The sequence below is a fragment of the Commensalibacter papalotli (ex Botero et al. 2024) genome, assembly GCF_947179115.1.
Classification (GTDB): domain Bacteria; phylum Pseudomonadota; class Alphaproteobacteria; order Acetobacterales; family Acetobacteraceae; genus Commensalibacter; species Commensalibacter papalotli.
Genome location: NZ_CAMXCI010000003.1, coordinates 1 through 57671, shown reverse-complemented (window position 1 = coordinate 57671; position 57671 = coordinate 1). Strand labels below are relative to the sequence as shown.

60 protein-coding genes and 1 tRNA gene are annotated in these 57671 nt (G+C 36.8%); 9 read left to right on the top strand and 52 right to left on the bottom strand.

Annotated features, from left to right (window positions below):
• Positions 1–73: 73 nt before the first annotated feature.
• Positions 74–607, bottom strand: a complete 534-nt coding sequence (locus tag QMN76_RS07230) for a hypothetical protein (RefSeq protein WP_034338140.1) — start codon at positions 605–607, stop codon at positions 74–76.
• Positions 608–1150: 543 nt separating this feature from the next.
• On the bottom strand, positions 1151–1924 hold the full coding sequence (locus tag QMN76_RS07225; RefSeq protein ID WP_282065935.1) for a hypothetical protein: 774 nt from the start codon (positions 1922–1924) through the stop codon (positions 1151–1153).
• A 573-nt stretch (positions 1925–2497) separates the two neighbouring features.
• On the opposite strand from QMN76_RS07225, the gene QMN76_RS07220 reads away from it, so the two are divergent.
• The 4 genes from QMN76_RS07220 to QMN76_RS07205 all read left to right on the top strand — a co-directional run bounded on the left by QMN76_RS07220 (position 2498) and on the right by QMN76_RS07205 (position 7458).
• A complete protein-coding gene (locus QMN76_RS07220; RefSeq protein ID WP_282065934.1) occupies positions 2498–3247 on the top strand; it encodes a LexA family protein in 750 nt (249 codons plus the stop codon).
• Between the two features lie 226 nt (positions 3248–3473).
• Entirely contained in the window at positions 3474–3821 is a 348-nt protein-coding gene (locus QMN76_RS07215; RefSeq protein WP_282023431.1) for a hypothetical protein, read from the top strand.
• A 161-nt stretch (positions 3822–3982) separates the two neighbouring features.
• Positions 3983–5293 carry an HlyD family secretion protein gene (locus QMN76_RS07210; RefSeq protein WP_034338149.1) on the top strand — a complete coding sequence of 437 codons (1311 nt, stop codon included), beginning with the start codon at positions 3983–3985 and terminating at the stop codon, positions 5291–5293.
• Positions 5290–7458, top strand: a complete 2169-nt coding sequence (locus QMN76_RS07205) for a peptidase domain-containing ABC transporter (protein ID WP_282023432.1) — start codon at positions 5290–5292, stop codon at positions 7456–7458. Before QMN76_RS07210 ends, QMN76_RS07205 begins: the two co-directional genes overlap by 4 nt.
• Positions 7459–7519: 61 nt before the next feature.
• Here QMN76_RS07205 and QMN76_RS07200 read toward each other — a convergent pair whose 3' ends face one another.
• The gene (locus QMN76_RS07200) at positions 7520–8026 is read right to left on the bottom strand and encodes a hypothetical protein (RefSeq protein WP_282023433.1); all 507 of its coding nucleotides are present in this window, start codon (positions 8024–8026) and stop codon (positions 7520–7522) included.
• Between the two features lie 58 nt (positions 8027–8084).
• The gene (locus QMN76_RS07195; protein WP_408869462.1) at positions 8085–9458 is read right to left on the bottom strand and encodes an ammonium transporter; all 1374 of its coding nucleotides are present in this window, start codon (positions 9456–9458) and stop codon (positions 8085–8087) included.
• Positions 9459–9781: 323 nt separating this feature from the next.
• On the opposite strand from QMN76_RS07195, the gene cysE reads away from it, so the two are divergent.
• Together cysE and QMN76_RS07185 are read left to right on the top strand one after the other, a co-directional pair.
• Positions 9782–10618, top strand: a complete 837-nt coding sequence (gene cysE, locus QMN76_RS07190; protein WP_051461992.1) for a serine O-acetyltransferase — start codon at positions 9782–9784, stop codon at positions 10616–10618.
• Between the two features lie 156 nt (positions 10619–10774).
• Entirely contained in the window at positions 10775–11572 is a 798-nt protein-coding gene (locus tag QMN76_RS07185) for an SGNH/GDSL hydrolase family protein (RefSeq protein ID WP_282023434.1), read from the top strand.
• A gap of 95 nt (positions 11573–11667) precedes the next feature.
• Here QMN76_RS07185 and QMN76_RS07180 read toward each other — a convergent pair whose 3' ends face one another.
• The 3 genes from QMN76_RS07180 to rlmB form a co-directional block, all read right to left on the bottom strand.
• Positions 11668–12723, bottom strand: a complete 1056-nt coding sequence (locus QMN76_RS07180; RefSeq protein WP_034338153.1) for a linear amide C-N hydrolase — start codon at positions 12721–12723, stop codon at positions 11668–11670.
• A 77-nt stretch (positions 12724–12800) separates the two neighbouring features.
• The gene (locus QMN76_RS07175) at positions 12801–13937 is read right to left on the bottom strand and encodes a glycosyltransferase family 61 protein (protein WP_282023435.1); all 1137 of its coding nucleotides are present in this window, start codon (positions 13935–13937) and stop codon (positions 12801–12803) included.
• Between the two features lie 12 nt (positions 13938–13949).
• Positions 13950–14708, bottom strand: coding sequence for a 23S rRNA (guanosine(2251)-2'-O)-methyltransferase RlmB (gene rlmB / locus QMN76_RS07170; RefSeq protein WP_282023436.1), 759 nt, complete (start codon positions 14706–14708; stop codon positions 13950–13952).
• A gap of 126 nt (positions 14709–14834) precedes the next feature.
• Here rlmB and QMN76_RS07165 point away from each other — a divergent pair.
• A tRNA-Tyr gene (locus QMN76_RS07165) sits at positions 14835–14920 on the top strand.
• A gap of 186 nt (positions 14921–15106) precedes the next feature.
• On the opposite strand, the gene QMN76_RS07160 is transcribed toward QMN76_RS07165, so the two are convergent.
• The 8 genes from QMN76_RS07160 to QMN76_RS07125 form a co-directional block, all read right to left on the bottom strand.
• Positions 15107–18202, bottom strand: coding sequence for a type I restriction endonuclease subunit R (locus tag QMN76_RS07160; RefSeq protein WP_282023437.1), 3096 nt, complete (start codon positions 18200–18202; stop codon positions 15107–15109).
• Positions 18199–19311, bottom strand: coding sequence for an ATP-binding protein (locus tag QMN76_RS07155; RefSeq protein WP_282023438.1), 1113 nt, complete (start codon positions 19309–19311; stop codon positions 18199–18201). The genes QMN76_RS07160 and QMN76_RS07155 overlap by 4 nt, the downstream gene beginning before the upstream one ends.
• Before the next feature lie 14 nt (positions 19312–19325).
• Positions 19326–20543, bottom strand: coding sequence for a restriction endonuclease subunit S (locus QMN76_RS07150; protein WP_282023439.1), 1218 nt, complete (start codon positions 20541–20543; stop codon positions 19326–19328).
• Entirely contained in the window at positions 20540–22084 is a 1545-nt protein-coding gene (locus QMN76_RS07145; protein ID WP_282023440.1) for a type I restriction-modification system subunit M, read from the bottom strand. Before QMN76_RS07145 ends, QMN76_RS07150 begins: the two co-directional genes overlap by 4 nt.
• 531 nt (positions 22085–22615) lie before the next feature.
• Entirely contained in the window at positions 22616–22777 is a 162-nt protein-coding gene (locus tag QMN76_RS07140) for a hypothetical protein (protein WP_282023441.1), read from the bottom strand.
• Positions 22778–22807: 30 nt separating this feature from the next.
• On the bottom strand, positions 22808–23233 hold the full coding sequence (locus tag QMN76_RS07135; RefSeq protein ID WP_328517275.1) for a DUF927 domain-containing protein: 426 nt from the start codon (positions 23231–23233) through the stop codon (positions 22808–22810).
• Positions 23234–23398: 165 nt separating this feature from the next.
• On the bottom strand, positions 23399–23518 hold the full coding sequence (locus QMN76_RS07130; RefSeq protein WP_282065932.1) for an FRG domain-containing protein: 120 nt from the start codon (positions 23516–23518) through the stop codon (positions 23399–23401).
• An 88-nt stretch (positions 23519–23606) separates the two neighbouring features.
• Complete coding sequence (locus QMN76_RS07125) at positions 23607–23756, bottom strand: hypothetical protein (RefSeq protein ID WP_282023443.1); 150 nt, start codon at positions 23754–23756, stop codon at positions 23607–23609.
• A 303-nt stretch (positions 23757–24059) separates the two neighbouring features.
• Here QMN76_RS07125 and QMN76_RS07120 point away from each other — a divergent pair, with 303 nt between their 5' ends.
• Both QMN76_RS07120 and QMN76_RS07115 read left to right on the top strand, forming a co-directional pair.
• Positions 24060–24491, top strand: a complete 432-nt coding sequence (locus QMN76_RS07120; protein WP_282023444.1) for a hypothetical protein — start codon at positions 24060–24062, stop codon at positions 24489–24491.
• Between the two features lie 97 nt (positions 24492–24588).
• Positions 24589–25386 carry an N-acyl homoserine lactonase family protein gene (locus QMN76_RS07115; RefSeq protein WP_282023445.1) on the top strand — a complete coding sequence of 266 codons (798 nt, stop codon included), beginning with the start codon at positions 24589–24591 and terminating at the stop codon, positions 25384–25386.
• Between the two features lie 51 nt (positions 25387–25437).
• Here QMN76_RS07115 and QMN76_RS07110 read toward each other — a convergent pair whose 3' ends face one another.
• The 37 genes from QMN76_RS07110 to QMN76_RS06930 all read right to left on the bottom strand — a co-directional run.
• Entirely contained in the window at positions 25438–26562 is a 1125-nt protein-coding gene (locus tag QMN76_RS07110; RefSeq protein ID WP_282023446.1) for a zinc-dependent alcohol dehydrogenase family protein, read from the bottom strand.
• 116 nt (positions 26563–26678) lie between these two features.
• Positions 26679–27077, bottom strand: coding sequence for a hypothetical protein (locus tag QMN76_RS07105; protein WP_282023447.1), 399 nt, complete (start codon positions 27075–27077; stop codon positions 26679–26681).
• A 166-nt stretch (positions 27078–27243) separates the two neighbouring features.
• Complete coding sequence (locus QMN76_RS07100) at positions 27244–30741, bottom strand: phage fiber-tail adaptor protein (RefSeq protein ID WP_282023448.1); 3498 nt, start codon at positions 30739–30741, stop codon at positions 27244–27246.
• Between the two features lie 300 nt (positions 30742–31041).
• Positions 31042–31272, bottom strand: a complete 231-nt coding sequence (locus QMN76_RS07095; RefSeq protein ID WP_282023449.1) for an Arm DNA-binding domain-containing protein — start codon at positions 31270–31272, stop codon at positions 31042–31044.
• 297 nt (positions 31273–31569) lie between these two features.
• Positions 31570–32355, bottom strand: a complete 786-nt coding sequence (locus QMN76_RS07090; RefSeq protein WP_282065931.1) for a DNA adenine methylase — start codon at positions 32353–32355, stop codon at positions 31570–31572.
• A 98-nt stretch (positions 32356–32453) separates the two neighbouring features.
• On the bottom strand, positions 32454–32972 hold the full coding sequence (locus tag QMN76_RS07085; protein WP_282065930.1) for a hypothetical protein: 519 nt from the start codon (positions 32970–32972) through the stop codon (positions 32454–32456).
• A gap of 84 nt (positions 32973–33056) precedes the next feature.
• Positions 33057–33215, bottom strand: a complete 159-nt coding sequence (locus QMN76_RS07080) for a hypothetical protein (protein WP_282065929.1) — start codon at positions 33213–33215, stop codon at positions 33057–33059.
• Positions 33202–33615 carry a hypothetical protein gene (locus QMN76_RS07075; RefSeq protein WP_282065927.1) on the bottom strand — a complete coding sequence of 138 codons (414 nt, stop codon included), beginning with the start codon at positions 33613–33615 and terminating at the stop codon, positions 33202–33204. The genes QMN76_RS07080 and QMN76_RS07075 overlap by 14 nt, the downstream gene beginning before the upstream one ends.
• On the bottom strand, positions 33596–33841 hold the full coding sequence (locus QMN76_RS07070) for a hypothetical protein (protein WP_282065926.1): 246 nt from the start codon (positions 33839–33841) through the stop codon (positions 33596–33598). The genes QMN76_RS07075 and QMN76_RS07070 overlap by 20 nt, the downstream gene beginning before the upstream one ends.
• Positions 33842–33911: 70 nt before the next feature.
• Positions 33912–35255 (bottom strand): CotH kinase family protein, encoded by a 1344-nt coding sequence (locus QMN76_RS07065; protein WP_282065924.1) that lies wholly within the window; start codon positions 35253–35255, stop codon positions 33912–33914.
• Complete coding sequence (locus QMN76_RS07060) at positions 35248–35640, bottom strand: hypothetical protein (RefSeq protein WP_282065922.1); 393 nt, start codon at positions 35638–35640, stop codon at positions 35248–35250. Before QMN76_RS07060 ends, QMN76_RS07065 begins: the two co-directional genes overlap by 8 nt.
• Positions 35641–35651: 11 nt before the next feature.
• Positions 35652–36713 (bottom strand): tail fiber domain-containing protein, encoded by a 1062-nt coding sequence (locus QMN76_RS07055; RefSeq protein WP_282065921.1) that lies wholly within the window; start codon positions 36711–36713, stop codon positions 35652–35654.
• 24 nt (positions 36714–36737) lie between these two features.
• Entirely contained in the window at positions 36738–37949 is a 1212-nt protein-coding gene (locus QMN76_RS07050) for a phage fiber-tail adaptor protein (protein WP_282065920.1), read from the bottom strand.
• 1 nt (position 37950) lies between these two features.
• A complete protein-coding gene (locus tag QMN76_RS07045; protein ID WP_282065919.1) occupies positions 37951–38376 on the bottom strand; it encodes a hypothetical protein in 426 nt (141 codons plus the stop codon).
• Positions 38377–38379: 3 nt separating this feature from the next.
• Positions 38380–38838 (bottom strand): hypothetical protein, encoded by a 459-nt coding sequence (locus QMN76_RS07040; RefSeq protein WP_282065918.1) that lies wholly within the window; start codon positions 38836–38838, stop codon positions 38380–38382.
• Positions 38839–38863: 25 nt separating this feature from the next.
• The gene (locus tag QMN76_RS07035) at positions 38864–39760 is read right to left on the bottom strand and encodes a glycine-rich domain-containing protein (RefSeq protein ID WP_282065917.1); all 897 of its coding nucleotides are present in this window, start codon (positions 39758–39760) and stop codon (positions 38864–38866) included.
• Positions 39760–41682 carry a hypothetical protein gene (locus tag QMN76_RS07030; protein ID WP_282065916.1) on the bottom strand — a complete coding sequence of 641 codons (1923 nt, stop codon included), beginning with the start codon at positions 41680–41682 and terminating at the stop codon, positions 39760–39762. Before QMN76_RS07030 ends, QMN76_RS07035 begins: the two co-directional genes overlap by 1 nt.
• An 18-nt stretch (positions 41683–41700) precedes the next feature.
• A complete protein-coding gene (locus tag QMN76_RS07025; protein ID WP_282065915.1) occupies positions 41701–42246 on the bottom strand; it encodes a putative phage tail protein in 546 nt (181 codons plus the stop codon).
• Positions 42243–43349 (bottom strand): baseplate J/gp47 family protein, encoded by a 1107-nt coding sequence (locus tag QMN76_RS07020; RefSeq protein ID WP_282065914.1) that lies wholly within the window; start codon positions 43347–43349, stop codon positions 42243–42245. Before QMN76_RS07020 ends, QMN76_RS07025 begins: the two co-directional genes overlap by 4 nt.
• A complete protein-coding gene (locus QMN76_RS07015) occupies positions 43349–43831 on the bottom strand; it encodes a phage GP46 family protein (RefSeq protein ID WP_282065913.1) in 483 nt (160 codons plus the stop codon). Before QMN76_RS07015 ends, QMN76_RS07020 begins: the two co-directional genes overlap by 1 nt.
• Positions 43828–44367: a phage baseplate assembly protein domain-containing protein gene (locus tag QMN76_RS07010; protein ID WP_282065911.1), complete on the bottom strand. Its 540-nt coding sequence runs from the start codon at positions 44365–44367 to the stop codon at positions 43828–43830. Before QMN76_RS07010 ends, QMN76_RS07015 begins: the two co-directional genes overlap by 4 nt.
• A 274-nt stretch (positions 44368–44641) precedes the next feature.
• Complete coding sequence (locus QMN76_RS07005) at positions 44642–45829, bottom strand: phage baseplate assembly protein (RefSeq protein ID WP_282065909.1); 1188 nt, start codon at positions 45827–45829, stop codon at positions 44642–44644.
• The gene (locus QMN76_RS07000) at positions 45826–46389 is read right to left on the bottom strand and encodes a hypothetical protein (RefSeq protein WP_282065908.1); all 564 of its coding nucleotides are present in this window, start codon (positions 46387–46389) and stop codon (positions 45826–45828) included. Before QMN76_RS07000 ends, QMN76_RS07005 begins: the two co-directional genes overlap by 4 nt.
• Position 46390: 1 nt before the next feature.
• A complete protein-coding gene (locus QMN76_RS06995; RefSeq protein WP_282065906.1) occupies positions 46391–47062 on the bottom strand; it encodes a DNA circularization N-terminal domain-containing protein in 672 nt (223 codons plus the stop codon).
• Positions 47062–49719, bottom strand: coding sequence for a transglycosylase SLT domain-containing protein (locus QMN76_RS06990; RefSeq protein ID WP_282065905.1), 2658 nt, complete (start codon positions 49717–49719; stop codon positions 47062–47064). Before QMN76_RS06990 ends, QMN76_RS06995 begins: the two co-directional genes overlap by 1 nt.
• Before the next feature lie 121 nt (positions 49720–49840).
• Positions 49841–50437, bottom strand: a complete 597-nt coding sequence (locus tag QMN76_RS06985; RefSeq protein ID WP_282065904.1) for a phage tail assembly protein — start codon at positions 50435–50437, stop codon at positions 49841–49843.
• Positions 50437–50808, bottom strand: a complete 372-nt coding sequence (locus QMN76_RS06980) for a phage tail tube protein (RefSeq protein ID WP_282065902.1) — start codon at positions 50806–50808, stop codon at positions 50437–50439. The genes QMN76_RS06985 and QMN76_RS06980 overlap by 1 nt, the downstream gene beginning before the upstream one ends.
• A 6-nt stretch (positions 50809–50814) precedes the next feature.
• Positions 50815–52296 carry a phage tail sheath subtilisin-like domain-containing protein gene (locus QMN76_RS06975; RefSeq protein ID WP_282065900.1) on the bottom strand — a complete coding sequence of 494 codons (1482 nt, stop codon included), beginning with the start codon at positions 52294–52296 and terminating at the stop codon, positions 50815–50817.
• Positions 52289–52492, bottom strand: coding sequence for a DUF2635 domain-containing protein (locus tag QMN76_RS06970; RefSeq protein WP_282065899.1), 204 nt, complete (start codon positions 52490–52492; stop codon positions 52289–52291). Before QMN76_RS06970 ends, QMN76_RS06975 begins: the two co-directional genes overlap by 8 nt.
• Positions 52493–52516: 24 nt before the next feature.
• Positions 52517–53005, bottom strand: coding sequence for a hypothetical protein (locus QMN76_RS06965; protein ID WP_282065898.1), 489 nt, complete (start codon positions 53003–53005; stop codon positions 52517–52519).
• Complete coding sequence (locus tag QMN76_RS06960; protein WP_282065897.1) at positions 53006–53338, bottom strand: head-tail joining protein; 333 nt, start codon at positions 53336–53338, stop codon at positions 53006–53008. It lies immediately after the preceding gene.
• Complete coding sequence (locus QMN76_RS06955; protein WP_282065895.1) at positions 53328–53723, bottom strand: DUF7210 family protein; 396 nt, start codon at positions 53721–53723, stop codon at positions 53328–53330. Before QMN76_RS06955 ends, QMN76_RS06960 begins: the two co-directional genes overlap by 11 nt.
• Before the next feature lie 2 nt (positions 53724–53725).
• Positions 53726–54796 carry a major capsid protein gene (locus QMN76_RS06950; RefSeq protein WP_282065893.1) on the bottom strand — a complete coding sequence of 357 codons (1071 nt, stop codon included), beginning with the start codon at positions 54794–54796 and terminating at the stop codon, positions 53726–53728.
• Between the two features lie 17 nt (positions 54797–54813).
• On the bottom strand, positions 54814–55248 hold the full coding sequence (locus tag QMN76_RS06945; protein ID WP_282065891.1) for a head decoration protein: 435 nt from the start codon (positions 55246–55248) through the stop codon (positions 54814–54816).
• The gene (locus QMN76_RS06940) at positions 55248–55898 is read right to left on the bottom strand and encodes a hypothetical protein (RefSeq protein ID WP_282065889.1); all 651 of its coding nucleotides are present in this window, start codon (positions 55896–55898) and stop codon (positions 55248–55250) included. Before QMN76_RS06940 ends, QMN76_RS06945 begins: the two co-directional genes overlap by 1 nt.
• A 3-nt stretch (positions 55899–55901) precedes the next feature.
• Positions 55902–56699, bottom strand: a complete 798-nt coding sequence (locus QMN76_RS06935; protein WP_282065887.1) for a S49 family peptidase — start codon at positions 56697–56699, stop codon at positions 55902–55904.
• Between the two features lie 20 nt (positions 56700–56719).
• The coding region (locus QMN76_RS06930; protein WP_282065886.1) for a phage portal protein at positions 56720–57671 on the bottom strand (952 nt) is incomplete at its 5' end.

The window sequence follows — 57671 nt, the reverse complement described above, 5'->3', positions numbered from 1 at the left end:
TCATGAAAAAATATAATTACTATTTAATAATTATATAAAGCAATTTATGTATTATTTTATTAAAATTTTATCATCATTTTAGATATTCATTTTCAATTGCTTCTTCAAGTAAAATAAAAGTAGAAAGCACTTGTCCCATTGTGTAATGTAAATTTAATTTCATTGTTTGAGAAATTTCTTTTGTACTCATATTTCCTAACACAATCATATTTAAAATACTTCTATGATAACGTCCTATTTCATTCCAAATTTTAAACAACTTTTCATAAGCTTCATGTTGAGCAGCTGACGGTTCCCAATGACCACTATTACCTTCTCTTAATAAATTGATTCTAGCATATAGATCACCTGTTTTACCTAAAGCTTTTTCGCATAAGATAGCATATTTTTCTGCACTATCTCTCTGTTCTTGTGTAATAGAGCCCCGATTTAACATTTCATCATAAATGGATTTCCTACGTAATCGTGTAACCCTTACTTTCGAATTTTGGGGATCCTCACCTTTTTCAAATTGATATTCACCCCGCAAATAAGGTAAAATCATCCCTTGCTTTTTAGCAATTTTGGGAAAGCTCACTTTTGTTTTTTTCTTTATATATCCTGTCATTTTATATTACCTCTCAATCAAAATGAATTCATGTATTGTAAACTGTAATTTTCTAAATAATCTCTGTAACAATTCTATATTTCTTTGAACGTTTTTCGTTTATATTCACATTATTTTTCAACTTCATATTCCGATGAATAAAATAATGGTTTACTTTCTATAAATGTTTTTATAAAAAACGAACTAAAGGCAACTCATTAAAATACGGTAGAAATTTTAATTTTAAAATTAAAAATAGATTTAATAACCTGGTGAATAATCATTAAAGTTGCTTTGAGAACGACTACAAAAAATTATAAAATTACCCTGGTTTGGTTTGTCTTAACCGCATATGTATTTGACGATGTTCAATAAAAGAAATTACATTATTAGAATTTTATATAAACTTCCCTCTTGCATCAGTATATGCAAGAACAGTTTTGTTAATTTAATAAAAAAAATTTTATGAAACTTATCTCTAAAATTTGTGCTCTTAAATGCATATCCATACTCTCATATATTGACTAACCGATTTTATTGCTCTGCAGCTAAATAAGTTTGGATTTAAATAGTTTTTTTAATGATAGCTTGTGTTTTTTGATTGACTAGCTGCCTACACCAACGGCGCCAAGCTGCTTCCCAATCCATTTTATTCGCTTCTTTACCTGTCTTTGCATGCCAGTAATCGCAAAAATCTTCTGCAATTTTATCAGGACAAAGATAAAGACGAATAGCATATTGCCGACAATTTTCATCAGGGAGCCATTTCTGTGGTAATCGATAACCAACAAAATTGTAATTTTTTTCTATTATACCCTTGATATTATCGTCTCCTCTCCCCATATAAGTGGGGATGTGTATATCTTGTATTCCAACTTGTATTTTCTTATATAAAGAAGAATCTTTTATAACATCTTGTTCTCCTTGACTTTTTAGGCGATAATCTGATAGTAATTTGTTTTTTTTATAAAGATTATCGCCCTTTTTTAATCCTCCTAATAAATGACTATTTTTTAATCTCCGCTTTTCTTCACGTACAATACGACGACAATATAAGATCCCCTCTTCTGTTACCGAACATACATCATTATCTATTAATTTTTTTAATAGACGTTCAGCTCTGTCTTTGCGAATACCCACACGTTTGGCAATATCAAATACAGTCATTGGGCGGCTATTAATAACTAAATAGCCAATTTGATCGCTTTTATGCATCATTGCAATCAAATTGATCCATAATCCTTGCACCGCTAAATCACAACTTTGTAAATTAATATCATTCAACCAAGCATCCCAATAAAATTTTCCCCAATTATATTTAAAATCTACATTTTCCATAGTGTTTACCTCTAAACACAACATTATATAATTTATCTCGTTATTATAATGTTCTAATATATCACCCAATTCATAAATTTACCTATATAGGTTATTTAATATCATATTATTTAAGCATAATATTTATCCTTTCGTTTTTAAATAAAGATATATCAAAAATATTCTTAATACTTATGCATCAAGTATAAAGTAAGCATACAATTTTTTTTTATAAATTTTTTATCCACTTCTTATCGTTTCATTTCAAAAAAAGAATAAATTTAGTTGCTTGACTTTATGATATAGATGTCTCTATACAATTAATTATTTTGTAAAAGCTCTTGAATATTTGTAGATGAACAATAAATTCCAAATAATAAAACTTCACTTTATTTGAAATATATTCACTTATAAGCATGAAACACCTTACGAAACAAAAAAAACACCTCAACATCAGATATCAATAAAACCTTTGATATAAAAAGAAAAAATTGTAACATAGAATATAAATAAGGTTATTATACCTTAATGTCAATATAAAAATAAGGCGTTAATTCCTGATAATTTTTTGAACTTTTAACACTTGTAACGAAAATGAAAAATCAAACCTTACTTGATCAAATTGAAAAAATCCTTAAAGAAAGAGGACTAAGCGCCAGAAAAGCTTCTATCAAAGCTGGTATAGGAGAAGATTTTATCCGAAATCTGCGACGATACAACAATATTCCAAAAATGGACAAATTGCTCAAGCTTGCCAATGCCTTAGATGTTGATTTAAACTATTTTCTTATTACGGCAAAAAATAATAAAGAGCCCGTTAAAAATAAGGTTAATTCACCGATACCAATAACAACCATCTATATACGTGGAGAAGTGCAAGCTGGACAATGGAATACTGCCGTAGAATGGCCTAAAAGTGATTGGATTCCCTTAACAGTTCCCTCTGATCGCCGTTATAAGCATTTCACAACATTTGCTTTAACAGTTAAGGGAGACTCTATGAACTTATTATATCCTGAAGGTACCATCGTTATAGCTGTTAACTTCACAGATATCGGTCGCAATCCAGAAGATGGAGACTGTGTCATTACAATTAGGCGAGACACTTTGACAGACTGCTATGAAGCGACCCTTAAAATTATTCAAATCAAAGAAGATGGTAGCGTCTTGTTATGGCCAAAAAGTGATAATCCTAATTTTGTTAAACCAATTATTCTTCCCAAACTCACCACCGAGTATCAAGGAAATGGTATGGACGGAGATAATGCTTCCACTCCTGATATTACAATACAAAGTCTCGTAATTGGGAGTTACAATATTGTTGGCAAAATGAATATTAAATAAACAAACAATAGTGATTTTATTATTTTCAACACTTATAATTTAATTAATTTACATAATTTTAATAATAGAACAACAAAGCAAATAAGCTATATTTATAATGATATCGCATAGACAAAATCGCTATTATTGCTTTTTATAAATAGATATGATAACAATACAAATGCCTTTCACTTTGCTTAATTATAAGGCAGTATTTAATTAATTTAAATTATTTGGAGAATATAAAATGCGTGAAATTTCAACTGTAGAAATTCAAAATGTTGCTGGTGGTTTTAACTGGGGTAGCCTTCTTCCAAAACCATCACTTTCTGGATCAGCAATTGGTACAGCAGCTGGTACAGCAATTGGGTCAGTTGTTGACGGTGCTTACAATGCATTAACAGGTTCAAACTCAACATCACAAACTTCTGCTGGCGCATTATTAGGTGCTGGTATTGGTTCAATTGTTGATGCAGCACACTCTACATCTTCAACATCAATCACTTCTAATGTTGTTAATGCCATTACAGGCATTGGTTTTGGCACAATTGGTATCTTAAGCGGTATTAAATCAGCTTTTGGAAAACGTGCTTAATCTTTATCTACCCTAAAATGCTGATTTAATATTTAAGAAATAAATCAGCATTTTATATATATTTTTCTAAAACTATTAAGAGTAATCAATTTGCTTTAGACTAAATTAAATATAATTTAACTTATTTATTCATATATAACCATATTACATACAGCAAATTAATGAGCTCACTTTTTAGACCTGAAGTTTTAGAAGCAAAAAGAGATACTTGGCTTGGCAAAGTTCAAGATATTCAACCTATCCCAATAAAAATCATATCTGTTATTTCTTTAGTTTTTACGATATTAGTAATTTTGTATATTTATTACGGCGGGTATACACGTAGAACACACGCTATCGGCAGTATGATGCCTGTTTCAGGACTAATTACAGTAGGCTCAAGAGCTAACGGTGTAATTATTGAAAAAAATATTAAAGAAGGACAATTTGTTCAAAAAGGACAAAAGCTTTTCGCCATAAGCTTGGAAAATAATAATATTAACGGTCCTGCACAAGAACAAATCAATAAAGTTCTTAAAAAACAAAAACAGATATTAATAGACCAATACAATTTACGCAAAAATAATGCGCCTATTGAAAAAGAGAATATAACCAGCACTCTAGCTAACTTATATCGACAACACCAAAAAGTTACGAACCAAATAAACCAAGATAATATTATTATTCCTAAGATTCAATCTTCTTTAACGATGATTGAGAAAGCTAAAAAGTTAGCTTTAGCAACGAATATAGAATATCAAAACCAACTCTATACATACGCTCAAATCCTTAGTACTCATTCTCAATTTTTACAAAATCAAACTTCGATAGAAGGACAGATTTTAGATAATATCGCTAAACTTCGTCTGTTTGACAGCACGTTAAAACATGATCTTTATGATATTCAACAAAAAATAGCTCAAACCGAAGAAAAAATTATCCAAGGCGAAAAAGATCAAACAATTATTGTAACAGCACCCACAAGCGGCAATATAACCGCATTACGAGGTTATATTGGACAACAAGTCACCCCAACCTCCGCCTTACTAAGTATCGTTCCTGAAGGACAACAATTAGAAGCAGAACTCTACGTTCCAAGCTCTGCGGTGGGATTATTAAAAAAGAACGATACTGTTGTCCTAAGTTATTCTGCTTTTCCTTATCAAAAGTTTGGCTTGTATAAAGGCATTGTCTCTGAAATTACCTATACCCCAATTACCTCTGAAACAATGGGGAAAGAAGATAGCGAACGCCTTAAAAATGAATTCGCAAATCAAAATGCAGAAGGTGACCATAATTTATACCGCGTAAGGGTAAAACCTAATGAACAATATATTATGGGCTATCATGATCAAAAACTTTATCTAAAACCAGGCATGCGCGTTGAAGCCGATATCGCCATTGATTATCGTCGCTTATATCAATGGATGTTAAATCCATTCATCAAAGTCAAAGACACTGTAAAAACAAGATTAGTTAAGCCAACACCATGATAGATGCTCTTAAAAAACTTGAGTTTAATTTTCGCCATAAAACACCTGTCATTTTACAGGTAGAAGCTGCTGAGTGTGGTTTAGCTTGTCTTGCTATGATTATGGGACATTATAAGAACTATATTGACTTAACTACCTTTCGTCGTCGAGAATCCATTTCTATTAAAGGCATTACCTTACAGAACATTATTGATGTTGCACATCGTAATAATTTGACTACTCGGCCTTTGCGCCTAGAAATGGAGGAACTAAACAAGTTAAAACTACCTTGTATTTTACATTGGAGCCTTAACCATTTTGTTGTTCTGATTGCTGTTAAAAGCTATGGGATTATCATTAATGATCCCGCTCATGGCCAAAGAAAAATCCTATGGGAAGAGGTTAGTAAAGAATTTACTGGCGTAGCCCTAGAGGTTTCCCCTAATGAAAAATTTGAACGTAAAGATGAACGGAATAACCTTAAATTAAGAGATTTATTCAGAAAAACGGATGGTTTAAAAACAACTTTAACCTATTTGTTTTTTGCTTCATTAGGTCTAGAACTTATTGCAATAATTATGCCTATGGCATCCCAGGTTATTATTGATGAAGTCATTGTGACCTTGGATAAAAACTTATTAACCACGATTGCGGTCGGGGTTGGGTTACTGATTTTATTACAAATGATTATCGCCACCGCACGAACTTGGATGGTAATGTTATTTAGTACACGTCTTAACGTACAATGGAATGCTGGACTTTTTGATCATTTAACACGCTTACCATTAGATTATTTCCTTAAACGTCACGTTGGTGATGTTTTATCCCGTTTTGGATCATTGGGAATTATCCAAACAACCATTACGACTGACATGGTTCAAGCGGTTATGGACGGTTTGATGGCCGTGGGTATGCTCATCATGCTTTTCATCTATGGAAAATGGTTGGCAGTAGTAACCATTATTGCTGTAACGCTTGATGCCATTGTGCGCTTTATTGCTTATCGTCCCTACAAACAAGCTTCTGAAGAAGGTATTGTTTATAGTGCAAAAAAAGATTCTCACTTTATTGAGACTTTACGTGGTATGGCCAGCATTAAGTTACTTGGACTGCGTGAACGTCGTCGCGCACGTTGGTTGAATCTATTGGTAGACAGTATTAACGTTGGTTTAAAAACACAGCGTTACGACTTGATTTTTGGAAGAATTAATGACGCAATTTTTGCCTCTGACCGTTTAATTATGATGGTTGTTGGGGCTTACTTTGTTATGGACAACAAAATGTCTGTAGGAATGTTAGTAGCGTTCTTGTCTTATAAAGACCAATTTACCGGCAGAATAGGCAGCTTAATTGGTGCTATTTTTAAACTTCGTATGTTATCTATTCAAAGTGATCGTATTTCTGATATTGCCCTCACCCCTACAGAAAAAGGTACCGCTGATTATTCTCTTACTCATGATATAACAGCTTTGCTAGACAAAAAAGATTATGAGCAATTAGAGTGCCGTGATCTTGGGTTCAGATATTCTCCTGCGGAACCTTGGGTATTTCAAAAGTTAAATATTCAAATTCCTCAAGGAAAAAGTGTGGCTATTATAGGTCCATCTGGTTGTGGAAAATCTACATTGTTAAAAGCCATGATGGGATTAACTTTTCCAGAAGAAGGCGAAATACTTTATAAAGGAAAAAATATAACCAAACAATCTTTGGATATTTATCGCCAGAACATTGCAGGTGTTTTACAAGATGATGGTCTGTTTTCGGGATCTATAGCAGATAATATTTGTGCTTTTGATGATAACCCCGACCATGAGCGTATTGTGGATTGTGCTAAAAAAGCAGCTATTTATGCTGATATAATGACGATGCCTATGCAATTTGAAACTTTTGTTGGGGATATGGGCAGCTCTTTATCTGGCGGGCAAAAACAAAGAGTTATCATTGCACGCGCTTTATACCGTCAACCTGACATTCTATTTTTAGATGAAGCCACCAGCCATCTTGATGAACTGACAGAGTCTCATATTGCTGATACTTTAAAAACGATGCATGTTACCCGTGTTATTGTTGCACATCGCCCAGCAACAGTTGCGTTATGCGATCTTATTATCATCATGGACCCTCAAACCATTCAAAAGGGTGAAGTCCAAATCGTAAATAGAACAGATTTATATCCAGATGAATAATATAAAAAAAGACCTAGTTTTTATAAAAACTAGATCTTTTTAATCTTATACTTCGAAGGTATTATTTAGCAGAAGTTTTCAAATGTTTATTACATTCACTGTAATATCCACCACCTTTTTGAATCCATTTTAAACCACCATTTTTATTAGAAACTTTGTTGGCTTTATATTGCTCTTGGCAAGTCATCATACGTGCTTTACCTTCTTTTTCATTCGCAAACTTAGGATCAACTTTTTCTGGAAAAACAACATCCCCCGTAACTACTGGTGCTTTTTCTACAGCTGTTTTTTTAGCTGGCTCTTTAGGAGATTCTGAAGCTGATTTAGCCTCTTTTACAGCTGCCTTTTCTGTAGGTTTTGCTTGCTTTGCATCACAGTTGGCTGCTTTATATTCTTTGAAATTCTTTTCTTTTAAAGTTCCAGCCTTTTTAGCTTCACTAAATTGTTCATAACATGCTTTTCCATCTGCTGCACGTGCATTATGAGTAAAGCTGATCATACTGCCTGTAACTAAAGCTGTTACGGCAACATATGATCCTAATAATGGAATTTGTGTAAATATCTTCATTAGTACATCCTTAAAGTTAATTGATTTATAGTATACTCATAAAATAATAATATAAACTTTATGAGTTAATCTGTTCATTATGTAAAGCCATATCTAACCCCTCGCGTTCAGCGTCTTGATCAACACGTAACCCAATAAATTTATCAATTAATATCAATAAAATCCAGGAAATAGATCCACTCCAGATAATGGTAACAACAACAGCTTCAATTTGGGCAATAACTAACCCAACAGAAGCAGAAATTCCAGCAGGATCAGCCTCTGTTGCTGATAAAGGACCAAATGCAAATACACCTGTCAAAACAGCACCAATAATCCCCCCTATTCCATGCACACCAAAAGCATCCAAAGAATCATCATATCCTAGTTTATGCTTTAAATAAGAACAACTCCAAAAACACGATACCCCACCAATAAAACCCATTAACAATGCAGGACCTGGTAAAACAAAACCTGCGGCTGGTGTAATAACAACCAAACCTGCAACCGCTCCAGAAACAATTCCTAATACAGTTGGTTTTTTTCGTTTAATCCACTCAATACACATCCAGCCAATCCCACCAGAAGCAGCAGCAATTTGTGTCACCAACATCGCCATACCAGCACGCCCATTAGCCCCCAAAGCAGAACCTGCATTAAATCCAAACCATCCAACCCAAAGCAATGAGGCTCCAATAACGGCATATCCAACATTATGAGGGGACAAATCACGTTTTCCAAATCCGATCCTTTTTCCCAACATCAGCGCGCATACCAGACCTGCTACCCCAGCGTTAATATGCACTACGGTACCACCTGCAAAGTCAATCGCCCCAAGTGCTGCTAACCATCCTGTTGATGTCCAAACCCAATGAGCAATCGGAACATAAGAAAGCAAACCCCACAACACACAAAAGATACATAAAGCACTAAATTTGATACGCTCTGCGGCAGAGCCAACTAAAATAGCCACAGAAATAATAATAAACGTCATCTGAAAAACGACATAAACGCTTTGCGGGATTGTCATCATTACGGGGGCTGCAGTATCTGCACCTAATACAAACCCTTTATCAATCCCAAAATGATAATGATCTAAAATACCATTCAGCATAAATTGTGAGACATTCCCGATTACTGGAGAGCCTGTGGTAAATACCAGACTATAGCCAATAACTACCCACAAAATACTGATGATACAGCAAATTGAAAAAGACTGCATCATCGTGGCCAGCACGTTTTTCTTTCTGACCATACCAGCATAAAACAAAGCTAGCCCTGGAATCGTCATCATTAGTACCAAAGCTGCACTTACGAGCATCCAAGCAGTATCCCCAGTATCCAACGCAGGAGAAACAACAGAAGCACCGTAAGCATGCATTGGTATCAAAAATAACAACCCAACTAAGAAACAACTCCTTAACCACGTAAGTTTTGGAATTCTGCCCTTCATAGAAATGCTCCCCTTATTAAATACATCAAGTAAGAATATAAAATCTTTAAATGACCAAAAATGATAATTATACTTCAACAAGCACTCTATTTTTGACATATAATTCTTATACTAAACACGAAAGTGTGATTGGCAATAATAAATTTATACAAATCGTTATAAAATTGAATCATGTTGTAAAAAATTGCTTCTTGCGAATATAAAAGATAAAGTGAAACTCCTATTCACAAGCTTTTTAATTTTTATAAAACCAATTGGTCGAGGTCTTTATGAGTGATTCTTTGTCGCGTTACCCTAACCCTATTATCCCAGAAAATAACGCTATGAATAACCCACGAAACACACTTGCCAGTGGCCCAGATAGCCATGAGATTAATTTAGATGCTTTATGGATGAAAATTATGGATGAAAGCCGTGCTTGCTGTGATCCTTTACTCGGCAGCTTTTTTAATGCATGCGTTCACCGTCATCCTAATTTTTCTGCAGCATTGGCGGATAATATCGGACGTAAACTTGGTGATACCTCAATCTCCCCTTCAGCTTTAACTCATTTAATTCAAGAAACTTACAAACACACTCCCTCATTAGTCTCTATTGCAGCGGCCGATTTGATTGCCGTTATGATGCGCGATGCAGCCTGTTCCAACTTGGTAACACCTTTTTTATTCTTTAAAGGGTTTCACTCTATTCAAGCACATCGTATTGCGCATTGGTTGTGGAAACAAGATAGACCATTTTTAGCCTTGCATATGCAAAGCCGTATTTCAGAAATATTTGCGGTAGATATTCATCCTGCAGCAAAATTGGGACAACGTGTCATGATTGATCATGGAACTGGCGTGGTTATTGGTGAAACCGCTGTCATTGAAGACGATGTTTCTATTTTACAAGCTGTAACTTTGGGCGGAACAGGAAAAGTAGAAAAAGATCGCCACCCAAAAGTACGTAGAGGTGTTCTAATTGGAGCAGGAGCCAAAGTTTTGGGGAATGTTGAAATTGGCGTAGGAGCTAAGATTGGCGCAGGTTCTATTGTACTGGAAAATGTGTTACCTTATACCACCGTGGTTGGCAACCCTGCCCGCCCCGTTGGTGTCAAACATAAAGACATGCCTGGTATTTCAATGGATTTATCACTGCCCCCTATTGACTACGTGATTTAAGTAAAACCTAAAAATAATAAAGTAGAATTTACTTTTTGACAAAAAAATGTTAATATTTACTATAATATAATTTTTATACTATTAATTCATTTCGAAACCGTTCATTTTATTTGAGCGGTTTTTTTTATTTTATTAAATCAAAAAAGGTAATTTAACATGACAAATTCGTCTTCAAACATCACCATTCCTGATACATACAAACAAGCTACTATTACTAATACTACTACTATTGATTTTGATACACCTCAAGGAAACACAAACACTAAACAATTCCTCAAAGGTAAAAAAGTATCTATTATTGGTGATAGTATCTCAACATTTAAAAACTATATACCTAATGACAACAGACCTTACTCCTATCCATCAAGTGACGTTACTGATGTCAATCAAACATGGTGGATGGATGTTATAAATCAAACTGGTGCGACTTTAGGAACAAATGACTCATGGAGTGGACGCTCTGTTGCTGGCAATCCTGAAAAAAATACAAGTTGTTTATTAGCAAATCTTAATACTATCGATAAAGACACTGATTTATGTCTGATATTACTTGGGGTTAATGATTTTAGATCTGGATCCACATTAAATGCTTTTGATCCCACCAAAAAAAATCCAAATCCACAAACTGATTATTCAGATGCGTTATGTGTTGCTATGGAAACTTTAGCCAAAAATTACCCTAACACACGTTTTGCATGGATTTCACCAATAGGTGACTTTACATGGCCTGCTGGTTTTCCTGCTTTGGTTCCAAACAGATATGCTTTAACTATTTGGAAATATGATGATGTATTAAAAGAAGCATGTAAATTTTATGGAAATCATTTTATCGATATGAGATATACTTTTTCTTATTTACAAGCATCTGAACTAATGGATGGATTACACCCAAAAGCAGCAGGAATGCGCAGGCTATCTAGGACTATCATTCATTCTATAACAAATATTCTTTAGTATTTGGTATATTTAGGCATAAATCACGGCGCATTTAGCGTCTTTTTTTATGCCTTTTTTAAAGAACAGACCCTAGTTTATAATAATACGTAATTCTATTTTACCTTATTAATCGACAGGAATTTAAACATGGGTGCTTCTTTAAAAGATGCGGTGGCATTGCCAGAGTAAATATGGGTTTGATCTTTTCCAAGATCTAATTTTTTAACTTTGCCTGTTTTTTCAGAAAAATCAATTTGATTTAAATCAACCCAAAAAATATTTGGGGTTAATGCGGACTCAAAGAAATATCGTTTATTTTTTTGATCTGCAAGCGTTCGCCAACGGGTAGAGGATATATTAGGCTCATTCTCTGTATTAATGCCAAATGGAACAGACGCATTCCGAATAACACTGAACACGCTTGCCACCGCGATCCGATCATCAAGTTTTTTAGGAATAGCATTGATGTAAAAGGAAGCTCTTGCAAAACGATCGGCTGCACGATTGGTTCCAGGCAGCATCACTGTTCCCCCAATCGATTTCCAATAGGCATCCAGTGCCAATTGTTGGTCAAATGCAGGAGAATTGGTTAGAACTTGATATTTGCGATTATGATGAATGATTTGTTTGCCATCAATATATTCGATAATTGCACTGTCCCCTGTAGGATCAGAAATGGACATGTGCAAACTTGCCATTCTTTTCTCACCTGGAACGTTATCCGTTATCACGGTAAACGGTTCTTTTTCCAATGCTGTGACGGCTTCCTCAACGGTAGCAAAATTATCCAATACATATTGCCCCCATACAGAAATCGATAAAGTTGACTTATCTTTGTCAGGTGTGGGATAGACAGACTCTACCAACCACAACATATTCACATCCAGACCTTTTTCATTCATTCCGTCTGTGGTCGCAATATCGTAACCCGTGGCAATCACGCTGCCATATTTGGACTTCCAATGGATAGTTTTGTCGCCTGTGGCACCATCACGCTGCATTCCTTGAGGTAAGATCCATAAATTCGTTCCTACATCGCGTTTCCAATCCATAGACCGTGCAGTGATGATTTGATTATTTTCGCCTAAATAGACAGCTCTGGTACATGCAAGACTGGTAGAAGAAAATAAACATACCCCTGCAATAAAAGCACTTAAAATTGTACGCATATTAACCCTTATATTTTTTCTTAAAAAGGCTTGATTTGAAACAGAGTTTATCTGGTAAAGATTAAACTGCCTAATCATTATTTTATAAATTGTTCTAACTCATCCAAACGTTTAATAACAAATGGGATATCCAATTCATTCACCCATGCGCTTAAATGATCTGGGCGATTATGATCTACACCCGTATCAAATTTATCCGCCCAATAACGCAACTTTCCTTGCAAAGACATCACTAAAAAACATTGATTATCATGATGGCTTGGAATGAGTTCATAAATAATCGTTCCTGGTTTACAAAATCCAATATTGGCAAGCCCCGCACCTAATAATGCCACAACCATTTTTGCATTTTGAAAGATAATAATTTGCTCATCAATAGAATAGAGTTCAGGATCTAAAATAAAATATCCTTTTTGCTTTAAACTCTCAATTAATTCTGCTTCGTTACTAAGATTACGATGTTCTTTATTAGCTCGGCTGATATAAATCTTATCATGGCATAATTCTTGTTTAATTGAAACTTTAACGTTACTGATCATCTGTTGATAAGCTTGAGCCGATAAATTGGAAACTGCGAAATCAGCCTCTCCTGTACCTAGTTCATAATAATCTACACAAGACAAAGCATATTGTTTATATTTATCAATAGAACAGCAACGTTCTAAATCTATCCCTAATAACTCTAGCGTTCTCTGTTGCCAAGGTAATAATGGTGATGGAACTAAGAATTTTCCTTGGATACCAGACTGCAATGCCGCATAAAAGGCTGGTAGAGCATGTGCCATCCAATGAAAATAATTATTTTCCCAGTGATCGGAACAGCTAAATACCAGCCCTTGATCTTCATATGAAATCACTTCATTCGGCCTAACTTTTAAAGAGTTTAAAAGCTCACCGGTAATATAGTGATTACAATTGGGAATAATGCCTCCGTTTTTAAAAAAAACCATGTAATAGGCATCTAACACAACATTTTCCAAGCGATAACGGTAAATAGCTTTGGCTGGCCTTTTCCAATCGGAAAAAGGATATCTTTCTGTATCCGTTAAACGATTAACATCAAACCAAGTTACTTGACCATCACAAGCACCACATTGCTCAAGTTTAACCTTTTGCACAGCGACACGGTTAAGGCGAAAAATAAAATGATAATAAGCTCTGATTACCCGTCTGACAGCTAAACGAAGAAATTGAGGAACTTTCATTTTACTCATAACCTTTTTAACCTAGAAGAAACTACGTGTGATCTCATATAAAGCAATTGCCCCTGCAACAGAAACATTTAAACTGTCGATATCCCCAGTCATACGTAGGCTAGCAATTTCATCACAATTTTTCTTGGTAAGCTGTCTGATTCCTGCGCCCTCAGCACCTAGTACTAATATTACACGGCGTTGAGCATAATCGGCACCATTTAATAAATTTCCATGCGCATCCAATCCAACTGCCCACAACCCTGCTTCTTTGAATTTAGTCAATTCACGAGACAAATTAACCGCACGCATAATGGGGATAGTATCCAACCCACCAGATGCTGCCTTAGCCATAGCCCCACTTTCATCTGGTGAATGACGATCTTGTAAAATCACTCCAGCTGCGCCAAAAGCCACCGCAGAACGTAAAATAGCCCCAATATTACGTGGGTCAGTTACCTGATCCAGCATTAAAATAGGGCCAGAACGCTCTAACATATCTTCGGCACTGGCACTGCCCAAAGGCATTACATGCAAAGCGATACCTTGGTGGACTGCTTCTTTGCCACAGATAGTATCCAAAGTTGATCGATCAATCGTTTCATGGACAATTTTTAAAGGTGCATCCAATTTTGCTAATACCGTAGCATAAGCATCTGCCGTAGCTAACAAGCGCAACTTTTGGCGCTTACGGTTTTGCAATGCAGCTTGGACTGCATGTTGGCCATATAACCAATAACCGCCTTTTATATTATAATTCGCATTTATATTAGGTTGAGGGCGTCTGCTCATGAAATATCAATCTTTAAATTATTAAAAAATAGGACTTTATAAAAAAATAACAAATTTCTCCAGAGAAATCTATTTCTCTTATTGACAATTGATAAATAAACCTGTTATTAACCTCGTATCTTATACGGAGGGGTGCCCGAGTGGCTAAAGGGGGCGGACTGTAAATCCGCTGACGTACGTCTACGTTGGTTCGAATCCAACCCCCTCCACCATCCATGTTATTTAACATGTTGATTTTATTATATATTTCTTTAAAATTAGATCTAACCTATCTTACGGATTGAATTCGTCTTTTTATGGGTTATTAAAAACGATTATAATAACTTTTAAGTATTATAATCATCATAATCGTTTAATCATTACCTTCAATAACGAATCTTGTAGAATATTATTTTTGCTTAAATCCTCCCTCCAACACCTTTAAATTTTTCAACAAAAGCAGATATTTTTTGAAAAATTGTCTGTTTCTTAATCAGATATTGAGGGTTCAATGGACTCATTTTGGGTAATATGTCGTTTAATTCGGTTCCATTTTCACTGGCATATTCACGTTTTAAAGAGGTTGTAATATATCGTTTTGCAGCTTGTTCTGTTAATTTCTCAGACGCTATAAGCTCTTCTGCTTCACGCTTTTGTTCGACTTGAGCAAATTGAAAAAAAGCATCAATAATATTTGCTTTATCAGAAATTTGATCCAAATCGGTCTGATTAATAAAATCAACCACCAAACTTTCTTTGGCACGATTGCCAAGGCTGGCTCGAATTAAACGACGAACTTCTTCAACTAAAACAGACTTATCTTTAACGTTTTTATTATGCTCAAAAATGAGTTCTAAAATATAATCAAGATTAATTTCTTGTGATTTTAACAAATCAACTTCAAAAACAATATCATCCCAATCTATGGTTGTTTTTTCTTTTTCTTGACTAGACTTTTCTTTTCTTAACCAATCCCGAATATCATTATACGTTGATCGATAATCTTGGAGGGTGCGTTCTGGCGGGATTTCAACAGTTTGCAAATTTTCTAAATCATCATCACTTAAATAATGTTTATCCTTAAATTCTTCAACGGCCTGAGTATCATCCACATCAAGCGTTTGAAAATCTTGTACACAGGCAAATTCGTCATAGTTTTGAAGGATATTATCAGCACGCAAATACTCACCAAATAATTTGGCAAAATCTTTTTTGTCTTTTTCAGTAATGATTTCTTCGGGATTAGGAAAACGTTGTTGTAATTCTTCAACAATGTCTAAATATCCACGTCTTGCCTCACCAGTAACTTGATCGGTGTAACCCTCCATATATTCTTCATAACTTTTTTCCAAAACCACATTTTTAGTATTTTTATTACCAAACAATGTAATTGCATCAATAGTTGGCTGTTCCAAATCACGGAAAGTCACAATATTTCCAAAACTTTTGGTTGCATCATGAATTCGATTAGTACGAGAGTAAGCTTGGATTAATCCATGATAACGCAAGTTTTTATCAACAAATAAGGTGTTTAGCGTTGGCGCATCAAATCCAGTTAAAAACATCCCAACAACAATCAGTAAATCGATATCTTGTCTTTGAACCTTTTTGGCAAGATCTTTATAATATTCTTGGAATTGTTTACTTTCTATACTCCAATTTGTTTTGAAATAACGGTTATAATCTTCAATCGCGTTGGCAAGGAACTCTTTGGAACTGGTATTCATTGCGGTGGGTTCGAAATTTTCATCGATAATATCCCCAAAAGCATCCTGATCTTCATTCGCAGCAAAAGAAAAGATCGTTGCAATTTTTAGTGGTTTATCAATGCCCGTTTGTAATTTTTTAAAACATTCATAATATTGTTTGGCGGCCTCCACACTGCTGACGGCAAACATGGCATTAAATCCCGTTCCGTTCATTCTGCGATGTGTTTTTTGTTTAAAATTGCTTAGGATATATTTTGATATTTCCTCAATTCGTTGAGGATGCAACAAAGCCTGTTTATTTTCAGCTGCGGTCAGCTTTTTTTCATCCTGTTCGGCTTCGATATCCTTAAATTTAGGACGGACATTATTATAATCGACTTTGAATTTAAGGACTTTTTCATCACGTATAGCATCCGTAATGACGTAAGAGTGCAATTCACGACCAAACACCCCTGCGGTTGTTTCTGACCCCAGGGCATTTTCTGGAAAAATAGGCGTTCCTGTAAATCCAAATTGGTAAAATTGTTTAAATTTCTTGTTTAGATTTTTTTGAGCTTCACCAAACTGCGAACGATGAGCTTCATCGAAAATAAAGACAACTTGCTTGTTATAAATGGGCAAATCATCTTCGCTTTTCATTAAGTTATTAAGCTTTTGAATAGTCGTTACAATGATTTTATTATCATCTTTATTCAAATTCCGTTTTAACTCGGCAGTATTATTAGACCCATTAACGCTGTCTGGGGAAAAACGTTGATATTCTTTCATGGTTTGATAATCAAGGTCTTTACGATCAACAACGAAAAAGACTTTATCAATAAATTCCAGCTCCGTGGCCAATCTGGCGGCTTTAAAACTGGTTAAGGTTTTGCCTGATCCTGTCGTATGCCAAATATATCCACCGCTTTCTTTTTTGTTCCAATTTTTGGCATAAAAAGAGCTTTTAATCTTCCATAAAATCCGTTCAGTTGCAGCAATTTGATAGGGGCGCATAATCAGCAAGATATTATTCACATCAAAAACGGAATAATGACAAAGCACATTCAACAACGTATTTTTTTGTAAAAAAGTCGCGGTGAAATCTTTTAAATCTTTAATGACATTATTATCAGATTTTGCCCAATTCATAGAAAAATCAAAACTATTTTTATTACGTTCAGTCGTATTGGCAAAATAGCGCGTATCGGTGCCGTTAGAGATGACAAAGATCTGTAAATATTTAAACAAAGAATGTTCAGCATTAAAACTTTCTTTGGTATAGCGATGGACTTGGTTAAAGGCTTCACGGATTGCAACGCCGCGTTTTTTTAACTCTATTTGAACCAAAGGCAACCCATTGATTAATAGGGTGACATCATACCGATTGGCATGAGTTCCCTTTTGTTCGAATTGGTTCATGACTTGGATATGATTACGAGACAGATTTTTTTTATCCAGTAAATAAATATTTTGAAGATGCCCATCATCAAAAATAAAATCATAGATATAATCATCATGAATTTTGCGAGTTTTATCGATTAAATTTTCGCTGGGCTTGTCCAGATATTCGATTAAAAACCGTTGCCATTCAGGATCGGAGAATTGAACCTTATTGAGTTTTTGAAGTTGCTGACGCAGATTGGCTTTTAATTGGTCATGACTTTGTTTGGGTAAAACCTCGTATCCTTGTTTTTGTAAATCCGCGATCAGTTCCTTTTCCAGATCCCCTTCAGTTTGATAAGAGCCATCCAGCTGTTCGATCTTGGTATATTTATCCAAAATGATAAAATTAGGGGTTTCAGCAATGGGTTTAGTTTCAACGGTCATTTTGTTACTTTCTGCTGATCTTTCTGATAAAAATTATATTCATTAAGCAAATGCTTTAATAAAAAATTAACCATTTCTTTTTCTTGTGTATTAGGCTCTGCTATTTGTTCGTTTGATAATGAAGAATGACTGGTAAAATTAATCATTCTAGATAAATACAATTGTTTTTCGCCAGGCAATAATTCAGACCATTTTTGATAGCCAAGAAAACAAGCTGTTTTTTCGTATAAATTACGCAAAAGTGTGAAATGATATCTTTGAACATTTTTCTGAGTAACTGCATCTTCCAATATTGTCTTTAAAAACAAATGATATGAAAAGCTTTGATTTGAATCACCTTGTTTTTCATCAATTTCAAATGTTCCATCATCATTCTGTTGTAATATTATTCCAGATTTTGCACTTAATTCGTTATATAACACATTATAAAATAGAGGATTATGGGTCGTAATAATAAATTTTAATTCTTTAGATTGGCTTGATTTAATTAATACTGCCAAATCTACCGCTAATTCAATCAAATGATTTTCATCAAGGGAACTAACTGGATCATCAATAAAAACATATTCTAGTTGATCATATTCGTGGGTCGAACGATTATCTATTTCAGGAATATTAAGCTCTGCGACAATCTGTTCGATAAGGGTATAAAAAATACTCCAAATAAAACAGCTTTCCTCACCTTTTGAAATTTTAATTTTTTTTGTTTGGTTATCATTACCTCCTTCAAAAGAAAAAGTAACTTTAGAGAATACTTCTTCAAAAATTGGAGTTAAATTTTTATGAACATATCTTTGAAAATAATCAGTCATAGACCCCTCTTTTCCTTCGTCCTCTAGCACCCATTTTATAAAAGAATTTTTTTGAATTCGTAATGTATAAACGGTATCTCCATCCGAATCATTATCCCAAAAAAACAGATCCTCTGTATAGGCGTTATAATATATCAGTTTATTTCTAGTCAGTTCTTGATCAGGGTCACCATTGATTAAATTTTTAAATTCACGAGATAAACGAGTTTTCCCTGTGCCATTAAAAGCATAAATGAGTTGCACTTTTTTCTTGGAATCTTTTAAATCTTGCGCTATTTCTTTTAGCGTTTTTCCCATTTATATATCCCCCACTATTTTGGAAAGCTCAGGAGTCGTTCGCGATAATATTCATATTGTTGTCGACGCAGTTTAATTTCACGAGGCAACCCCTCGGTAATTGAGGTAGTTAGGGTGTCGAATTTGTCTAAGATCGCAACAATGCGTTCTTGTTCGGATAATGGGGGTATTGGGATAATGAATTTAGCAATATTTTCTTTTGAAATCCGTTTTACTTTTGTTCCACTAATATATTTCTGTTTCTGAGCTTGAAAAACCTTAGTCTGGAAGTAATACGCTAAATATTTTACATTTAAATCATGCCTAAACAATATCATATCGCCTGAAATTGCAATTTTTTCACCAAGCCATCCCACACATTTTAAAACATCCTCATCATTTTCTGATGTTGTAGCAATCAAAAGATCATTTTTATCTGCTATTCTTAATTTTTTTGCCAAATCATTACTAACAAATACAAAAGATTTATCAGCAAATAAACCGTATTTTGTATAAATTTGACCATAATGTATAGCGGGAAAGCCTGTTTCAGTAAAATCTGCTTTTTGCAAACCATTACCACGAATAAATTCCCCAACCTCACCCAAAGTTTTCCATTCGGCTTGGCCGTCTTGGAAGGCGAGTAAGGTGTCACGATAATGGTTGTATTGTTTTTGACGCATGGTAAGCTCTGCGGTAAGCTCTGCGGTAAGCTCTGCGGTATGGGTGGTAAATGCGTCCAAAATCCGCACAATCTCTTCCTGCACCGATAAAGGTGGAATTGGAAAATCCCATTTTTTTAACCTTTCCATTTGCACAGATGGAAAACTGGAAGTGCTAATATCTTGTTTTGCTTTTTGATCTAAAATAAAGAAATAATAATAAACAAATTTTATATCTAATTTATTGTTAAACTCTTCTTTAATAGAAAAATTAGTGAACTGTTGATTGCTTAAATAATCAACGGTAATTAGTGCATGTTCGCCTATTGTTGCCGTGGTAGCCATAATAATCGAGTTAGCAGAAAATAATTTCCCTTTTATTCCACTTTGATGCACTTTTTGAACAGCATCATTTAGAATGCTACCATTTGCACGCAAATCTTCCATACGAAACCAAGGTATCGTTCCATCTGTCCAATACTCATTTTTTGCTTTACTAGGTGTATAGCCATTTTTTAATATAAATATATCTATAACTTTTTTCCACTCAACACTCTTCCCTTGCAGTAACTTCGCAATAAGATCGCTCATGCCTCAATCTCCGCGATGATGGCATCAATTTGCGTGCGAAGCGTATCAATCTTGGCAACGGTTTCCTTAATGTCCGCATTTAATTGGGTAATATCTATTTTCTCACGTGTGTCCTCTGCCTCGACATAAGAACTGACCGATAGATTATAACCATTCTCGGCAATATCTTCGTTCCTGACCGTTTTGGAAAAATAGGTCTGATCTTCTTTTTGATCAAATAATTTCAAAATCTCTGCAATATGGGCTTCTGTCAGAATATTATTATTGGTCTCTTTTTTAAATAATTTGCTGGCATCAATAAATTTCGTCTCATACTCATATTTATGTTTCGACAACACCAAAATATTCACCGCAATTGAGGTGCCAAAAAATAAATTTGGCGCCAAAGAAATCACGGCTTCAACAAAATTATTATCCACTAAATATTGGCGAATTTTCTGTTCCGCGCCCCCTCGGTAAAAAATCCCTGGAAAACAAACAATCGCTGCTCTGCCCTTTGGGGATAAATACGCCAATGCATGCATGACAAAAGCAAAATCTGCTTTGGATTTCGGTGCCAACACCCCCGCAGGCGCAAATCGATCATCATTGATCAAGGTTGGATCATCCGAACCAATCCATTTGACTGAATAAGGTGGGTTGGAAACAATAGCGTCAAAGGGTTTATCATCTCCAAATTGTGGATCAAGTAACGTATTTCCCAACGCCATATTAAATTTATCATAATTAATATTATGTAAAAACATATTCATACGAGCAAGGTTATAGGTCGTATGATTAATTTCTTGCCCGAAAAAACCCTCTTGAATGATATGTTCATCAAATTGCTTTTTTGCCTGCAATAATAATGATCCCGATCCCGCCGCAGGGTCATAGATTTTGTTTACAGCTTCCTGACCATGCAATGCCAGTTTAGCAATCAATTTAGAAACATGTTGTGGGGTAAAGAACTCACCCCCTGATTTCCCAGCATTCGCCGCATAATTGGAAATCAGAAACTCGTAAGCATCGCCAAACAAATCAATATGATTATCCGCAAATTCGCCAAAATTTAAATCCGCAACCCCTTTTAAAACCGCCGCCAAGCGTTTGTTTTTCTCGGCAACTGTATTGCCCAACCGATTGCTGGTCGTATCAAAATCCGCAAATAATCCTTTGATATCTTTTTCTGATGGATAGCCATTGGCTGACCCTTCTATGGAATCAAATATTTGTTTTAAATCCGTATTCAAACTGTCATTTGTATGTGCTGCTTTGGCGACATTGGTAAAAAGCTGGCTGGGATACATAAAATAGCCCTTAACCTTAATTGCATCCGCTTTGATTTCCGCCGTGATAACATCGTCAGGTAATGTTGCATAATGAACATCCTCGTCATCTTGTTCCATATGTTGCGTAAAATTTTCACTAATAAAGCGATAAAATAACGTGCCAAGAACATATTGTTTAAAATCCCAACCATCCACAGACCCCCGAACTTCGTTCGCAATTTGCCAAATACGACGTTGTAATTCGGCACGTTGTTGGATACTGGTATTCATGATCACGTTATTCCTATGAGTTGAATATAATTCAAGGTGTTATTCTCACTAAAAAACATATCAAATAATCAAATCAAAATCATCTCAAATTAAATAAATCACCCAAGAGGTTATTCATAAATAAGATTATTAAAACTTTTTTATTTTCCTTGGGGAGGCTGAGGAGCGTGGGGAGTATTTTATAAGAAATTGATTTATAATAATTTTTTATTTGATTGTTCTTCCCTAGTGCTCCCCAGTGGTTTTTTGAGGTTTTAAATCATTTTATTCATACTCGATAATACTGGCTTTGATGTGACAAATGCATGTTAATCCTATGCTTGGAATAGTGAGTTATATAGCTGGTTAGATCACACTCCCTACACTCCCCCCTGTTTCTTTAATGCTTTTGCTACTTCTTTAGCATTAAACCCTTTACACACTTCCTTTTCACAATTTTGTGCAAGGATCAAATAATCAAACACACCGTTAGTATTTTTTTTTTTATATCGAACGCGGTTGGGTGTTCGGTCGGTGTCTGCGAACGTAATATCAATAAACCGATTGGCTCCATGGGTTTCGAGATAATGTTTGATATGCAAGATCTTTTTTTTCTTGAAGTTCTTGCATATTTGGATTATGGCTGATCCAGTCTTTGAAGCATTTTTCAGTGCTTTTGGGTAATAGTGGTTTTATCAAAAGAGAATATTCCATACTCAACCGCCAATAATCCCGCTTATTTAATCAACGCACAACGCTGGGTAATGGTTCTGATCGCACCATCTGTGCTGGTTGCGTGGTTCGATAAGAGTTTTCGCGTGCATTGCCTAGTTCATTGGCTCTGCCTTTGCCAATGGCATTAGCAAGCATATAGATAATATCGCCAATCTCTTTGGCTGAGGCTTCACCAAATTCATCTAAGATCAAACATAAATCAGAAGTTTCATTGGCGATCCCTTCCAATCCATTACCTGTATGTCGCCAACTTCTGACTTGTCCATCTCTTGCACCTTTTCCCCAGATTGATGCTGCAACAAATAAAGCTGTGCTTTTACCTGATTGGCTTTTCCCGACCAGATGTAATCTCCACCCCCAGCAATATGAGTCATCTCCAGCAAACTCCCTGCCAAAGAATATTAATCGAGAATTACCAATAAGATAGTTACCAATATGCTCTTGCCAGTCTGTTAAGGTGCTAAATTGGGTAAATTTGTTGGTAAAGTAACTTTACAAAGGGATTGAATGCCAATCTCATATAAAATCTCAGCAAGATCGCTTGCAAACTCTCTTCTCCTGCTTGGTCATGATCTGGCCATATGATGATGGATTTATCTTTTAACCCTGACCATCTTTACAATCCGCTTCACCACTCAAAGAACAACAAGCAAAATACAAAGCAACCAACGCATTACTGGTAATGTCAAGCAGCCTCCTAGGCAGGCCGTAATGTTGCATTTAACAAGTTATTCAAATGTATATTGACAATCTTTGAACTCTTCGGAGCATTGGGTAATCATATCATTAAACAAATGCTTTTTGTTTTTCAGATGTTCTTTATTTCGAAAATCACAGGTTCAGCAACATAAGCACGATCCGCATGACCACGAAAAAATAATTCTATTTGATCGTTTTTTGCAATATTACGAATGGCTTCAACAAATTGAGTCACATTTTTAATTATTATTTCAGACATTCATAACCCCATTTACGTTAATTATTTAAAGTTATTTTATACTATACCGAATAAAGAATGACTTGGTTTTTACCTATTAGCAAAATATAAATATTTAAAAATTGTACACATCTATTATTCTTGATTATGAATTCTGTACTCTGTACAAAGACTAATTCTCTACAAGGCTTGATTTTCCTGATATAAAGCTACGATTTTCGCACGAATTTATGGCAATTAACGGTACATTAACGTACTCATTTGTCTTTTTACCAAAGTTATTCATTACTTTTCAACAAACTTATCCACAAGAAAAAATGCTCTATGAAGACAATATACTACTTAATTGCTACTTTGTTTATTAGCCCCGCTTTAGCAAAAAATACTACCATTTTTGAATGTACAACAACCAATCGTAAAATTGTAACTGTGACCATGGATCATAATAAAATCTATTATAAATTTGGAAAACAACAATCAACACCAGAATTATCTTTCTCCATCCCCAAAAGCAAAGCATCTACTTATCAATGGATGGGTGCTGGAAGGTCTATTTATTACACGGTAAATGTACCTAACGGACATATTACTTATACCCTATACTCCTCTATGGATAGGTTAACAAAGGACCATAAAACTGAATCTGGTATCATCGTGCAAAAAGCAAACAAAGAAATCGCACGTATTTTATGTGATGAAAATAATAAATTTTACACTAATAATATAGAGGGTATCGACTTGCCATCAGAAGAATAATTTCTTTATTTTTATGCATGTCACAATGAGTTTATCTTACAAAATATAAGATCGTGCGTAAACTTGTCAGTGTGTTTTATTGAAAAGGTTGAAAATAATGCAAGAAATTAAATTATATGCGATGACTTGTGGGTGGATTACCATGCCTGCTGGGTTCTTTCTTGCAGGCCAAACCGGAAATTTAGCAGTTCCTGTTCCTTGTTATTTTATTGAGCACCCTAAGGGTACTATTTTATTTGATACAGGTCTAGAGACAGCCTTACAATCAGATAATCCTGATATAGTTCAAGAGGCTTTGGGTATTTTTGCCAAGATTACTACCGTGCAATATCAAGCAGGAGAAGATGTAACTTCAAGATTAAAAAAATTTGGGATTGATCCTAAAAAAATTAATTTTATCATTAACTCTCACCTTCATTTTGATCATTGCGGTGGGAATGTTGCAGCCCCTAATGCACGATGGATTATCCAAAAAAGAGAATGGCAAGCCGCACAAAAAGACGAAAATATAGAAAAACAAATCTATTCTCCTCATCATTATGATCTTGGTCATGACCGCATTGAAGTTGATGGTGAGTATGATGTTTTTCAAGATGGCACCATCATTTTAATTCCAACTTATGGTCACACAGACGGGCATCAATCTTTAAAAGTAAAACTAGGTGATCAAACCATAATATTAACAGCAGATGCGTGTTATTTAAAACATTCTTTGGAGAATATGACACTGCCCGATGCCATGGTCGTCAATGATCCAGAAAGCATGATTAATAATTTTAAACTCTTTAAAAAACTACAAGATAAAGGAGCAAAAATTATCTTTGGTCATGATCCAAAACAAGCATCAACCTTAACTGACGGTGAAATCAAAAGAATTTATGCAAACGATTTATAAAATAAAAAGCGTATTTGAACAAATAATATCAAAATACGCCTTTATCATTCATTAAAAAATAATCAGTTGGCGAATTCCTTCACCATTAGCCAACCGCTCAAAACCTTCATTAATATCTTCAAGTTTTATACGATGTGTAATTAACTTTTCAACAGGAAGCTTTTTTTTAACCATCATACTCGCAAACCGCGGAATATCACGTAAAGGCACACAAGACCCAACATAAGATCCTTTTAACGTTTTTTCTTCTGCTGCCAAACTGACCGCAGGAAAACTGATCTCTGCTTTTGGATGAGGCAATCCCCCTGTAACGGCCTGTCCACCACGCTTAATAATATCATAAGCAAATTTTAATGCTGGAACCGCACCTGCCAGCTCAACAGCAAGGTCAACGCCTCCTGGTACTAGCCTGCGCACTTGTTCTATTGCATCAGGTGCACTTGGATCAATAGCATAATCAGCACCTAGCTCCAAAGCAAACTGACGTTTCTCTTCACTAATATCGACGGCAATAACCGTCTGTGCCCCTGCTGCCAATGCACCCAATAAAGCTGCCAGTCCAACACCACCAAGACCGATAATAGCACAAGTTTGCCCTGCTTGTAGCTGACCAGAATTAAGCACCGCACCAACCCCGGTTAACACAGCACATCCAAGAACAGCCGCTGTTTCCAAAGGAACAGATTTATCAATCTTTACACAAGATTCTTGAGCTACTATCGCATGCGTGGAAAAAGCAGAAACCCCAAGATGATGATTAACCTCTTCACATTTATACTGAATATGTTTGGTACCCCCCAAGAGCTCACCTTTACCCGATGCCGCAGCACCTGGCTCACAAAGAGCTGGCCGGCCTTCTGCGCAAGGAATACAATGCCCACAGGAAGGAATAAAAACCATCACCACATGATCGCCAGGTTGAAAGCGAGTAACATTAGGACCAACAGCCTCAACAATCCCTGAGGCCTCATGTCCCAACGCCATCGGCATCACCCGCGGGCGATTGGCATTAATTACTGATAAATCTGAATGACAAAGTCCTGCCGCAACCAGTTTTACCAGAAGCTCTCCATTTGCAGGAGGACTGAGCTCTGCTTCGACAATTTCAATTGGTTTTGAATCTGTATAAGGTCTGGGAAGCCCCATTTCACGTAATAAAGCAATTTTCGTTTTCAACAAAAGAACTCCTTTATCTTTTCAACTACTTTATTACTATACTTTATTTATAATATTTTAATATAAAATTATAAATAAAATTAACTTCTTTTTAATAGTTAGTATCTACTTCAATATTAAGAACCTTCTACAATACCCGCGCACACATAAGAAATCTGAATGTTATTGCCAAACCAGATTTTTAAACTATCACCTCCTACACTAAAAAAACGTAGCATACGATCTTTTTCCTTTTTTAAAGTCAAAGGGGTATTAAAGGTAATTGCACGACCATCATCTTCATTGAACAATATTCTGTCGTTGGGAATAGCAATATACCCTCCTTCTTGAGGATATATCCAATTATGAGTAATATTTAATGTTGCTTCACTAGCATTCCATTTAATGACAATATTATTATAGAGTTTTACCTGAAAATCAAATGCAGTTCCATACCATTCAGTCAGAGGAAAGGCTTGTAGAACATGTGCATTAGATAAATTTTTGTTATTTAGACACTCTTGATTAGTAGACATAATTTTCGTCCTTTTATATAATTAAAACAAAAAAGCCGTCCAAATACATTGAACGGCTTTGAAAAAATTAGAATAAAGATAGATTAACCCATCTTATTAAAATAATAAGATTATTTGATCAAACGATCAAATAACTTTAACTGAGTATGACTTCACAAACCATTCATCAGCTTACATAAAAACTAAATCGTCCTTCAGAAATTTGTATTCTTTGCGACCAGTCTGAAGATGTAAAAAGTTGCTTAGGAAACCATGCTATTTTAATTTGCAATTGATCACCAGCTTTAACAGGATATGAAAGTGATCCATTTAAAATATCACTTGGTTTATATACTGTTTTATTATCGGATTTTAAAATACTATATGGTTTTAAACTATGTTTCACTAAACTAGACGGCAACCAAATAGCAGGGTTAGTTTTCTTACATACACATACCCATAATTCATCATGCTCTTGGAAAATTGTTCCATCAACCCCCGTCCCCGAATTATCATTAAATGAAATATTATAATCTAAATGTAAAACACCATCCGTTGGAGATACCCATAAAGACTCTGAGTTATTCCAAAATTGATACCCTTCACCCATAGAGGTCTTAGGGGGCAAAGCCCCTTCATTGACAGCAACCCAAGCTGGTTGAACATATGAATTTCCACGACTAAGCAATAAAAAACCAGACCCTATATAAGTAAACGTATCAGACGATTTTGATGATGAAATAGTGCCATTCCAATGATCACCATCCCACCAACAAGGCATGTTCTGTGCTTCATTCCAAGCTTGCATACGTGGTTTTAAATCAGTTGTACTTATATCAGTTGTTAAAGGGAGTTGAGAAATAATTGTTTTTACTTTTAACTCCATATGACCATCTTGCAAATCATCAATTTTTAGACCTAGAGTACTTACACCAATCACATCCCAATCAGTTAACACCGCGGGGTAGTCTTTATTTGCACGAACAAAAAGTATATCTTGAGAAACTTTTCCATTAACCATTAGATTTTTACAGGCAACAACATATCCCGTTGTAACAGTATTGGGTAATCCATTATCCGAACCGATAGCTACAGAAGCATCGTAAATAACAGGGCATAATCGAGTATATGTATTATCATTATATGTTGATATTGAACGATTAGCCTTTATCTTATTACATGCTATCATAGCCCCAGTGCCATCTGTGCTGTCAATACTTACGATATTATCAGTTAGTGTACCTGTATATCTCAACCTCGCAGATTTAATGGACCCATCAGAAGTATAGTTACTTAATGTTAAAGGCAAACCTTCTTGAACGTTAATTCCATCATTATAACTCATGTAAATTTTAGTTTTTTTATTGGTTTGATCATAAAACGACATTTTACCTTTTCCATCAGTAAAAATCGTATTATTATCAAATTGTGAGTAACCTTGAGCTTGAAATAGACCTCCAACTGTCAATTGGTTTTTTATCGACAATGAATCTCCAATATTAAGTGATTTTGTGGCTGTAATATCACCTATAACTCTTAACCTACCCATTCCAGGAGAAGTTAATCCTGATGTATTGTCTACAATAACTCTAACATCATAATCATTTGCTTTGCCGTCGGCATTTAAGTAAGTTGTATGAAAATCAATATAACCAGCCTCCATACCATTACCACCAAGCTCTATACATCTTGCATTTAAACTACCGTTTCCCGCAATTTTACAATACCCACTAGCAGCGCTGATGCTACCTGAAATACTTATATTTCCTTTTCCATCGGTTTGAATTTTATCATTATCTAGGCTCGCTGTACCTACTGCAATCAAATTTTTGCCAACAGTTAAATTTGATGAAGCTCTTACTAATTCAGCAATTATAGATAAATTACCCTTGCCATTTAAACCTGATATATTATCTACTGAAACTCTGGCATCATAATCGTTTGCCTTACCATCTTCATTAAGATAAGTCGTATGAAAATCAATATATCCAGCCCCAGTAGAATTATTACCAAGCTCAATACAAGAAAGCTCTGCAGCACCATTATTTTTTATTTTTGAACCACTTACTCCGAACGACAAAAGACCAACAATATTGACCTCTTTAGATGATAATCGTATAGTACCACTATCAAACTTGTCTTTTTCACCACTCCCATCTAGAACTGAAATTGAAGCATCTGATTGATTAGTTGTTTTTCCATCTCTTAAACTTATAGATCCAGATTTTCCAGAATTATTTACTTGCCCAACTTCTAAAGCTTGTAGTTTTAGGGTTCCCTCTCCTCCAGAAATTATATTACCATTATCAACAAATATTCCTCCCTTTGAATAAATATTACCCTCACAATCTATTGTAAATTTTTCATCTACTATTGAGAGTATTGAATAGAGATTATTATCATCAATAACATTCCCTTTTGGAGTAATTTTAAAAGCTGTTACTAATGAGACTTCTCCTGTTGAATTGGTTTGATTCTTATAGAATGTAAGATTACCATTACCATCTGATTGAATTAACCCATCATCAGAAACAATAGATTTAACTTTTGCATCAACAGTTCCATCATTAATAAAACTGACCCCTTGTTTTCCTTGTGGAATAGAGAAATCAAAAGTCGTAGTAGTTTGATTTGTAGTGGCAGTTACAGCAGCTAGTTGATCATCTGATATTGTACTGACTGTTCCCACTTGAATGGTAGGTGTTATTCCTTGTTTACCTTTGACCAGCCCAAGATTTAGGATATTGTTGTTATTACCATCTGTAATTATTTCTGCAGTTGCCTCTAAATCAGAATTAAGTGTTTCAATCTTACCAATAGCAATAGTAGGTGTAAGTCCATCTTTTCCAGGAGCACCTTGAGGGCCAGCAACTGTTGCCAAAGGGCCCTCCCATTTATTATCATTGGTAAAAATATAAGTACTCGCATTATGCCCATCATTATCGAGTAATAAATACATATCTCCTGGACGAGGCATACCACGTTTATCTTCAAGACCGACGGTTTCATCTGGCGCTTTTATTCCAGAATACCACCAAGACCCAGCATCCCCTTTAAAGCCTTGAGGTAATGCAAAGTTAAACTGAGTTGTAGTGCCAGAAGTAACCGCAGTTACCTTGGCATCTTGTCCAGCAGATAAGGTTGTCGTTGTCCCTGCTATAATTGTTGGGGTAACACCTTCCTCTCCATGAGGAATATCAATATTCAAAATAGCAGCACTTGGAATACCAACATTTGTAACAACTGCTGGTTGATCAGGGGAAACTGTCGACACTTTACCAATCGTAATCGTACCCGCAGGACCAGTATCTCCCAAAACAATTTTATCTTCTTGTTCTTGCGATATAATCCCTTCAGACATGACTGTCAAAGTGCATACAAATTCTATAACTTCGTTTTCTTTAGTCATAATAAGAAAACGAATACCCGTTTTTGTATTCAGACTTCCCCCACCAATACAACATCTAAATGTTTTCCCAGTAAAGGTGATTTCATCAATAGTCATTTTTTGATCAGAAGGCTGTCCAACAATATTAATAATACTATCTGTTGCCTTCATCCGATTAACAACAGAAAAATTATAGAAAATCTCTTCTATTGGTGATTTACAAGGCAATTCTATAACCTTATTCCCTAAACACCCACTGGGTAATATAACAATCACTGGCCTTAAATTACAAGACATGCCGTGTCATTCCTTTTAATATACTAGAAATAAAAAAAGCCGCCTCAATAATTTGAGCGGCTTTTAAAATAAAAAAGGTGCTTAATGCACCTATATAATTAACTTATAAATATTTTATACTAGTAATAATATACTCTATTTTGATCAAAAAATCTATATATATATATATTAAATATCGATATTTTTAATTTATATATTATAATAAAAAATAGTATAATAAATCGAATATTGTCAAATGTATTACCCTGTTGTGTAGATTTAATGTCTTTTCTTTGCTTCTTGGTAAGTCCAGGGTCAATATTATCGACCAGCCTCACGCTTAACATCATCTCTTACCTGTCTAGCTTCAGCTAAATATACAAGAGGATAAGCTCCAAAAGACAAAACTTTTTGTTTACCATTAAACCGATATGCCATTTGCCAAAGTTTGGACCCGTTTTTCTTAACCTGAAAATACAGTCCTTGGGCATCAGTTTTCTTTTTATCAGTAGCTTCTGGTTTAAAGGCTTTTATTTGTTTATCTGTCAACATAATAGGATAATACCAACAAAATTAATCCCATACCAACAATAATACCAACTAATTCTTTGCTTTGAAATGCTTAACTTTGTACGAGTTTGCTCAGTATAAAAGCAAAAAACAGCTGTTGTTGTAGAGTTTATGATGTCTTTTGTAGGAAAATGTATAGATATATGGCGGAGGGGATGTCTTTCATTTAGATAATACAATATATTGATTAGTATAATTTTATTATAATAAATACTAACATATGACCTATAATATGCCCACTTTTGAATATATAGATTTACCCATTAAATTATATTAAAATCAGAATCGATAATTACTGATAATCAACTCCTGACTTTGCTTTGTGGTTTTGGCATTACAAGAATATTTAATCTGAACGGCTTCAAAATAAAACCCATTGAAAATTTCTCTTATCTCTGGCACATTATTTATAGACAAGATAAAGAACCCTCTGATATTTCTAAGTAAACTCCCCAGTTTCTGAAAATCATCTTTGGTAAAGAAATTTTTGTAATACGTTTCTGTGCCATAATACGGTGGGTCCAGGTAAAATAACGTACCTGGTTTATCTTGTCGTTTTATAAAATCCTCATAGGGTAAACATTCAATAAACACACCTGATAACCGTTTATGAAGTAATTTGATTTTCTTTTCCAAGATAAATTTATTAAAACAACCCCGACTAGTATTTATCCCACTATGATCAACTTTTCCACCAAAAGAATGTTTCTGTAGATACAAGAAACAATAAGCCCGCTCTATATCGGTTAAATAATCTCTTGGAATATTTCGCAGTCGATAAAACTCATCTCGTGAAGAAAGAGAATATTCACATAGCCCTACTAATGCATCGTAATGACGCTGTACAACACGAAATAAATTTATCACGTCCTTATTAATATCATTAATAACCTCAACAGGAGGTTTTTTTGTTCGCCTTAAAAATACTCCACCCATTCCCATAAAAGGCTCTACGTATCTTTCGTGAGGTGTTTGATTTATTTTTGCAATTATTTGCTTTGCTAGTTGCCTTTTGCCACCAATATAGGCAGCAATCGGATCGGTTGGTTGAATAGTCTCTAACATAAAATTCCTTTTTTAATATTAGTAAGTTGATAAAAAAAAACAGCTCAAAACTGCTATTGTAAATTCTTTGAACTACCCGGAAATTCCGGGTGGTTAGATTAAGCATCAATTGCCTGCTTGAAACGATCAACGTTATCCTGCCAGACTGCTTTACCAAGATCGGTATTATAATACTTCTTGTGATACTGGGCCATTGCAGTATCATCCGTAGCCTCAGGCAGCGCAGTGGGTATTCTTAAATAAAACACACGACACATTGCTGCGGCAAAGAAAATATTGCCCGTCATTGTCGTGGGTATTGGGATGCCGTTATTATCTGTATTGAAAGCGCCTGCGATATTCTTCAATAACGCAGCTAAGTGACTGCGTTTGGGTGTGCTGAGAAAGTTCTTCCAAATATCACTATAAGTAGCTGGTTCCATCTGCATCGCACCCACAGCAGGACCATTGCCAAGCTGCTTGAGATACGTGCAGCCCCCAGCATATCCCTCCGCCAGAAAAGTGCCAGTGACCTGGTTAATGGCTCTGGAGCCACCCAAGTTAATATACTCAAGGGCTGGTTTGACGATCTCATGCTTTAAGTGCGGAATATATATTCCACCTATGACTTTGGTCATGTTCATTTCCTATGTTGATTTTTAATGATAATTTTGAGGCGTTATTTTATTGAGTAGTTAGTTTTTCCTACCTCTGGGAAAAACTCATTTCCCCCGCCAAGTTCTAATCACAGCGCATATTGCACGGATAACGAATGACATTGGAATACTGATTGCTACAACGGGAATGACCCAAGGATCATGGATTTTGATCCATTCGGCGTTACTCTCCCACCACCAACGCAGGATTTCAAAGAGATTCATGGCATTTCTCTATCCCCCGTATGGCCCGACAAAGCGCGTAAAGATTGATCGTTGCGAATACACCCCATGCAATCAGGCTGAAGTGCCATTGGCCATAAAAGAGAATATTTAAAAATCCCCATATTAATAATGATGATGCAAAGAATGCAGTTATTCCCCTGCCTATCAAACTTTCATAATTCAATGCACAATATTGAAGTAAGCCAGTATAAACAAACAGAAGCTCCCACACCTTATCAGGCATGAATTGCAAGAAACCATCGATAAAAGATTGTTGGATAATAATGCTCGTTGGCTCACATAGCCCATAAACCCCAACGGCCATCAATAAAATAGAACTCCACCATTCAGCAAACCAGTGATCATGATTTCGCAGAGAATTAACGATCCTTCTGACCATCTTTATTCTCCTTAATTTCATCTGGCTTTTTAAAGGATGCCAGCACATGAATAACTTGCCAAAGGCTATGCCATTTACTGGTCATTTCTGGCTCTTTCCAAAAACGCATCATCAACGTACACAACGTTACGATAGCCGTCACCACAGCAACAATATTCCCAGCAATATCCCCTGGAATTACACCCATTAAATACTGCATGATCTGAGTAATTAAGTCCGTATCCATTGTCTTTCCCCATAAAAAAGGCATAAAAAAAGACGCTATGTGCGTCCCGTTCTCATGCCTGATTGTTGTTTTAAATATTAAATTGTTGGTCCAGCCATTTTAAACGATCAGAGAAAAAGTTTTTGATATAGACAAATGACCATTTTCGACCGTAATCAGAAACATCTAATCCCGTACCAATCCCTGTCTGTCCCGTAGCACTCCATAACTTCAAATCTTGCTCTAAGGATTTAGGATTAATTAAATCCACTTGCGATTTAATCATTTGATCAAAAGTAAAGGTATCCAGTATTTTATTCGAACGAAGATAATAATATCGATCCCTTACTTCGCCCCAAAAAGTATCTAATATTTTTTCAAAGAATACTGGATGTTGATTACCAATATTGCCCTTTTCTCTCATCACCCAACCAATAGTTAGAGGATCTGTTTGAGCGCTTGTTGTTTTTCCATAAACAATCCCAAAGGTTTCATCTTCATCATATGGAAAAATAGACCAAATTGGGTTTGCGTCTGTTCCGTTCCATGTCGCCATCTCAAAATTATTCTGAATTGAATCATAAGATGCGCTAACTTCACATAAAAGAATATAATCAATCCATGATTTTAAATCTATGTGGTCATGGTATGTAGAACGTAAATCAATTGTTCCATTAACACAGCCGCAGGCCCAAGTGATAAAATCTTGTAATTTTTGAGTTGTGTCAGCCGTAACCGTTCCTGGGCAATAAAAATCCCATTCACTTTGTGTATATTTCCCAGAAAGCCAAAAATTAGATGCTTTTTGTGGTTGAGTTTGAATATGATTAGGGTTGTCTGGATCCATCAAAAATGTATCGTTATCAACATCAGATCGAATGACATACATACCTAAAAATTGGTCATTAAAGTATAGCTCAACAGGTGAACCATCTGTTGTGAACAGCGCAGAGGTCATCGAGGCACAATTTTTATCTTTGAAATAGTTATAATTACGATCAGACGATAACAAACCATTAAAATGCGTAGAATACATGTTACGCCACAATCTTGTTGTGGTCGTGTCACGCAAAAGGGTTCTATCTGTGCCATACCCTTTTAAAGTAATAGAGCTTGAGGGAAACCAATCACCAAACTTAACTTTTAATTTTTTTCCTGTTTTTGGATTAATTAATTTAAGTTTCCAATTTTTCTTTGAAGAATTAACGCTAGATTGGCCTTGTATTCCCCACGTTCCAGCCGCAGAAAATAAAGGAATTGTCCCAGAATAAAAGCTACAATTCATAGAACTGCCGTCTTTAGAGTTCGGCAAATCCCCAGAGATTAATATCCTTAAAGGCGCTTTGTCTTCAATCAAATAATCCCAACTATCACTTGTGTTACCTTGTCCGTATTGAACAAGACTGCCATTATTAATAAATCCAGTCTCAGCCATTGATTAGAGACCTTCCATAAATTTTCAAATATCCGTCATAAATAAATTCAACTACTGAAAAAGAACCTATTGTTGATTGAATATAAAGGTTATCTTTCCCTGTAATGACGTTTTCAGAAAAGGTTACAACAGAATTATTAGCATTATTAACAATTAACAGGGTCATTCTTTGGAGTTGCCCCTTTTTTCCAGGTTTTATGGTAATTTTTGATTGACCTGTAATTGAACAAATATAAGAAATATCTCCAACATTTGCAAAATTAAGCTCTGTATTACCATTAATATTCATCGGAAGAGAAGGACAACCCGAATTCAAACGGTCAACAATTTGAAACTCGTATAAAATTTCACCTTTGCTGCCAATAATTTTTTTCGAATTGTTCATAATTAGTCACCTTATCTTTGTTCAAGTGCAGCTAAACGGCTTTCTAACGTTGAAATTTTATTCTTTGTACCTTGTAATAAGGCAACCAATATTTCTTCATAGCGTAAAGATTGAATAAACTTTAAACCTTCTTTATCAATAATCTTTCCTGTGGTTTCTTCAAAACTTCCGTCTTCTTTTTCTATCAATTGAGTAGTTTCATTTTTATTTTGAATCCACATAGCAATTAAAGAAGGTTCAAACCCACCGTCATGTAATATTTGCGCTACATCTTGAGCAAAATACCCAGTATGAATACGGGCTTCATCCCCCTTTTCTGCAACTACTTCATTTAATGTAAATGTTTTTGCCTCTAACTTCTCAAACAATAGATCAGCAATATTTTCTTCTAATTGAACCTCAGTTTTTACATTTTTATCAGAAGTTACAGTAAGAGCTGTTTTTGAATAAATATTATTCCAAGGATTAGTCGTTGACCCTAAATTTACATTGCCAGATAAAGGATCTACTGTCTCTGCATCAAAAGCAAATCTACCCTTTGCTATGGTTTTATCATATGCAGAAGTGTAAACGAATCTACCCTCTTGAGATACGCTAGTTCCAGCGTTATTTGCTGCAACTTGGTATTTATTAAGAATTTGTGATGAATTCGAACCAACTGCATTACCATTTACATCAAACTTATAACCCCAACTACTAAAAACAACATTGTCAGTTCTTGGATTTGGCCCCACAAATTGACCATTCGCGTCTAATGGTAAATATCCTTTTGATTGGAATGCTGTGTTCACAGCAACATAATTAGCGTCTGGTTTTAAACCATCAACTTTTGTTTTTAAAGCAATAACTTGAGTGTCTGTTTTATCCGCTTGTTCTTTAACATTTCGAATATCAGTAGTATTATTATCTACTTTTGTTTTCAATTCATTAGCGTTAATTTGATTAGTAGTATTATTGTTATTATCAGTAACCAACTGAGACAATGTTTTTAGTGTTTTCCCTCCATCATTACTTGCAGAACATGCAGAAAGATCAAGATTGATAGGTTTACCTATTGTGTTTGTATCGGCCATTTTTATTAGTCCTTTTAAATTAAATTAAGCAGCGCAAAGAACGCCGTTATTGTTGATTGTTGTTGGGAAATAGACAGAACCGTCAGTCATCACGATATTTGAATTGAGAGATAAACCCTCAGGGAGTTTTTTGCTTCCATTCAAATAAGCGTCTGGGGCAGTATAAATATTACCATTTAAAACCAAGTCATCAGGAAGCTCCCCAATATTATCGGGAGCAATTACAATTTCATGTAGAGTGTAAATACCTTGTGGAGTAGTTTCTAAAGTTGATCCGTCTGACAATGTTGTCACAATTTTATCTTTAGAAAATGATAAAGTGGAAATTGAATTGCCTTGTTGTCCAACTTTACCTTGTGGGATACCTAGATTTAAGGAATGATTACCTTTCCCATCACTAGTAATTGTTGCAGTCGCTTGTTGATCTGGTGCTAGTGTTGTAATTTCACCAATATTAAGAATATATTGACCAGCTTCGCCCGTGGTTCCACTTGGAATGCCAAAGTTTAAAGTTACGACATTATCCACTGTAGTCGCATCAACCGTGGCAGCATATCCAGCAGGCAGTGTCTTGGTTTCTCCGATTTTAACGGTTTGAACCTCGCCATCTTTCCCTGTTGGTAAAGTAATATCTAAAATGGCATTTGATGAATTCCCGCTATTAACTACAGCCGCCTTACTTCCAGGATCACCTGTTGTAACCTTTCCAATCTCAATAGTAGCTGCTTTTCCTTCATCACCTTGTGGAATTTCGAAATTGAGAATAGCTGCCTCTGGCGTGCCAATATTTGTAACCGTTGCTGGCTTATCCGATAAAACTTGCTCTACTTTTCCAATTGTAATGGTTCCTGCTGGTGATGAAGGGTCCAAAATAATAGATTGGGATCCATCATCATACAAAATCCCTGCTGAACGAATAGGAAGCTTACAATTAAACTCAATAATATTGTTAAGTTTCGTTTGAATAATAAATCGAATACCAACATTTTTGTTTAAATATCCCCCTTTTATTTTACATTTAAAGGTTTGCCCATCGATCTTGATATCATGAACAGATACACCACTATTGCCAGCTGGTTGAGCTATGACATAATCAATTTCTTCAACAGGAGAAAGACGGTTAGATACGGTAAATAAATAAGATTTTGTTTCTAATGGGCTTTTACAAGCTATTTCCATAACTTCTTTGTCTAAGCATCCACCTGGAACGATTAAAATCGGAGGAGAACAACTCATTTTAAATTCCTTTATTTGTTTTAATTTGAGATCCTTGCATTAAAATATTTCCCGATAACCAAGGGCTGCCGTCTCCTGGATCAGAGGTTGGTAATATTTGAAATGCTTGCTGTAACGACTTTTTCATTGCATATGGGGCAATGGTTCCAAGTTGCGTTGGATCACCAGACGCAAAGGCAAGACATCCATCTTTAACCCATAAAGTTTTTCCATCTGCGGGGTCTGTTCTAGGTAAAATTTGCCCCAATGTCTCTAATGTTTGTGCCATAATGGATGCACAAAACTCATTGGCTGTAATCGTTTGCGTATCATACGAGGTCACGCATCCAAGCTCATTTTTTTGAGGTCTCATAACAATGATTAAATCATCACATGCAACCTCTTTGATCCTTAATTCAGGATCACTGATTGGTCTTATTGTTTTCATAAATTATCCAAAGAAAAAAAATGCCTCATCAGATGATCTGAGAGGCTGTGTATTCGGAAGTTGAATTAAATTAGGAATAAAGTCTGGGGGCGGATCTCGACGGGCAAAATTCCCCATTTCTATCGATTGAGTCAGCGTTATTTGGAAAGACCGCCCACCAAAAGTTTGCGCATAACAATAAAGAATTCCCACTTTTTCTGGTGATCCCTTACCCAAACTAAACAAAATACATTCATGAGCATAGCTGAGCCAAAGCAACTCCATTCCTTCTTGTTTTGCTGAAACAAAGCGAATACGATCAAAACTATCTTGTAAAAATGTAGAAATATCGAGGCTGTAATCTAAATCCTCACAATCATAACGCATTGGCAAAACCAGATTACGAATAAAATTTGTATTCGTATTGTAATATCCCCCTTTATTTTGCAATTGAAGGCATCGTTTATTTGAGACCGTCCACATTTTACCTACTCAATCATTTTAATTATTAATTCGTAAGGTTAAATAACGCATAACCACCTGTGCCGAACCCACCGATCCAATATCCAGGCTTTTGTCTGTCCTTAGTACATCCACCCCCTCCACCAGCCCCATAACCAGATGCATTGTCTCCCTGATCTGCCCAGGTTGGTTGTCCACCAGTTCCCAACGGGGTATCAGCACCATTACCACCAAGTTTATTATTATTATTTGCCTTTAATCCGTCTCCTCCTGTTAATCCGTTAGGCGAACCACCTACACCCCCTTTGGGATGATCACCTGTATAGTTAGTAGCAAGAGCATTTTGCCCCCCTTTTCCAGCCGTCATACGGATAACTTCCTGGTTATCAATTAAGAGATAAGTATCACTACCGCTTCCGCCTTCAGTTTCATATTTAGATGTGGGAGCACCACCCGAACCAATATAAATTGAAATCGTTGATCCACCTGAAATGGGAAAATTTATATTTTGTTGATACCCACCAGATCCACCGCCGCCACCACTTCTACCATACCCATCTTCATCCCCGCCACCGCCAGATCCACCGCCAGCCATAATCCAGCTTAACTGTAAGGTCCCTGATTCATTTGGTGCTTGAAAAGTATAATCTCCAGGTGTCGTTAATTCCCTGTAAATCGCATTTGACCAGCTCATTGCTTGAACACGATTTTCTTTAGTAAATCCCGATGGAACCCAAGGAATAGTATAATTTTGGTTTCTTAATGTTTGGACATGATCGGATAAATCTTGCCAATCTTTTGCAGTTATTCGATAATCTTTAGATTTATAATTTTGAAATTGGAACAGTGGAATTTGACTATAAAAATGAATCACTTCATTATAATCATCAGCATTAATTCTACCTGATAGCAGTAAAGAGTTGTTTCTATATTCAAATGACATTAACAATTCCCCACTGACTTGATAGAACATTCAACCAACCTTATTTTTTGATCGAAACTATCTTCTAACGAAAACCCTATAATATTTTCAGATTGATTTGCTTTTGTAGCAATCCCATCAATTTTCGATAAAGTAATGGGGTCACCTTTTTTAATCTCACCCATTATTTTCACAGGAACGCGACCAGCCAAAGCAACAGGCAACGCTAAATTTTCATTTTTAATAGAAGTATTCATAAGAAATGCTGGGTTTGTTGATACAATTCCCAAAAAAAAACCACCCTTACAGGCGGTTGTGATTTCTTGTTCTCCTCCGATTTTAACAATCGTTCCTGGGTCATATAATTGATCTGAACGATAATATTCGGCTAAATCGGCGTAATTTGCCTCAGCGGCAACACCCGTAAAGTACTTGGCTACAATAGTTCCTTTTTCATTGAGAGAATAATTGTATGAATCACTACCATTTGTAACATTAAAGTTCAAATTACCATAAGAAGTAATTTGGCTGGTCGTAATGCTATTTACACCAAGATCCCCCGCATTATTAAATCCCATACTTGATGTTTGACCACCGCCTGAAACTTGGAATACTAAAGCTGTTTCAATACCAGGTTTTTCTTGTAAATAAATGTTCCCATTAACCCCTCGTTTTTGTAAATCAAAATGAATACCATTCCCATGAATAAATCCATTACCATCAGCCACAGTATTATTGCTTTGAATAGTTACATTATTATCTTGAATGGTAGCATGATTGGTTTGAATATAACTCGCATTAATATACTTGCAACTAAACGTCCCTAAATTGTCAAAAGTATAATTATAAGTATTTTCACCACCTGAAATTAAAAATACTAAATTATTCGAAACACCGACATGCTCCTGAAAATAAGCCATCCCTCGCATAGTTTGATCTTCATCAAATTGCCAAATCACAGAATTCGTATTCCGATATTGTCCTGTATCTGGACGAGGATTATCAGATTTTAGATATAAATCATTATCGTTAACTTGAAAGGAGCCTTTGGCCATCACAGGCGAATCAAAAGTAATGCTATCAGCACCATTATTCTTAATGGTATTAACTTTAATAGATTTTTCTACGTCTATATTACTTGTTTTTATATTATCTGTGCGTATTTGAATAACAGAAAGAAGTCCAGCATTATTAAAGCCCATACTTGATGTTTGACCACCGCCTGAAACTTGAAATACTAAAGCCGTTTCAATACCAGGTTGTTCTTGTAAATAAATGTTCCCATTAACCCCTCGTTTTTGTAAATCAAAATGAATACCATTCCCATGAATAAATCCATTACCATCAGCCACAGTATTATTGCTTTGAATAGTTACATTATTATCTTGAATGGTGGCAGTATTAACTGTAATAGCGTAACCAGAAAAAGAGGAATATTGACCATTTAAAATAATGCTTCCATTTTCAAACGAAATTAACGTAACATTTTTATCGTTTTTAATATACCAACCATCGCCTTTTCCAATAAGCTGAGTTTTATCATCGCTCCCCCAAAGAGATTGGCCCCCAGTGTGCATTGCTCCTGTTAAAGTATCACCAGTTTTTTTATAATAAGGAGATAGATCAATATTGATGTTAAGCCCTGCTAATTTTTCATTTAAGGTCTTGTTGTCAATTTTTTTTCCAAGCTCTGTTATGAAATCCTTAATAATAGAAGCTAATTGACTCCAATCATTTTTATCGAGTTTTTTCCCACCTGCTAATATGGCATTTGTGACCTCTGCTGTTAGAGAATTATAATGAGCAGCAGTCAAGATAGTAGCAGGAATTCCTTGTGCTGGATCTCCATCAGTTGCATATTGTGGGGTCTGATCAATAACCTTTTTAGGAGCTCTATCAGCTTTTTCCAAAGGAACGCTGTGATCTGAAATTATTAAATCCATTTAACTCTCTCTTTAAAACTATAGCTCGTTAACATATGGGCCGAATAATATCCATGTATGTGCAGGAGCAATACGGCTGAATATGCAATGTAAAAACCCTAATTCTTGATCTGATCTTATACGCCACGTATGCGACCATTCTTCATAACCAAAAGGTTTGTTAAAAGACGTACCAAAACGAAATGGAGAATATTGATCAATGATAATATTGATCCCAAAATATTTTTTGGCATACTCAATATAAAACTCAATAGAACTTTCTACAGAGGATACTAAACGATCCACAACCAACATTTGACGAACAGAAATATCCTCAACAGGGCCAACACATGAATCAGGAAGCCCAACCGTGTTTTCCCATTCTGTAATTAATTCCGTAGCTGTGGCAGGAAAGGAAACTTTTAACAGATCAATCGCACGATCACTGTTACGTTCATAACTTTTACCAATAATAGTTGCCCATACCCAAATCATACCGCCTTCTTCCCTTGACCATATAGGTCCCATAGGCAAAAGGTTGAGTAAAGCATCTCTGAAATTTTTACTAGTGTAATGTGGAATCATGATTTAAACGTCACTTTTCCTAAAATAGGCAAATGTCCCTTACTCAAAGGAATAATGGCTTGTGTAGGACTGACAATATTATAATGAGCTACAGAAGAAACTGATCCAATTGCTCTTTCCCAAGAACTCGGATGTAATTGTGATCCTGGCACTGCCTCCCTATGAAACATATCTATTAAAGCTGCCTTAATTGTGTTTTGATTTTCAATGGTATTGCTCACACCCAAATCAGTAACAACAAAATCAACAGGCATCGCAATGGGTGAACAAACAATAATCAAAGCCGTGACAGGCTGTTTTTGCCATATATAGTTGGCAACAGCTAATTGATCCCCACTGGCAATATTATAGCGATATTCTTTTGTTGCTGATCCATCTGTACCAACTGGAAAGCCATTATTGGAAATATTGGCATCATCACACATAATCCAGATAATGACCGTGCCAATTCCAAACCCATTACGTCCTATCCATGCACGAGAAACTTGAGAAACAGATTTCGCCCATAGAATATATTCTTGCTCTCTACCTACAGAGCCAGATATACGATAGGCCTCTATAACACGCTGGCGGTATGCCTCTTGCTCCTCAAGGTCTGCACCACCCGTAATAGACGTTAAAGCAGTTACTTTAGCATCAACACCCGCCAACGCATTACCCAAAGTTAAGTTGATCCCTTGACCAGCATTACCCTTAGATCCTGAATCAACGGATTGAATGAGGGCTTGATTATTTATGCTATCCGCTAAGGTCACATAACTCCACCCATCAGGACGTTTAATAATAGTTCCTTTAGGAATAATAATTCCATCAAGCGTGCTGAATTGAACGGTTGCCGTGGCTTTAGTTGGGGCTTTCTGGTTGGTATTTTTTAATTCACCCCAGCCTGCTAAATATTCATCTGTTGCTGTCCAAGGTACGGCTTGTTTGGCAATATAATCTAAAAATTCATAATGCTGCCAAGAAATCCCTGCTTGCACTGATCCGAGCGTGCCAATCACTGAGTTTTTTAATGTTATATCAATTCCAGGAATACCTGCATTGATAATATCCTGTTGTGTTTGTTCGTTCAACTCACTTAATATTGGTATCTTAAAAGACATTATACTCCCTCCCACGCCCAAGAAAATAAGAAGACTTTGGGGTTATATTGTCTGGGTTCTATTAATTCTATTTTAAATCCTAATAATCCTGATTTGATCCAGCTGACCTCGACATTAATCGCGTTGACCAATCCGTCTTCTGTCATCCAAGAAAGGGCCTCATAAATCATATCTTGTGCCAAAGCTGTGATAGAGGTGCGATCTGCTTTGACCGCGCGGGTTAATTGCCACAAGCGTGATCCAATCGGTTCTGTACGCAACATATCCCCCCACCAACCACGTCGATCCCCATCTATTTTTCCAATAGCAGCGTTCTTTTCTTTTTGTGAGGGTTCCAAAGGTGCCACACGATCAGAAAAAAGCGAAACCATAACAGCGCTGTACAGCGCATGATCTGTGGCAATGTCACCATTCTTAATATGCCATTCGCCCTTACCTGTATCATTGCTCCAGACAATACCAATATCTTTGATTTCGGTCATGATGTGGGTTCACCTGTAGAGCTATTATTATACCCTTTGGGATGTTGATGTGATTTTAGACTAATTGACCCCGCCTTTACATCATCATAGGCTTTCATATTCTGAGCATTCACATTTTTGGTTACAGTCATATCTCCTTTAATTTGCACGTCACTGTTAATGATCATTTTTTTATTGCTTGCATTCATTTCAATTGAACCATCCTCTTTTAAAATGACCGAAGATCCTGATTTGTGATAAATCGCAACCTCGCCATCTTTAAGGGTTTTTATACGATAACGTTGATCGTTCGAGGCAACCACCACCCCTTTGTTCCGATCTCCTGATTGAAAACTGACAGTCACATCCGCCCCAACCACAGGCATGCTGGCAAAACCATAGTGCTGCATAAAGTAAATATTATCCCGTTGCTCATTCCCTGCAAAACATGCCTGTAGCGAGGGGGTATTTTGTCCTTGCTGCACACCTTTGGTTATCCGACCAATCCCCATCGACATATGAATACGCGTGGCTGCTGTTCGACTATCATCCGCCATGATTTTTCCAAAAAAAACCACCCGCTTGGGGTGGTTGTATAATTTATAAAATATCTTTTAATGATTATAGTTTTGACTTAAATAGTTCATATTTTTGGGATAAAAAATTCATTATATAAATATTTAATAAAGAATTTCTCTATGAAAAAAATTTTCTATTTATTGTTTTCATTAAGTTTAACAAGTTGCACAGGTGCAGATTGGAATTTAATTGGCAATTCGGCAACAAAATTACTAATGGACGAAGCTGCAAAAAACAAATAACCTTAAAAAATTATCCCTCAGCCATAGCCTGCACGACACCACTATTGGCAGCGTTCAAGACAATAGGTTGAGGCATAAAGGCTTCGGCAGGCATCAAAGTGATTTCTGCATGAGTGCCATCGTTACCCAGTCTGAACACTGTTTCGCTGATTAACAGTTTATTGGTTGTATTCACCTTTAATATTGGCAGGGAAATCGGTGCCAGTGTGTTGGGTGTCCATAATTTCCCGCTTTGATCCCGCCAACTATCGGTAATAATTTGCACGGACTGAGACCTGCCAAATCTGCGATTAACCTCCCATTGGGCACGTTGTTGAGAAACTATATAACCAGCATCCCCCATTTCCGCAGAAATTAATAAAGGCCGATAGCGTTTAACCATTGGATCAATCGCATCTTTTCCCACGGTTAAATCGTTCATTTGTTGAGATATTTGCGTATCTTCACCTGGCATTGCCGCCAAAGGAGAAGTCGTTTGCAAAATCATTGTAACCGCACTGAACCGTCCTGACAACGAACGCCTGACCGAGGCCTCCTCTACATTTTTCCCTTCCACAAAACCAGATGCTGCCGTCTCAGAGCCAACTTTACTGACAATAATATTTCCATCTGTGTCATCATAAAATAACAAGGCCGCAGCACGGGTCATACGGTCAATAATTTCATACCCTGTTTCGGTTAAAATAACCGAAAATTTCGGAATAACGATATTATCAACAGCACCAATTGTTTTCACGCCAATTCCATAAGGCTTACAAATCGCTTTAATTAATTCTATCACAGGGATATTGTTAAATTGATAAGTTTGAAACTTTGCCGAGCATTCGCATAAATCTGTTGTTTTTGACGTCCCTTGAACCGACAAAATATGTTCACTGGCACTTAACCTGCGTGTCACGGTTAAAATATAACCTGTGATTACAGCTTGACCACCAATACGAATGACACAATCTGCCCCTTCTGGCAAAGCACTATGGGTATCGGATGGCTCTGTACATTCCAACTCAAAAGTCGAAGGCATGATCTCTATTCCTCGACGAATAGATACCCGTGTCCAACCTGATAATCGTTTGTTATTGACATCAATGGTTACATCATTGATTCCTGATAATCGTTTGTTATTGACATCAATGGTTACATCATTGATTTTTGCATTACTTAAAGAAAATATATCGGTAATTGTTGATCCAATACTCATGAGCTCAAAACCTCTATTTCTGTTGGCATAAAGGCTGGATGAACAGGTTTAACACGTTTAATCAACTCCGATGCTCTATTACCATCAGCATATAATTGTTGTGCAAGCTGTAAAGCTGGCAAAGTTGCTGTTCGGGTCACCGTACGCAAATGAGGAACAGACCCCGCAGCATTCATTAAACATTCTAAAACTTTTGCCCTTAGTGTGCGTAACGCATTTACGGTTTGCATATTTTTATCATCAGTTGCTATGAGAATTTCATTATTAAATAATTTTGAAACTTTGGCACGTACATCTAACACTTCATCCCAACTGTCGGCTTGCCAATTTGCAATCGCTTTACAAAGGCCTGTAAGAGCTGCTCTTCGACAAATGGCAGATGTTGCTTTGATTAAATTATTTTCAGACTGTCCCAAAGGTGCTGATGTTGGTACTATAGAAACTTGATAGTTACATAAAGGAAAAATCAAATCCATTTGTGTTTTTGGATCATCAGAGAATTCTAGTAAAATGTTTGGTAAATCTATAATAGATTTTGCAAATTCATAGGGTGTGGCCATGTTAATATATCCCGTTCATATCAAAATCTGGATTAATAACTTTAACAGCCTTGATTAATTGATCTCTGTTGGTTGCTAAATTAAGCAACGCATCTTCCATTTGAGAAGCTGCAACATTACCCAATGCTGCAATTGGAATTGTTCCTGTACTTTGAAAGATTGCTTGTGACCCCCAATCACTCGCGATTGTAACAGCTTTATCCATCATCCCAAGATTAAAGGGTTGCACCGTATCACTTAGAAAATCCCCAATCGCAGAATCAGATAAAGCATCCGATAAATCCCCAATAACAGACCCAGTTAGTTCTGTAATAAAACCTGCAACAGGATTGCTATATTCAATGCAATCAAAATTGAACTCTATCTTATTTTGTAAATTATCTGGCTGACGCCAACCGCAATTAGTTATCGAAACCTTTAACATCCCAAAGGTCGGATGGATTAAATTGCCTGGACCTTCTTGTTCGACTGCATTAATCAGCAACTTACTTTGGATGATATAATCATCACCCAAAACAAACCCTTGAATATGGTATTTTCTTTGAGAACGACCCAAATCCTCTACCCATACTTGATCTTTGTTAGGATATTCGTGGATGGCTGTTTTACGACCATTTTCTCCACCGTTACTATTAACCCAAAAAGAAACTCCTCTAAAAGATGCTTTTCGCATTAAAATCCACTCGCTGATTTTATAGGATCCATTGCACGTTGATATTGAATAGATTCCACAGTAAGGTTAGAGCTACGGCTTTTGGCATTGATGTCCATTCCTTGAGGTTTCCCCTTAATATCAATTTCCAATAATAATTTTTGTGAGGACGCGTTATTATTGTTGAACGTCGGTAAATTAACCGCTGAAGCCGAAGGAATATTCATACCACCCACGCCGTCAAGTTGACCCAAGCCAGAATTTACCGTAATTGGAGATATCGCCCCCATATTCGACATGCTGGGCATGTTCTGGGCAATATTATTATTCGCTGTCAATCCTGGTGGAATAGCACCTGCAGGAACCGCCTGATTAAATTGTAGCTGTCCACTATTAGCCGATCCCAGATGTTTTTGGAAATTCATCATGGCTTTCATGCCCTCTGATGAAAACCCAGAAAGGTCCATTCCCCCTGAGGCAAGAAATTGTTTGACCCCTTTGCTGTTTCCACCATCATGATAAGCCCCATATGCAGCAACAGAATTCCCATTTACCTTTTTAAGCATTTGCTCGTAATATTTACGTCCACCCAACACATTTTGATAAGGATCGAATTTATCAACCCCCATATCTTTGGCCGCAGCATTGGTAAGCTGTGTAAAACCAAACGCAGAGGTGGTTTTATTCCCAACCATACGTCCACCACTTTCCGTCATAATCAATGCTTTCATCTGCGCTTCAGATACACGACTTCCTTGAGTAGCTTGTTGAATATACCCATTTAGCGTATTATTAAAGGCAGGCGTTTTTCCAACAATTCCTTGTGTTTGCTGCTTTGCAGGAAAGGAGACAATATTAGATCCAACTCCCCCTTGGCTTGTTGCCATAGGCGTTGTTGCAGCTTTTGTTACCTGATCAACTTTGCTTTGCATCGACGAAAAAAAGCTGCCAACTTTACCCGTCATTTGATTAAATTGCTTTTCACCATCAGACTTTGGCTTGTCTTTATTCGCACCAGAAAACCAACCCCCAAGCCAACTGCTACCACCCTTAGCTTGAACAGGCCCTGCATTATCATTCGCCACAGCTTCCACAGATGGTGTATAACTTGCAGATGATGGAGGTTGTATCTTCATCGTATTTGACACATCCTCGGCTTGCTTTTTAGTCAAACCAAGCGCATTACCGACTTTATCAACTGCAGATGTAATTTTACTGATAATATTCACAATATATTGACAAGCATTATAAAAAACTTTTTGGATACCATCTAGCATTCCGCTAAAAAAAATCGTTAAAGGTTCCCAGTTTTTTTGAATAATCCCCACAAGCCCCATAAAAGGCTTTAAAATTACTTGGATTGCTTTGATATAAATATCCCAAACTGTTTTAACCCCAGACCATAATTTTTCCCAATATGGCTTAAAGCTATCCCAATGTTTATAAATATAATTTGCAGCCAAGCCAATAGCCACACCCGCAGCAACAACGCCTATTCCAACAGGGGTCATAATTGCAAGTAATGACCCAAATATAGGAACAACGAGTCTCCCAATCGTCATCGCCATTGATGCAAAAGGCGCAATCGTTGACATGACACTGCCAACAACTCTGACTCCAATAATACCTGCAATAACTTCAAGAACGGTTTTAAGACCGCCGATCTTATCGATATTCTCTTGTACGGTATGGCTGAACTGTTTAATAGAATTCCAAACTTGTTGTACGCCATTTGAAACTTGTTGCCAGTTGATTGATTTTAGATAATTTGAAAATTGCTGCACATAACTCGCAATATTCCCAGCAACCCAATCACGATTAACCGCGATCCAATTAGCCATATTGGAAATAATGGGACTTAACACTGGCTCTATTGATTGTGCAAGGGAGTTACCAAACCCCTCAACCGATAGTGTTAATCCCGCTTGCGCCTCTCTTAATCGATTGGCCGCCTTTACCCCATCCTCATTCATAACCCCATATTTCATCGCTTCACGGCGATAGCGTTCCATACCAGCAGCGCCTTCACGCAGATAAGGCAACATTGCTTTACCAGAGGCCCCAAAAGCAGCCATGGCTAATGTAGCTTGTGCTGCTGGATTTTTGATTTTTGCAATAACATTTGCAACGTCCCCCATGATGGCTTCAAATGGACGAGCAGAACCATCAGCATTATTCATCGCAATATGCATTGCATTCATATTCGCAATAAATTGAGGATTACGCCCGCCCCGTGCACTCCATAGATTTTCTTGTAATGATGCCATTGATGAAGTTAGGGTCTCGGCAGAAACTCCAGCTAAACGCGCGCCGTTTTGCCAGCCTTGCAGTTTGGACGCAGACATTCCTAGATTTTGGGCGGTCGTTTGTAGGTTGCTGCCAAAATTAGCCCAGTTTGTGGAAAGCCTTGCCATGCCTGCAATGCTTGCAGCACTGGTAATCGTTCCCAAAACAGGAGCTATTTGTCCCATCACCCGAAAGGTAGAGGTCGCTGATGCACGCACACGGGAAAAACCCTCATTTAATCGTGTCATCCCTGATAGCTGAGAAAACCTATCAAAAGCACGTTGCAGGTTTTTAACTGGGGCCTGCATACGTTCTATGTTTGCATTGACCTGTTGAAAAATCTTTGTTGCATTATCAACTGCTGTTACTGATAAAGAAATAGGACTTACCATTAATCTTACCTTTGTGCTTTACGTTCAGCCTCTTGGCCTTCTTGGACAGCCATAGCTGCTTCAAGCAATTCCTCACCAGTCATTTCATCAATGATTTTGGGTGGCCATTTAAAAAAATAAATTAATTGCCGACCAAGTTCTCGCCAGTTTCTTGGCCACTTGGAAAAAAATGCATTAAATAATTCGAAGCTTTGAAAAATTTGCTGATAGGAAGCTTTAAAATAGTCGCCATTTTTTGACCTGTAACCGATGTTAATAACGACACTTGAAATTCGAACCCACCAATAACCTGATTGCTGTATTGATCCATTTGATGCATAGCCATTTTACGTTGCTTTACAGTTGGTTCTTGTAAAGTTAATGTTTCGATCATGTCCCCATCAGCCCCAGATAATGATATTGGCTTATCCAGTTCCATCTCCCAACGATCTTCAGAACAATCGACCTCATTATTTTTTTGAAAGGCCATTATATATTCTATGGCTTCATCTAAGATACGGGTTGGTAGTTCCTCCAACGCTTTAACTGGAATTCCTGAAACTTTCGCAATTAAAGCAATTTGCACATCATAATAAGCCTCACCAGAATTTTTATTCCCCATCGACTTAAATGCTGTAATGACATCATTAGCAATCGGTTCAGAGAGGTTGATTTCTTTATATTCATGACCATCAACCAAAATTAATGAATTAAGAGTAATCTTTTTTGTTGGTTCCATTAAGCAATATCCTCTACCACATCATCGCCCTCGAATTTAACCTCAAAGGTTCCCTCTTGGGTATTCAGTTCTGGTTGCTCAACCAGCCACATTTCATTTCCTGTGACGACTTTTCCAGCGCCTAAACGGGCAATAATCGTAGCTTTTTCTTTGTTCATTATTTCAGCAATAGATTTGTCTTTACGATCAATTAATGTTGCTGAAATCGATCCTTGGGTTGGCATTTTGGTAAACCCAGCAACGCCCGTTTGCGCAACCACAGTTTCTCGTTTAAACCCATTAACTGTAAATTTTATATCTTTGGCGTTCCAAACCTCACCATCAATGGTAAGGGTTGCATAACCACCAATTGCACCTTGTGTTGAAGCCATTTTTAATTATCCTTTGGTAAATTGGCAATTGCCAGCAATAACAAAAAGCTGATCTGAAAAACGATAAGGCATTAATAATTTAACCGTACCATTCCCTGCATTTTCTGCCGTCAGCTCTTTGGCAAAGCCCTCTGCGTCTTGCACCCATAAATTACTTGCTTGAGTGCGATATCTTGCAATACAGGTTTTCCCAATTAATTCAGCTGTGGTTGCCTGTTGCCCTGCAGTAATTTTACTGCCATCTCTTAATAAAATGTTACGAGGAAATTGAGAGGCCAAATATTGTTTCATATCTTGGATACAAATTGCAGCGGTCAGGATGGTTTCGATATTAATATAGCTGTTATCGTCATTGCCATAGCTATTACGTTGATAGGTTGTAATTAACCGTTCAATCACAACGTCACTATTGTCATTCACAATGAAGGTGGAAATCCCATCATAAAGTAAGGAGTTACGTTGATTAAACGTCAAACTTCCCAAAGCGGTAGGAGGCATCACATTTAAAATAAGCCCTGTAATAGGAATAGCAGGATTATTACGCATACTGACAGCCACATGCGCCCCCACTTGAGCCGCCCAGATCATTGGATGGGTTGGACTGTCTGATGTTGTAATTAACGTCATATGCTGGTCATTTAACTGTGTACCAAGAGGTGTAATCGTGCCATAACTTCCTTTGATTGCAGAAATAGAATGACCAAAAAGTTGTTCCGTGGTTTGCCACCGCCCAGACTGATCATTCAATAAATCCGTAAAAATCGATAAAGATTGTAAATCAGCATAAGGATGAATAAACAAATCAAACTGACGATTACCAAGGCCAGACAAAGACGATGTCAATGTTGATGGCACCCCAACCCCACCCTGCATTTGAGCAATTGTTGCAGTAATCCCTGCAGGTAATCGTTGCCCTGCAATTTCACCAAGAAGATTAATCCCCAAAGCAATATCATTACCGCAGGCTCCAGCATTTTTAGCTGTAAACGTTATTTTTGTATCTTTAGCTGTTCCTGTTACAGGTAAATTAGAAAAAGCATTCACACGATCGGCAAAGCTTTTAATTATATTAGTTGCTGAATCGCCGTTGCTCACATATTGTTCAACAAGCTGATCTCCAACATAAAAAGTAATCTTGCCTGCTTGTGTAGCTATTCCCGATAAAGTCAAAGAACCTGTTGCTTTACCGCCCCCACTTGGGTCAGATAAAGGTAAAATCCAGACCTCACCCCGCGTATCGATTTTACGATAGGCCTCTATCATTAGGGCAATTTGTGACCCTTGGCCATAGACACCTTGCACAGCAGTCACGCCAGCAGCTTCAACAGCAATATCAGGGGTTCCACTGGCTGAAACAAGTTTTTGTCCAATTAATAATACCCTGCGCCGTGCTGTTGCTGTGTTCGCTTTGGAAGCATCCAATGCAAAAAAAAGGCCAGGCACACGGTTCTCACTAGAATACCCACGAATAGAAATTGTATCAGCCATCTTTTTCTTCCTTTTTTACCATTGCCATCGTGCTTTTTTTTATCTCTGAGCTTGAAGAGGGAAGTATGATCACATCCCCTGTTTGAATAAGACGTTGCCAATGAAGATCATCAGGAACCTCTTCACCTTGATCAGACAAAAGGCGCATGGACGTAGGCCAGCGCACCATTCGTCCTGGTGCTGGTTTAATAAACATGATTAAGTTTCTCTGTAATAATAATTAAATGGTTTGACCTGTGATATGATCAAGCATGGCACCTTGCGGATTGAATTCTGCACGATATTTACATGACATCACAAAGCGTATTTCGGCAATTTGTTTACCTGTATCTCCGTGAAATACAATATCTGTATCAAAAGATGGGATCTGTTCGACCATTTTTTGAAAATCATAATCGCATAGAATGGCATCTTCGATTTTATAACAAATTGCATCTATCTGATCTGAAGCATTATCAATATTGACAAAACTGCAAAAATATTGAGTAACCAAAGTGGCCGTTCGAATAAAAACAGGCGTGCCAACGGTTAAAGCCTCTGCATGATCCGATGGTGAAGATGTAAAGAAGCAAGGCAATCGATCTTGTGGAACCTTGATAGGAAAGTTTTTAAAGATGCGATCATCAGGAACCAATTGCGTTTCTTGTAAAATAATTGCCAATCGATTGCGTAAAAGAGACCTATATAAAATCTTATTTGGTTGCATCATTTAAACCTCAGCATTATTCAAAATCAAATGTGCGCCCCCTTGCCCATCAACTTGCACCTCTTGAACAAAGTAATCGATGCCCTCAATCGTCACCCAATCCCCCATATCTGGTTTGCTGGACAAATCATCAAGGCGAATACCCATCACTACACGCGTAGCAACAATTCCACTGTTTCCACCGTCTATTCCCGTAATGGGGTCTTGTAGACGTGTCACATCATCAAATATCGCTTTTATTAGTTGGATCTGACCATTTTGATTGTGATAAAGAACCCCTCTGCCAAACGAATTCATACAAGGGATTAGCACAAGGTCTTTAAAATTAACTGACATCACTTCCTTCTTTGGGGATATGGGGTTGAGGAATAATGACCCCTCCAGCTGGTAAAATAGACCCCTCAACTGCATAATGATGTTTAATCAAATGATCTGCATCTTGTTGAGGCAAATCGAGGATTGTTCCCCCTTTATATCGCACCCCATTATGATATAAAGTGCGATTACGCATCAATGTAACCGTAGTGGTTCCTGTGGACGCAAAAAAAGCAGAAGATTTTTGATCATTCTGCTTCGTTACATCAGTATCAGAGCCTTTCTGTAAAGATGGTGATGGATTATTATCCACCGTTGCTCCTGGAGGATTATCCCCAATATTTAGCTCTGGAGGGAGGCCTTCATTTTGATCTTTGAAGTCTGGATTTTTTGGATCTTTTGCCATGATTAGTCATTCCCTTTGGTAACATGTGCAACAAAGCTTGCATTAATTCGGGTTGGAATGGTTAAGGGAGAGGATTGCAACATCAGCATTAATTGTCCTGGGTCGTTTTCAAACCACATTTTCGGTGCAAATGGTGCTGGCACATACCCTAATGCGGGATCTAAGATTAACCCATATGCCCGCGTTCCACCCAATTGATCAGAAATCCCCATCATAATGCCATCAGGGATCATCGGACGTTCCACATTCTTTTCATCCACGTACCATTCATTATACAACCATACGCGATACGTGCCCCAATATCCTTGCAAAACGGCACCCGCAGCCATCGATGGTCCACCCTTTAAATTGACATCGTCATTGGCACGAATGGCAGAGTTTAACAACATTTGATAAATTTTTTCATTTTTAATCAAAGCATCATAAGCTGAATTGGTAAAAACTAAATCGGTAATTTGCGCACCAGAAGATTTTAATACTTGTTTTGCCCAACTCCGTGTATCTGCAGTTGGATCAGCAATGCTGTTCGTATCATCCCACAGGCTTGTTCCAGTAAGAACAATATTTAAATCAGGATCACGACCAAAATCAATAAATGCCGTTTCATATCCATCCCCCTGAATAGTCAAGCTTCCATTCGTCAAGCTTTGCGTTGCCATCCATTCCATACGGCGTTTTAACATATCTTGTTGGTCAGCTAATTCCATCGCAAGAACGGCCATATAGCGTTCCTGACCAGTCTGTTGATTACCACCAATTTGTTCGCCAATCATACGACGAACTGGACGCATCATATCAGGGGAACGCTTATCTTTGATATAAGGAGGTTTAAAAAGTTTCGTTTGAATACGCCGACTTTCAACCAACTTCCCCTCTACTAAAGGAGAAACGAAAGGCGACATACGCCGTTTACCAACATCAATATCAATAGCAACATGACCATCATTGGAAACAACTTCTTGTGGAAAGAAACTATCCAAGAAAAAGCAATTCGCTGTTTTTAAATTTTCAACAACGCCAATTAATGTGGCGGTATCATATATTGTAAATCCAGTTTGTTGTGTTTCAGACATTTTATACTCTTATAAACTTAGGTTGGGTTGTCAGCATTAACGACATCTTTGAAAAAGATAGTAAAAGGACGGGAAGCATCTCGTAATGCATCAAGCGTCCAAGAATCATCTATAATGATACGATTGGCATTAAATTCACCCGTAAAATAAGCCCCAGCAGTAACGTCACCATTTGTTGTGTTATATGTATCTGCCAAAACCACGATGGATGATGGTGTTGTGGTTGAAGTGGTGCCATCATTATTCGTAGCAGAGGTTAATTTAGAAATAACATAAACCCCAGTCTCGTCTTTACTGAGCACTGTGCCACGCTGCAAAATACCTTGGTCAGTTTTCAACGTGATATTTTGTGTGACAAGCTGTAAATCCCCAGCAATTAAGTTATCTTGGCGATAGCTGACATCAATATTTCCAGCTATTTGAGCACTTCCACCCATAATTATTGCACTCATTATTTACTTCCTTTCAGAACAACACCTGTTCCTGCTGCTGCTTGTAAAATTTTAGCAGCTTGACTTTGATTAACACTGGGGTGCGGGGCATCAGGACTTACAAATTGATGAGTAACGCGTGCCATCCGTTGATCAAAAGCACTGGCCTTTGATCGTTTTGGTGATGATGGCCGTGTCATTGCCCCTGCCTTTAAAATACGAATTGCACTTTTACGTGAAAGGTTGCTGCCAAATGCCAACTCCGCCGCAAGTGCCAGATTATTGGCCGCAGCTTTACAACCAAAGATTGCCGCACAACGTCCCCGTTCTCTTGCTCTAGCTTGAGCTGTGGTGGTATCTTCTTCATCCTCAGCATCGGTTTCGTCATCGCCTTCATCTTCAGCATCAATATCGTCGTCATCCCCTTCAGCGTTGGTGCCATCATCATCTTCCTCAGCACGCTTGGCTTTTTTGCCTTTTTTGGCTCTGCCGTTTTGATCTTTTGGATCTTCGGGATTTTGGCCATCATCCTCGGCATTATTATCTTGGTCATTATTATCCGCATTTTGATCTTCTGGATCAGATTCTTCTGCCCTAGCGTTAACTAAATGTGCAAAACTATGAGCTTGTTTTTGCTGTCTTGGTTTTTTGTTGGCCAATGTTTTAACCATCCTTTATTTTCCTTTTATTTGTTGTGTATATAAAAAAGCCTCATCCGCTGACATCACATAATCAGCCAATCCAGCCTGTACACCAAAAGAGCCAAGAAAAGTTCCTGCCTCCATATCTCGTATTTTTTGGGCAGGTAAGTTACGATTTCTGGCGACTTGTTTCACAAACATTTCACCCAAAAAATCGACATCAGCCTGTATGCGACCTAACGCACCTTCGGTCAAAGAAGTCGTTGGTGCGTTCTCACCTTTAAAAGCACCATAGGTTATGGTAGTGATTTTAATCCCTGCTTTATCCAAGGCGTTGGTGATATCTGTGTGCATGGTAATGACACCAATACTGCCCACCCCACCCGCCATAGGCACGGTCACAACATTGGCCGCACTGGCAATTGCATAAGCCGCGGAATAAGCACTGTCATCACAAATGGCAATGACTGGCTTAACTGATCGAATTTTATAGATAATATTCGACAGCTCAAAACAACCCGAAGCAACACCCCCAGGACTGTCAATTAACAAGATGATTTTTTTAATCGTGGGATCATTAACCGCATTGGCCAATTGATTACGAATATAATTATACCCACATGCCCAACCAGAATAGTAAAAATCCCCAGGGACTAATATTCCCTTGATTTCAATAATTGCAATATCTTTACAATGTTCAACAGTTGGCAACTCTGCTTGCCCTATACCAGCTAATAACCGCCGATCCCCAGCCATGATTTCCTCGGCTAATAAGGACGCACGTCCGCGTTCCAACGCCAAAGGTCGGTTTAATAATTCTATAAAATTCATAATGCTTTCAGTTTAACTTATTACGCAGTCGGTTTTTGTTGCGGTTGAGATGCTGAAGAGGCTTGGCCATTTTGAATATTCCCAGCCCATTCTGGCAAAGGAATACCCAATTGTTTAAATCGGTCTATTTCAATAGCACGTTGATTAATAATTTCTTCCCAATCACCGCCTGCATTTTCAGCAGTTTCTGATTCCAAAGAAGATAAACCTGCATCCATCCCTAAAATAGAGCCTTGACGTTCAGAAACTGGATCAATCCACCCACGCCCTGGTCCCAACCATTTACATCTGGAAATTGGTGTTTTTAACAAATCAATATGGTCGATTAACCATTCATCCGTCACCCCTTTTGGCCAAGGAAGATCATTGACCATACAACATTCCTCTAGCCACGCCGTGCGTAGTGGTGAGGCAAAGCCAGAGGCAAAATTATCCCGCCTGCGCGTTAAAGTTTTCCATGCTTCCAACATCGCTGCTCTTGCCGATGAGTAATTTACATCAGACCAATCTTGACTGATTTGTTGGGTAGAAAGCCCCGTTCCCGCAGCAATATGACGCAGTGCCGAGCCAAGAAATTCTTTATATTGAGAATGAGGGTGCGTAGCACTGATTGTATTGATCTTTTCCCCTGGGAATAATGTAGGAAGGCGCATATTCCCAATCGTTAAGTTTTTACCTTGATGATATTCAGAACGATTATGTTGATAGCGCATCAAGTCTTCATTATTTTCCAACCCCAATGCATCGGCAGCCGAAGCAGGATCAAAAGGACTTTCTAAATAGGCCGCAAGGAACGCATTTAAAACCGCTGCATCCATTTCTGTTTGATCATATTTAGTAATCATTTTCAGGCGTTGAATAATCGGGGTTAAAATCCCAGCCCCACCTCGATGTTCGTCTGCACGTTGTGTTTCAAAATAATGAACAACCTTTGGCCTGCCCCAATCAGTTTCTTTTTCAATATAGTTCCAC

What these genes read in the sequence shown, in the direction of transcription:
- QMN76_RS07230 (WP_034338140.1), bottom strand. Translation starts at nt 607, where the DNA reads ATGACAGGATATATAAAGAAAAAAACAAAAGTGAGCTTTCCCAAAATT.
- QMN76_RS07225 (WP_282065935.1), bottom strand. Translation starts at nt 1,924, where the DNA reads ATGGAAAATGTAGATTTTAAATATAATTGGGGAAAATTTTATTGGGAT.
- QMN76_RS07220 (WP_282065934.1), top strand. Translation starts at nt 2,498, where the DNA reads ATGAAAAATCAAACCTTACTTGATCAAATTGAAAAAATCCTTAAAGAA.
- QMN76_RS07215 (WP_282023431.1), top strand. Translation starts at nt 3,474, where the DNA reads ATGCGTGAAATTTCAACTGTAGAAATTCAAAATGTTGCTGGTGGTTTT.
- QMN76_RS07210 (WP_034338149.1), top strand. Translation starts at nt 3,983, where the DNA reads ATGAGCTCACTTTTTAGACCTGAAGTTTTAGAAGCAAAAAGAGATACT.
- QMN76_RS07205 (WP_282023432.1), top strand. Translation starts at nt 5,290, where the DNA reads ATGATAGATGCTCTTAAAAAACTTGAGTTTAATTTTCGCCATAAAACA.
- QMN76_RS07200 (WP_282023433.1), bottom strand. Translation starts at nt 8,026, where the DNA reads ATGAAGATATTTACACAAATTCCATTATTAGGATCATATGTTGCCGTA.
- QMN76_RS07195 (WP_408869462.1), bottom strand. Translation starts at nt 9,458, where the DNA reads ATGAAGGGCAGAATTCCAAAACTTACGTGGTTAAGGAGTTGTTTCTTA.
- cysE (WP_051461992.1), top strand. Translation starts at nt 9,782, where the DNA reads ATGAATAACCCACGAAACACACTTGCCAGTGGCCCAGATAGCCATGAG.
- QMN76_RS07185 (WP_282023434.1), top strand. Translation starts at nt 10,775, where the DNA reads ATGACAAATTCGTCTTCAAACATCACCATTCCTGATACATACAAACAA.
- QMN76_RS07180 (WP_034338153.1), bottom strand. Translation starts at nt 12,723, where the DNA reads ATGCGTACAATTTTAAGTGCTTTTATTGCAGGGGTATGTTTATTTTCT.
- QMN76_RS07175 (WP_282023435.1), bottom strand. Translation starts at nt 13,937, where the DNA reads ATGAGTAAAATGAAAGTTCCTCAATTTCTTCGTTTAGCTGTCAGACGG.
- rlmB (WP_282023436.1), bottom strand. Translation starts at nt 14,708, where the DNA reads ATGAGCAGACGCCCTCAACCTAATATAAATGCGAATTATAATATAAAA.
- QMN76_RS07160 (WP_282023437.1), bottom strand. Translation starts at nt 18,202, where the DNA reads ATGACCGTTGAAACTAAACCCATTGCTGAAACCCCTAATTTTATCATT.
- QMN76_RS07155 (WP_282023438.1), bottom strand. Translation starts at nt 19,311, where the DNA reads ATGGGAAAAACGCTAAAAGAAATAGCGCAAGATTTAAAAGATTCCAAG.
- QMN76_RS07150 (WP_282023439.1), bottom strand. Translation starts at nt 20,543, where the DNA reads ATGAGCGATCTTATTGCGAAGTTACTGCAAGGGAAGAGTGTTGAGTGG.
- QMN76_RS07145 (WP_282023440.1), bottom strand. Translation starts at nt 22,084, where the DNA reads ATGAATACCAGTATCCAACAACGTGCCGAATTACAACGTCGTATTTGG.
- QMN76_RS07140 (WP_282023441.1), bottom strand. Translation starts at nt 22,777, where the DNA reads ATGGAATATTCTCTTTTGATAAAACCACTATTACCCAAAAGCACTGAA.
- QMN76_RS07130 (WP_282065932.1), bottom strand. Translation starts at nt 23,518, where the DNA reads ATGCAACATTACGGCCTGCCTAGGAGGCTGCTTGACATTACCAGTAAT.
- QMN76_RS07125 (WP_282023443.1), bottom strand. Translation starts at nt 23,756, where the DNA reads ATGTCTGAAATAATAATTAAAAATGTGACTCAATTTGTTGAAGCCATT.
- QMN76_RS07120 (WP_282023444.1), top strand. Translation starts at nt 24,060, where the DNA reads ATGAAGACAATATACTACTTAATTGCTACTTTGTTTATTAGCCCCGCT.
- QMN76_RS07115 (WP_282023445.1), top strand. Translation starts at nt 24,589, where the DNA reads ATGCAAGAAATTAAATTATATGCGATGACTTGTGGGTGGATTACCATG.
- QMN76_RS07105 (WP_282023447.1), bottom strand. Translation starts at nt 27,077, where the DNA reads ATGTCTACTAATCAAGAGTGTCTAAATAACAAAAATTTATCTAATGCA.
- QMN76_RS07100 (WP_282023448.1), bottom strand. Translation starts at nt 30,741, where the DNA reads ATGTCTTGTAATTTAAGGCCAGTGATTGTTATATTACCCAGTGGGTGT.
- QMN76_RS07095 (WP_282023449.1), bottom strand. Translation starts at nt 31,272, where the DNA reads ATGTTGACAGATAAACAAATAAAAGCCTTTAAACCAGAAGCTACTGAT.
- QMN76_RS07090 (WP_282065931.1), bottom strand. Translation starts at nt 32,355, where the DNA reads ATGTTAGAGACTATTCAACCAACCGATCCGATTGCTGCCTATATTGGT.
- QMN76_RS07085 (WP_282065930.1), bottom strand. Translation starts at nt 32,972, where the DNA reads ATGACCAAAGTCATAGGTGGAATATATATTCCGCACTTAAAGCATGAG.
- QMN76_RS07080 (WP_282065929.1), bottom strand. Translation starts at nt 33,215, where the DNA reads ATGAATCTCTTTGAAATCCTGCGTTGGTGGTGGGAGAGTAACGCCGAA.
- QMN76_RS07075 (WP_282065927.1), bottom strand. Translation starts at nt 33,615, where the DNA reads ATGGTCAGAAGGATCGTTAATTCTCTGCGAAATCATGATCACTGGTTT.
- QMN76_RS07070 (WP_282065926.1), bottom strand. Translation starts at nt 33,841, where the DNA reads ATGGATACGGACTTAATTACTCAGATCATGCAGTATTTAATGGGTGTA.
- QMN76_RS07065 (WP_282065924.1), bottom strand. Translation starts at nt 35,255, where the DNA reads ATGGCTGAGACTGGATTTATTAATAATGGCAGTCTTGTTCAATACGGA.
- QMN76_RS07060 (WP_282065922.1), bottom strand. Translation starts at nt 35,640, where the DNA reads ATGAACAATTCGAAAAAAATTATTGGCAGCAAAGGTGAAATTTTATAC.
- QMN76_RS07055 (WP_282065921.1), bottom strand. Translation starts at nt 36,713, where the DNA reads ATGGCCGATACAAACACAATAGGTAAACCTATCAATCTTGATCTTTCT.
- QMN76_RS07050 (WP_282065920.1), bottom strand. Translation starts at nt 37,949, where the DNA reads ATGAGTTGTTCTCCTCCGATTTTAATCGTTCCAGGTGGATGCTTAGAC.
- QMN76_RS07045 (WP_282065919.1), bottom strand. Translation starts at nt 38,376, where the DNA reads ATGAAAACAATAAGACCAATCAGTGATCCTGAATTAAGGATCAAAGAG.
- QMN76_RS07040 (WP_282065918.1), bottom strand. Translation starts at nt 38,838, where the DNA reads ATGTGGACGGTCTCAAATAAACGATGCCTTCAATTGCAAAATAAAGGG.
- QMN76_RS07035 (WP_282065917.1), bottom strand. Translation starts at nt 39,760, where the DNA reads ATGTCATTTGAATATAGAAACAACTCTTTACTGCTATCAGGTAGAATT.
- QMN76_RS07030 (WP_282065916.1), bottom strand. Translation starts at nt 41,682, where the DNA reads ATGGATTTAATAATTTCAGATCACAGCGTTCCTTTGGAAAAAGCTGAT.
- QMN76_RS07025 (WP_282065915.1), bottom strand. Translation starts at nt 42,246, where the DNA reads ATGATTCCACATTACACTAGTAAAAATTTCAGAGATGCTTTACTCAAC.
- QMN76_RS07020 (WP_282065914.1), bottom strand. Translation starts at nt 43,349, where the DNA reads ATGTCTTTTAAGATACCAATATTAAGTGAGTTGAACGAACAAACACAA.
- QMN76_RS07015 (WP_282065913.1), bottom strand. Translation starts at nt 43,831, where the DNA reads ATGACCGAAATCAAAGATATTGGTATTGTCTGGAGCAATGATACAGGT.
- QMN76_RS07010 (WP_282065911.1), bottom strand. Translation starts at nt 44,367, where the DNA reads ATGGCGGATGATAGTCGAACAGCAGCCACGCGTATTCATATGTCGATG.
- QMN76_RS07005 (WP_282065909.1), bottom strand. Translation starts at nt 45,829, where the DNA reads ATGAGTATTGGATCAACAATTACCGATATATTTTCTTTAAGTAATGCA.
- QMN76_RS07000 (WP_282065908.1), bottom strand. Translation starts at nt 46,389, where the DNA reads ATGGCCACACCCTATGAATTTGCAAAATCTATTATAGATTTACCAAAC.
- QMN76_RS06995 (WP_282065906.1), bottom strand. Translation starts at nt 47,062, where the DNA reads ATGCGAAAAGCATCTTTTAGAGGAGTTTCTTTTTGGGTTAATAGTAAC.
- QMN76_RS06990 (WP_282065905.1), bottom strand. Translation starts at nt 49,719, where the DNA reads ATGGTAAGTCCTATTTCTTTATCAGTAACAGCAGTTGATAATGCAACA.
- QMN76_RS06985 (WP_282065904.1), bottom strand. Translation starts at nt 50,437, where the DNA reads ATGGAACCAACAAAAAAGATTACTCTTAATTCATTAATTTTGGTTGAT.
- QMN76_RS06980 (WP_282065902.1), bottom strand. Translation starts at nt 50,808, where the DNA reads ATGGCTTCAACACAAGGTGCAATTGGTGGTTATGCAACCCTTACCATT.
- QMN76_RS06975 (WP_282065900.1), bottom strand. Translation starts at nt 52,296, where the DNA reads ATGGCTGATACAATTTCTATTCGTGGGTATTCTAGTGAGAACCGTGTG.
- QMN76_RS06970 (WP_282065899.1), bottom strand. Translation starts at nt 52,492, where the DNA reads ATGTTTATTAAACCAGCACCAGGACGAATGGTGCGCTGGCCTACGTCC.
- QMN76_RS06965 (WP_282065898.1), bottom strand. Translation starts at nt 53,005, where the DNA reads ATGATGCAACCAAATAAGATTTTATATAGGTCTCTTTTACGCAATCGA.
- QMN76_RS06960 (WP_282065897.1), bottom strand. Translation starts at nt 53,338, where the DNA reads ATGTCAGTTAATTTTAAAGACCTTGTGCTAATCCCTTGTATGAATTCG.
- QMN76_RS06955 (WP_282065895.1), bottom strand. Translation starts at nt 53,723, where the DNA reads ATGGCAAAAGATCCAAAAAATCCAGACTTCAAAGATCAAAATGAAGGC.
- QMN76_RS06950 (WP_282065893.1), bottom strand. Translation starts at nt 54,796, where the DNA reads ATGTCTGAAACACAACAAACTGGATTTACAATATATGATACCGCCACA.
- QMN76_RS06945 (WP_282065891.1), bottom strand. Translation starts at nt 55,248, where the DNA reads ATGAGTGCAATAATTATGGGTGGAAGTGCTCAAATAGCTGGAAATATT.
- QMN76_RS06940 (WP_282065889.1), bottom strand. Translation starts at nt 55,898, where the DNA reads ATGGTTAAAACATTGGCCAACAAAAAACCAAGACAGCAAAAACAAGCT.
- QMN76_RS06935 (WP_282065887.1), bottom strand. Translation starts at nt 56,699, where the DNA reads ATGAATTTTATAGAATTATTAAACCGACCTTTGGCGTTGGAACGCGGA.